The sequence below is a fragment of the Klebsiella sp. V115_8 genome, from assembly GCF_029967715.1.
GTDB classification, from domain to species: Bacteria; Pseudomonadota; Gammaproteobacteria; order Enterobacterales; family Enterobacteriaceae; genus Klebsiella; species Klebsiella quasipneumoniae.
The window spans coordinates 280,114-335,004 of record NZ_JASCAR010000002.1; the positions used below are offsets into that span (position 1 = coordinate 280,114).

At 55.2% G+C, this 54,891-nt stretch carries 60 protein-coding genes, 2 pseudogenes and 1 other annotated feature (2 of these 63 cut by a window edge); of the genes and pseudogenes, 37 read left to right on the forward strand and 25 right to left on the reverse strand.

The window, feature by feature from the left end; genetic code table 11:
• Positions 1–1,283: the 5' portion of a bifunctional anthranilate synthase glutamate amidotransferase component TrpG/anthranilate phosphoribosyltransferase TrpD gene (gene trpD / locus QLG03_RS03700; RefSeq protein WP_255987320.1), read on the reverse strand. The gene continues 313 nt to the left of window position 1, outside the view; only the first 1,283 of its 1,596 coding nucleotides appear in the window; it begins with the start codon at positions 1,281–1,283; its stop codon lies off the left edge, out of view.
• Positions 1,283–2,845, reverse strand: coding sequence for an anthranilate synthase component 1 (locus QLG03_RS03705; RefSeq protein ID WP_023289326.1), 1,563 nt, complete (start codon positions 2,843–2,845; stop codon positions 1,283–1,285). The genes trpD and QLG03_RS03705 overlap by 1 nt, the downstream gene beginning before the upstream one ends.
• A gap of 33 nt (positions 2,846–2,878) precedes the next feature.
• Positions 2,879–2,974, reverse strand: a sequence feature (Trp leader region).
• 159 nt (positions 2,975–3,133) lie between these two features.
• Between QLG03_RS03705 and rnm the strand changes: the two genes are divergently transcribed.
• The 4 genes from rnm (at position 3,134) to rluB (ending at position 6,661) form a co-directional block, all read left to right on the forward strand.
• Positions 3,134–3,997: an RNase AM gene (gene rnm / locus QLG03_RS03710; protein WP_023289327.1), complete on the forward strand. Its 864-nt coding sequence runs from the start codon at positions 3,134–3,136 to the stop codon at positions 3,995–3,997.
• Positions 3,998–4,013: 16 nt separating this feature from the next.
• A complete protein-coding gene (locus QLG03_RS03715; RefSeq protein ID WP_023289328.1) occupies positions 4,014–4,634 on the forward strand; it encodes an L-threonylcarbamoyladenylate synthase in 621 nt (206 codons plus the stop codon).
• An 81-nt stretch (positions 4,635–4,715) separates the two neighbouring features.
• Positions 4,716–5,378, forward strand: coding sequence for a response regulator (locus QLG03_RS03720; protein ID WP_101976736.1), 663 nt, complete (start codon positions 4,716–4,718; stop codon positions 5,376–5,378).
• A gap of 380 nt (positions 5,379–5,758) precedes the next feature.
• A complete protein-coding gene (rluB, locus tag QLG03_RS03725; RefSeq protein WP_023289330.1) occupies positions 5,759–6,661 on the forward strand; it encodes a 23S rRNA pseudouridine(2605) synthase RluB in 903 nt (300 codons plus the stop codon).
• Positions 6,662–6,721: 60 nt separating this feature from the next.
• Here the strand turns inward: rluB and cobO are convergent, their stop codons facing one another.
• Positions 6,722–7,312, reverse strand: a complete 591-nt coding sequence (gene cobO, locus QLG03_RS03730; RefSeq protein WP_023289331.1) for a cob(I)yrinic acid a,c-diamide adenosyltransferase — start codon at positions 7,310–7,312, stop codon at positions 6,722–6,724.
• A complete protein-coding gene (locus QLG03_RS03735) occupies positions 7,309–8,070 on the reverse strand; it encodes a YciK family oxidoreductase (RefSeq protein ID WP_032452539.1) in 762 nt (253 codons plus the stop codon). The genes cobO and QLG03_RS03735 overlap by 4 nt, the downstream gene beginning before the upstream one ends.
• 255 nt (positions 8,071–8,325) lie before the next feature.
• Between QLG03_RS03735 and sohB the strand changes: the two genes are divergently transcribed.
• The gene (gene sohB, locus QLG03_RS03740) at positions 8,326–9,372 is read left to right on the forward strand and encodes a protease SohB (RefSeq protein ID WP_032429135.1); all 1,047 of its coding nucleotides are present in this window, start codon (positions 8,326–8,328) and stop codon (positions 9,370–9,372) included.
• Positions 9,373–9,434: 62 nt separating this feature from the next.
• Here sohB and QLG03_RS03745 read toward each other — a convergent pair whose 3' ends face one another.
• Positions 9,435–9,686, reverse strand: coding sequence for a YciN family protein (locus QLG03_RS03745; RefSeq protein ID WP_002901761.1), 252 nt, complete (start codon positions 9,684–9,686; stop codon positions 9,435–9,437).
• 406 nt (positions 9,687–10,092) lie between these two features.
• Between QLG03_RS03745 and topA the strand changes: the two genes are divergently transcribed.
• The 4 genes from topA to acnA all read left to right on the forward strand — a co-directional run bounded on the left by topA (position 10,093) and on the right by acnA (position 17,483).
• A complete protein-coding gene (gene topA, locus QLG03_RS03750) occupies positions 10,093–12,690 on the forward strand; it encodes a type I DNA topoisomerase (protein ID WP_023289334.1) in 2,598 nt (865 codons plus the stop codon).
• A gap of 343 nt (positions 12,691–13,033) precedes the next feature.
• Complete coding sequence (gene cysB / locus QLG03_RS03755; RefSeq protein ID WP_004203875.1) at positions 13,034–14,008, forward strand: HTH-type transcriptional regulator CysB; 975 nt, start codon at positions 13,034–13,036, stop codon at positions 14,006–14,008.
• 245 nt (positions 14,009–14,253) lie between these two features.
• Positions 14,254–14,421: a YmiA family putative membrane protein gene (locus QLG03_RS03760; RefSeq protein ID WP_002901776.1), complete on the forward strand. Its 168-nt coding sequence runs from the start codon at positions 14,254–14,256 to the stop codon at positions 14,419–14,421.
• 389 nt (positions 14,422–14,810) lie between these two features.
• A complete protein-coding gene (gene acnA, locus QLG03_RS03765) occupies positions 14,811–17,483 on the forward strand; it encodes an aconitate hydratase AcnA (RefSeq protein ID WP_255987327.1) in 2,673 nt (890 codons plus the stop codon).
• Positions 17,484–17,530: 47 nt separating this feature from the next.
• Here acnA and ribA read toward each other — a convergent pair whose 3' ends face one another.
• On the reverse strand, positions 17,531–18,133 hold the full coding sequence (ribA, locus tag QLG03_RS03770) for a GTP cyclohydrolase II (protein ID WP_023289336.1): 603 nt from the start codon (positions 18,131–18,133) through the stop codon (positions 17,531–17,533).
• Positions 18,134–18,296: 163 nt separating this feature from the next.
• On the opposite strand from ribA, the gene pgpB reads away from it, so the two are divergent.
• The 5 genes from pgpB to yciH all read left to right on the forward strand — a co-directional run bounded on the left by pgpB (position 18,297) and on the right by yciH (position 21,939).
• Complete coding sequence (pgpB, locus tag QLG03_RS03775; RefSeq protein WP_023289337.1) at positions 18,297–19,064, forward strand: phosphatidylglycerophosphatase B; 768 nt, start codon at positions 18,297–18,299, stop codon at positions 19,062–19,064.
• Positions 19,065–19,199: 135 nt separating this feature from the next.
• Positions 19,200–19,508 (forward strand): LapA family protein, encoded by a 309-nt coding sequence (locus QLG03_RS03780; RefSeq protein WP_023289338.1) that lies wholly within the window; start codon positions 19,200–19,202, stop codon positions 19,506–19,508.
• A 6-nt stretch (positions 19,509–19,514) separates the two neighbouring features.
• On the forward strand, positions 19,515–20,684 hold the full coding sequence (lapB, locus tag QLG03_RS03785; RefSeq protein WP_004203879.1) for a lipopolysaccharide assembly protein LapB: 1,170 nt from the start codon (positions 19,515–19,517) through the stop codon (positions 20,682–20,684).
• 191 nt (positions 20,685–20,875) lie between these two features.
• A complete protein-coding gene (gene pyrF, locus QLG03_RS03790; RefSeq protein ID WP_255987330.1) occupies positions 20,876–21,613 on the forward strand; it encodes an orotidine-5'-phosphate decarboxylase in 738 nt (245 codons plus the stop codon).
• A complete protein-coding gene (gene yciH / locus QLG03_RS03795) occupies positions 21,613–21,939 on the forward strand; it encodes a stress response translation initiation inhibitor YciH (RefSeq protein WP_002901782.1) in 327 nt (108 codons plus the stop codon). The genes pyrF and yciH overlap by 1 nt, the downstream gene beginning before the upstream one ends.
• Before the next feature lie 129 nt (positions 21,940–22,068).
• On the opposite strand, the gene osmB is transcribed toward yciH, so the two are convergent.
• The 3 genes from osmB to QLG03_RS03810 form a co-directional block, all read right to left on the reverse strand.
• On the reverse strand, positions 22,069–22,287 hold the full coding sequence (gene osmB / locus QLG03_RS03800; protein ID WP_002901783.1) for an osmotically-inducible lipoprotein OsmB: 219 nt from the start codon (positions 22,285–22,287) through the stop codon (positions 22,069–22,071).
• 271 nt (positions 22,288–22,558) lie between these two features.
• Positions 22,559–23,308 (reverse strand): DNA-binding transcriptional regulator YciT, encoded by a 750-nt coding sequence (locus QLG03_RS03805; protein WP_023289340.1) that lies wholly within the window; start codon positions 23,306–23,308, stop codon positions 22,559–22,561.
• Between the two features lie 73 nt (positions 23,309–23,381).
• A complete protein-coding gene (locus tag QLG03_RS03810; protein ID WP_004203883.1) occupies positions 23,382–23,561 on the reverse strand; it encodes a hypothetical protein in 180 nt (59 codons plus the stop codon).
• A gap of 25 nt (positions 23,562–23,586) precedes the next feature.
• Between QLG03_RS03810 and QLG03_RS03815 the strand changes: the two genes are divergently transcribed.
• A complete protein-coding gene (locus tag QLG03_RS03815; RefSeq protein WP_254915175.1) occupies positions 23,587–23,712 on the forward strand; it encodes a hypothetical protein in 126 nt (41 codons plus the stop codon).
• Between the two features lie 7 nt (positions 23,713–23,719).
• Here QLG03_RS03815 and QLG03_RS03820 read toward each other — a convergent pair whose 3' ends face one another.
• The 4 genes from QLG03_RS03820 to QLG03_RS03835 all read right to left on the reverse strand — a co-directional run bounded on the left by QLG03_RS03820 (position 23,720) and on the right by QLG03_RS03835 (position 28,612).
• Positions 23,720–25,654 (reverse strand): exoribonuclease II, encoded by a 1,935-nt coding sequence (locus tag QLG03_RS03820; RefSeq protein WP_023289341.1) that lies wholly within the window; start codon positions 25,652–25,654, stop codon positions 23,720–23,722.
• Positions 25,655–25,735: 81 nt separating this feature from the next.
• Positions 25,736–26,893 carry a carboxymuconolactone decarboxylase family protein gene (locus tag QLG03_RS03825; protein WP_255987335.1) on the reverse strand — a complete coding sequence of 386 codons (1,158 nt, stop codon included), beginning with the start codon at positions 26,891–26,893 and terminating at the stop codon, positions 25,736–25,738.
• Between the two features lie 188 nt (positions 26,894–27,081).
• Positions 27,082–27,870, reverse strand: coding sequence for an enoyl-ACP reductase FabI (gene fabI, locus QLG03_RS03830; RefSeq protein ID WP_023289343.1), 789 nt, complete (start codon positions 27,868–27,870; stop codon positions 27,082–27,084).
• 199 nt (positions 27,871–28,069) lie between these two features.
• Positions 28,070–28,612 carry a HutD family protein gene (locus tag QLG03_RS03835; protein WP_050533921.1) on the reverse strand — a complete coding sequence of 181 codons (543 nt, stop codon included), beginning with the start codon at positions 28,610–28,612 and terminating at the stop codon, positions 28,070–28,072.
• A gap of 209 nt (positions 28,613–28,821) precedes the next feature.
• Here QLG03_RS03835 and QLG03_RS03840 point away from each other — a divergent pair, with 209 nt between their 5' ends.
• The 5 genes from QLG03_RS03840 to hutH are packed head-to-tail and all read left to right on the forward strand — an operon-like array spanning position 28,822 to position 33,431.
• Complete coding sequence (locus tag QLG03_RS03840) at positions 28,822–29,667, forward strand: transporter substrate-binding domain-containing protein (RefSeq protein WP_023289345.1); 846 nt, start codon at positions 28,822–28,824, stop codon at positions 29,665–29,667.
• A gap of 11 nt (positions 29,668–29,678) precedes the next feature.
• Complete coding sequence (locus QLG03_RS03845; protein WP_023289346.1) at positions 29,679–30,398, forward strand: ABC transporter permease subunit; 720 nt, start codon at positions 29,679–29,681, stop codon at positions 30,396–30,398.
• A 9-nt stretch (positions 30,399–30,407) separates the two neighbouring features.
• Positions 30,408–31,139 carry an ABC transporter permease subunit gene (locus tag QLG03_RS03850; RefSeq protein ID WP_023289347.1) on the forward strand — a complete coding sequence of 244 codons (732 nt, stop codon included), beginning with the start codon at positions 30,408–30,410 and terminating at the stop codon, positions 31,137–31,139.
• Between the two features lies 1 nt (position 31,140).
• Positions 31,141–31,935 (forward strand): ATP-binding cassette domain-containing protein, encoded by a 795-nt coding sequence (locus QLG03_RS03855; RefSeq protein WP_017900863.1) that lies wholly within the window; start codon positions 31,141–31,143, stop codon positions 31,933–31,935.
• Positions 31,932–33,431, forward strand: coding sequence for a histidine ammonia-lyase (gene hutH / locus QLG03_RS03860; RefSeq protein WP_255987340.1), 1,500 nt, complete (start codon positions 31,932–31,934; stop codon positions 33,429–33,431). The genes QLG03_RS03855 and hutH overlap by 4 nt, the downstream gene beginning before the upstream one ends.
• A 29-nt stretch (positions 33,432–33,460) precedes the next feature.
• Here the strand turns inward: hutH and sapF are convergent, their stop codons facing one another.
• From sapF to sapC, 3 genes are read right to left on the reverse strand one after another with little or no spacing between them, the layout of a single operon-like run.
• A complete protein-coding gene (gene sapF, locus QLG03_RS03865) occupies positions 33,461–34,270 on the reverse strand; it encodes a putrescine export ABC transporter ATP-binding protein SapF (protein ID WP_004203898.1) in 810 nt (269 codons plus the stop codon).
• Position 34,271: 1 nt separating this feature from the next.
• Positions 34,272–35,264: a putrescine export ABC transporter ATP-binding protein SapD gene (gene sapD, locus QLG03_RS03870; protein ID WP_023289349.1), complete on the reverse strand. Its 993-nt coding sequence runs from the start codon at positions 35,262–35,264 to the stop codon at positions 34,272–34,274.
• Positions 35,264–36,154 carry a putrescine export ABC transporter permease SapC gene (gene sapC / locus QLG03_RS03875; RefSeq protein ID WP_004151901.1) on the reverse strand — a complete coding sequence of 297 codons (891 nt, stop codon included), beginning with the start codon at positions 36,152–36,154 and terminating at the stop codon, positions 35,264–35,266. The genes sapD and sapC overlap by 1 nt, the downstream gene beginning before the upstream one ends.
• Positions 36,155–36,300: 146 nt before the next feature.
• On the opposite strand from sapC, the gene QLG03_RS03880 reads away from it, so the two are divergent.
• On the forward strand, positions 36,301–37,518 hold the full coding sequence (locus QLG03_RS03880; protein WP_181939546.1) for a site-specific integrase: 1,218 nt from the start codon (positions 36,301–36,303) through the stop codon (positions 37,516–37,518).
• A 220-nt stretch (positions 37,519–37,738) separates the two neighbouring features.
• Here QLG03_RS03880 and QLG03_RS03885 read toward each other — a convergent pair whose 3' ends face one another.
• The 9 genes and pseudogenes from QLG03_RS03885 to QLG03_RS03925 form a co-directional block, all read right to left on the reverse strand.
• Positions 37,739–37,978, reverse strand: coding sequence for a DUF4060 family protein (locus QLG03_RS03885; protein ID WP_004892750.1), 240 nt, complete (start codon positions 37,976–37,978; stop codon positions 37,739–37,741).
• A gap of 7 nt (positions 37,979–37,985) precedes the next feature.
• Positions 37,986–38,294 carry a hypothetical protein gene (locus QLG03_RS03890; RefSeq protein WP_016160778.1) on the reverse strand — a complete coding sequence of 103 codons (309 nt, stop codon included), beginning with the start codon at positions 38,292–38,294 and terminating at the stop codon, positions 37,986–37,988.
• 146 nt (positions 38,295–38,440) lie between these two features.
• Positions 38,441–38,902, reverse strand: a pseudogene (locus QLG03_RS03895) (DUF550 domain-containing protein); the annotation flags it as partial.
• Positions 38,895–39,233: a hypothetical protein gene (locus tag QLG03_RS03900; protein WP_048295338.1), complete on the reverse strand. Its 339-nt coding sequence runs from the start codon at positions 39,231–39,233 to the stop codon at positions 38,895–38,897. The pseudogene QLG03_RS03895 and the gene QLG03_RS03900, both read right to left, overlap by 8 nt.
• Positions 39,234–39,267: 34 nt before the next feature.
• A complete protein-coding gene (locus tag QLG03_RS03905) occupies positions 39,268–40,356 on the reverse strand; it encodes a RecT family recombinase (RefSeq protein WP_114269719.1) in 1,089 nt (362 codons plus the stop codon).
• 12 nt (positions 40,357–40,368) lie between these two features.
• Positions 40,369–43,623 carry a RecE family exodeoxyribonuclease gene (locus QLG03_RS03910; protein WP_282473587.1) on the reverse strand — a complete coding sequence of 1,085 codons (3,255 nt, stop codon included), beginning with the start codon at positions 43,621–43,623 and terminating at the stop codon, positions 40,369–40,371.
• Between the two features lie 137 nt (positions 43,624–43,760).
• Positions 43,761–43,916: a YdaE family protein gene (locus QLG03_RS03915; RefSeq protein WP_282473588.1), complete on the reverse strand. Its 156-nt coding sequence runs from the start codon at positions 43,914–43,916 to the stop codon at positions 43,761–43,763.
• An 8-nt stretch (positions 43,917–43,924) separates the two neighbouring features.
• Positions 43,925–44,116, reverse strand: coding sequence for a YebW family protein (locus QLG03_RS03920; protein ID WP_110227693.1), 192 nt, complete (start codon positions 44,114–44,116; stop codon positions 43,925–43,927).
• A gap of 428 nt (positions 44,117–44,544) precedes the next feature.
• Complete coding sequence (locus QLG03_RS03925; RefSeq protein ID WP_048230998.1) at positions 44,545–44,901, reverse strand: hypothetical protein; 357 nt, start codon at positions 44,899–44,901, stop codon at positions 44,545–44,547.
• A gap of 96 nt (positions 44,902–44,997) precedes the next feature.
• Between QLG03_RS03925 and QLG03_RS03930 the strand changes: the two genes are divergently transcribed.
• The 16 genes and pseudogenes from QLG03_RS03930 to QLG03_RS04005 form a co-directional block, all read left to right on the forward strand.
• Positions 44,998–45,261: a YdaS family helix-turn-helix protein gene (locus QLG03_RS03930; RefSeq protein WP_071526640.1), complete on the forward strand. Its 264-nt coding sequence runs from the start codon at positions 44,998–45,000 to the stop codon at positions 45,259–45,261.
• Positions 45,262–45,263: 2 nt separating this feature from the next.
• The gene (locus QLG03_RS03935) at positions 45,264–45,800 is read left to right on the forward strand and encodes a toxin YdaT domain-containing protein (RefSeq protein WP_135734230.1); all 537 of its coding nucleotides are present in this window, start codon (positions 45,264–45,266) and stop codon (positions 45,798–45,800) included.
• A 348-nt stretch (positions 45,801–46,148) separates the two neighbouring features.
• Positions 46,149–47,066: a replication protein gene (locus QLG03_RS03940; RefSeq protein WP_162893587.1), complete on the forward strand. Its 918-nt coding sequence runs from the start codon at positions 46,149–46,151 to the stop codon at positions 47,064–47,066.
• Positions 47,063–47,806 carry a replication protein P gene (locus tag QLG03_RS03945; RefSeq protein ID WP_135734231.1) on the forward strand — a complete coding sequence of 248 codons (744 nt, stop codon included), beginning with the start codon at positions 47,063–47,065 and terminating at the stop codon, positions 47,804–47,806. Before QLG03_RS03940 ends, QLG03_RS03945 begins: the two co-directional genes overlap by 4 nt.
• On the forward strand, positions 47,799–48,134 hold the full coding sequence (locus QLG03_RS03950) for a DUF977 family protein (RefSeq protein WP_016946299.1): 336 nt from the start codon (positions 47,799–47,801) through the stop codon (positions 48,132–48,134). Before QLG03_RS03945 ends, QLG03_RS03950 begins: the two co-directional genes overlap by 8 nt.
• Complete coding sequence (locus QLG03_RS03955; protein WP_228337988.1) at positions 48,127–48,657, forward strand: hypothetical protein; 531 nt, start codon at positions 48,127–48,129, stop codon at positions 48,655–48,657. Before QLG03_RS03950 ends, QLG03_RS03955 begins: the two co-directional genes overlap by 8 nt.
• Positions 48,654–49,427 carry a phosphoadenosine phosphosulfate reductase family protein gene (locus QLG03_RS03960; protein ID WP_215590434.1) on the forward strand — a complete coding sequence of 258 codons (774 nt, stop codon included), beginning with the start codon at positions 48,654–48,656 and terminating at the stop codon, positions 49,425–49,427. The genes QLG03_RS03955 and QLG03_RS03960 overlap by 4 nt, the downstream gene beginning before the upstream one ends.
• A complete protein-coding gene (locus QLG03_RS03965; RefSeq protein WP_032422957.1) occupies positions 49,424–49,693 on the forward strand; it encodes a hypothetical protein in 270 nt (89 codons plus the stop codon). The genes QLG03_RS03960 and QLG03_RS03965 overlap by 4 nt, the downstream gene beginning before the upstream one ends.
• On the forward strand, positions 49,690–49,944 hold the full coding sequence (locus QLG03_RS03970) for a hypothetical protein (RefSeq protein WP_135734233.1): 255 nt from the start codon (positions 49,690–49,692) through the stop codon (positions 49,942–49,944). The genes QLG03_RS03965 and QLG03_RS03970 overlap by 4 nt, the downstream gene beginning before the upstream one ends.
• A gap of 115 nt (positions 49,945–50,059) precedes the next feature.
• The gene (locus tag QLG03_RS03975; protein WP_102001232.1) at positions 50,060–50,815 is read left to right on the forward strand and encodes a TIGR04255 family protein; all 756 of its coding nucleotides are present in this window, start codon (positions 50,060–50,062) and stop codon (positions 50,813–50,815) included.
• Positions 50,816–50,824: 9 nt separating this feature from the next.
• The gene (locus QLG03_RS03980) at positions 50,825–51,430 is read left to right on the forward strand and encodes a hypothetical protein (RefSeq protein ID WP_135734234.1); all 606 of its coding nucleotides are present in this window, start codon (positions 50,825–50,827) and stop codon (positions 51,428–51,430) included.
• A 22-nt stretch (positions 51,431–51,452) separates the two neighbouring features.
• Positions 51,453–52,361 carry a hypothetical protein gene (locus tag QLG03_RS03985; RefSeq protein WP_102001230.1) on the forward strand — a complete coding sequence of 303 codons (909 nt, stop codon included), beginning with the start codon at positions 51,453–51,455 and terminating at the stop codon, positions 52,359–52,361.
• A 652-nt stretch (positions 52,362–53,013) separates the two neighbouring features.
• Positions 53,014–53,271, forward strand: coding sequence for a hypothetical protein (locus QLG03_RS03990; protein WP_135734235.1), 258 nt, complete (start codon positions 53,014–53,016; stop codon positions 53,269–53,271).
• A gap of 77 nt (positions 53,272–53,348) precedes the next feature.
• Positions 53,349–53,588: pseudogene (locus QLG03_RS03995) on the forward strand (DNA polymerase III subunit theta).
• 17 nt (positions 53,589–53,605) lie between these two features.
• Positions 53,606–53,866, forward strand: coding sequence for a hypothetical protein (locus tag QLG03_RS04000; protein ID WP_135734236.1), 261 nt, complete (start codon positions 53,606–53,608; stop codon positions 53,864–53,866).
• A gap of 628 nt (positions 53,867–54,494) precedes the next feature.
• Positions 54,495–54,891 carry the 5' portion of a GNAT family N-acetyltransferase gene (locus tag QLG03_RS04005; protein WP_004179624.1) on the forward strand. Its footprint extends 47 nt past the window's final position, so the window shows 397 of its 444 coding nt (coding positions 1–397); it begins with the start codon at positions 54,495–54,497; its stop codon lies beyond the right edge, outside the window.

The window sequence follows — 54,891 nt, forward strand, 5'->3', positions numbered from 1 at the left end:
GCATGCAGCGAGACTTCATCCATCCCGCCGCTGTGCACCACGGCCGCGCGCTGATAACCGAGTACGCGCAGGGTTTCCGCAATCGGCAACACCAGCTCCGGGCTGTAGACGCCAATCAGCGCCAGCGGCGGATGCGCCGGGTTGATCAGCGGTCCCAGCACATTAAACAGGGTACGGGTCTTCAACTGCTGACGGACCGGCATCGCGTGGCGGAAACCGGTGTGATACTTGGGCGCGAACAGGAAGCAGACGCCCAGCTCATCGAGCGCCGCGCGGGATTTATCGGCGTTCATATCGAGATTAATGCCGAAGGCCGCCAGCAGGTCGGAAGAGCCTGATTTACTGGAGACGCTGCGGTTGCCGTGCTTCGCCACTTTCAATCCACAGGCGGCGGCGACAAACGCGCTGGCGGTGGAGATATTAATGCTGTTGCTGCCGTCGCCACCGGTGCCGACGATGTCGGCAAACAGGTAGTCCGGGCGCGGGAACGGCGCGGCGTTTTCCAGTAGCGCGGTGGCGGCGCCGGCAATTTCCTGCGGCTGCTCGCCGCGCACTTTCATGCTGACCAGCGCGGCGGCCAGCTGTTCAGGCTTCACTTCGCCGCGCACCACGGCGGAGAACAGCTGGTGGCTCTCCTGCTGGCTCAGGGTTTCCGCCTGGTACAGTTTCTCCAGGATCGGCTGGAGGGTGTTGGTATGCTCCAGCTTCTGCAGCGCCCAGGCCAGAGTCTGCTCCAGCAGTCGCGCGCCCTGGGTGGTGAGGATCGATTCCGGATGGAACTGGAAGCCGCACACCCGATCCGCATCGTGACGCACCGCCATCACCATGCCGTTGAAATTGGCGTTAATCGTCAGCCCGGCGGGAATATTGCTGCCGACCAGCGAGTGGTAGCGCGCCACCGGCAGCGGGTTAGCCAGACCGGCAAACATCGCCTGGCCGTCGTGCTCAATGCTGGAGGCTTTGCCATGGAGGATCTCGCCCGCCTGGCCGACATAGCCGCCGTAGGCTTCGACAATGGCCTGGTGGCCGAGGCAGATGCCGATGATCGGCAGCTTGCCCCGCATGCGGGTCAGCAATTCCGGCATGCAGCCGGCTTCGCTTGGCGTACCCGGGCCAGGGGAGAGCATCAGCACCGGGTTGTCCATGGTGCCCAGACGCTCAATCAGCGCCTGCGCCGGAACGGAGTTACGGTAAATGACCACGTTATGGCCGTTGGCGCGCAGCTGGTCTGCCAGGTTATAGGTGAAAGAATCGATATTATCGAGCAGCAGAATGTCAGCCATCAGAAAATCTCCTTCGCGTGATGGGCCTGGGCAATGGCGCGCAGCACCGCGCGGGCTTTATTTCGGGTCTCATCCGCTTCCGACTGGGGAACCGAGTCGAGCACAATGCCGGCTCCGGCCTGGACGGTAGCGATACCCTCCTGCACGTAGGCGGAACGGATGACGATGCAGGTGTCGAGGTCGCCGTGGGCGGTGAAATAGCCCACCGCGCCGCCGTAGCTGCCGCGTCGTTTACCTTCGGCGGCGGCAATCAACTGCATGGCGCGAACCTTCGGCGCGCCGCTGAGAGTGCCCATGTTCATGCAGGCGCGGTAGGCGTGCAGCACATCAAGATCCTGACGCAGTTCACCCACCACCCGGGAGACCAGATGCATGACAAAGGAGTAACGGTCAACCTTGGTTAAATCGGCGACATAGCGGCTGCCCGGGGTGCAGATGCGGGCCAGATCGTTGCGCGCCAGGTCCACCAGCATCAGGTGCTCGGAAAGCTCTTTGTGATCGGTGCGCATTTCCAGTTCGATACGGCTGTCGAGATCGCGATCCAGCGAACCGTCGGCGCGGCGGCCGCGCGGCCGGGTGCCGGCGATGGGGTAGATCTCAATCTGACGGCTGACGGCATCGTACTTCAGCGAGCTCTCCGGCGAGGCGCCGAACAGGGTGAAATCGTTGTCCTGCATAAAGAACATATACGGGCTGGGGTTACTCTTCTTCAGCACATCATAGGCGGCCAGCGGCGACGGGCAGGGCAGCGAGAAGCGGCGGGAAGGGACCACCTGGAAGATTTCCCCGGCGCGGATCGCGCGCTGCATTTTGCGCACCACCGCGCCGTACTCTTCATCGCTCTGGTCAACGTCGCAGCGCATTTCGGCCACGGTGGTGACCGGCAGCGGCAGCGGCGGCTCGTTCAGCTGCTGGCGCAGCTGGCTCAGGCGCTGCTCCAGGCGCTGTTTTTCACTCTCCAGCGGCGTGAACAGGCTCGCCTGGATGCGGGTATGCTTGGTCTGATGGTCGATGACCAGCAGGGTCTCCGCCAGATAGAAACAGTAGTCCGGGCAGGCAGTGTCGCTCTGCAGCGGCGGCAGATCTTCAAAGCCGGCCACCAGGTCATAGGCGAACAGGCCGCCGAAGAACATCGCTTCACGCTCGTTGGCCGGGACGGTCACCAGCTCCTGCAGGAGACGGAAGGCGTCAAACACTGACAGCGAACAGAGGCGGGCGTCTTCATCGAGCAGGGAGCTGACCGCCGGGAAGGTCAGGATGCGGCCGTTGGGCTGGCGCTGATTGGCGATCCCGGAGGGCAGCGCGCCGTCCAGCAGCTCCAGCAGCGCGGCGCCGTTGGCGGAGAGGGCCTGAATGGTGACAGTGTCACCGAGGGCAGTGATGCGCAGCGCGCTGTCGACCAGCAGAAGGCTTTTTAAGTCATCTTTGCTGTCGATGTCAGCCGATTCCAGCAACAGGGTGGCCGGACGGGCGCCGCACAGTTGGTGGAATAACGCCGTCGGGTTCTCCCGGTAGATGGCGTCGCTGGTGAGAAGCTCGAGTGCCGGTTTGGATGTTTGCATTATTGTTCTCGCCTGTTCGTATTATTTTTGTCCAATAAAAAGCCCGCTCATTGGCGGGCCGGGTATCTGTATGCTGAATGCAAAACGCGATCACGCCGCCCGTTATCAGGAGGTGCGCCACCAGCTGTGCAGAGTGATAAAGTGCATTTTCATCGTGATACCCCTTCATGTGAACTTGCGTACTAGTTAACTAGTTCGATGGAATAAAGTCAACCCTTGTTTGCAGATTTTCTCTGCCTGTCGGTATGATAATGCGCTTATTTACGTTGATGTCCAGCAGGAGTCCTTTTGAGCGACAGCCAATACGCAGTGATTTACGATCTGCACAGCCATACCACCGCCTCTGACGGGCGGCTGACTCCGCAGGAACTGGTCCATCGCGCCCATGAGATGCGCGTTGGCACGCTGGCGATCACCGACCATGACAGCGTGGCGGCTATCCCGGCGGCCCGGGAAGAGATTGCCCGCGCCGGATTACCCTTGACCCTGGTGAACGGCGTCGAGATTTCCACCCTCTGGGAGAATCACGAGATTCATATTGTGGGTCTCAATATTGATATTGCACACCCGGCGATGACCGCCCTGCTGGAGGAGCAGAAAGCGCGGCGCCAGCAGCGCGGCCAGATGATTGCCGAGCGTCTGGAGAAGGCGCGCATCCCCGGCGCCTGGGAAGGGGCGCTGCGGCTGGCGGACGGTGGCGCCGTCACCCGCGGCCATTTTGCCCGTTTTCTGGTGGAGGCCGGCCACGCGAAGAACATGGCGGAGGTCTTCAAAAAATACCTTGCCCGCGGGAAAACCGGTTACGTGCCGCCGCAGTGGTGTACAATAAAACAAGCAATTGATGTCATTCATCATTCTGGCGGCAAGGCGGTGATAGCCCATCCCGGACGTTACGATCTTTCCGCCAAGTGGCTGAAGCGGCTGTTGGCCCACTTTAGCGAGCAGGGCGGTGATGCCATGGAAGTGGCCCAGTGCCAGCAGGCGCCCCACGAACGCGCTCAACTGGCCGCCCTGGCCGTGCAGTTTGGTCTTCTGGCGTCGCAGGGATCCGATTTCCATCAGCCCTGCGCGTGGATCGAGCTTGGCCGTAAGCTCTGGCTCCCTGCCGGCGTCGAAGGCGTCTGGCACAGCTGGGAAGCGGCCGCCGAATAAAAATTGAGAGGGAAGTATGAGCCAGTTTTTTTATATCCATCCGGATAACCCGCAGGCGCGGTTGATTAACCAGGCGGTGGAGATTGTGCGTAAGGGCGGGGTGATCGTTTATCCTACTGACTCCGGCTACGCGCTGGGCTGCAAAATTGAAGACAAGGGCGCGATGGAGCGGATCTGCCGCATCCGTCAGCTGCCGGACGGACACAACTTCACCCTGATGTGCCGCGACCTGTCCGAACTGTCAACCTACGCCTTTGTGGACAACGTGGCGTTTCGCCTGATGAAAAACAATACGCCGGGCAACTACACTTTTATCCTCAAAGGAACGAAAGAGGTGCCGCGCCGGCTGCTGCAGGAGAAGCGTAAAACCATTGGTATGCGCGTCCCGTCCAATCCCATCGCTCAGGCGTTGCTTGAGACCTTAGGCGAACCGATGCTCTCCACCTCGCTGATGCTGCCCGGCAGCGACTTTACCGAATCCGACCCGGAAGAGATCAAAGATCGTCTGGAGAAAGTCGTGGACCTCATTATCCACGGCGGCTTCCTTGGACAGCAGCCGACCACGGTTATCGATCTCACTGAAGACGCTCCGGTGGTTCTGCGCGAAGGCGTCGGCGACGTGAGGCCGTTTCTGTAATCTGACGAAAAGTGGGCTGAAGCAACGCTCGAAGGTCAGGAGCCTGTCTGGCTCCTGAAAGTCTCATGGGAGAACCTGGTTATGCTTCATGAGCTGATATCGTTAATCAATGTTGTTATTTGGCCCGCTATTGTTCTGTTTTTTCTATGTCGATTTGGAACTGCAATCAACCGGTTTCTTGAAAACCTCAGCCGCCTTTCCATTAAAGGTCCCGGCTTTGAAGTCGAGACCTTCAATAAAGGGGCTGAGTCTAGTGCCAATCTTGCCGCTGCATTGGCCAGCAAAGGTACCATTGCTAAAGGCGAGGGTAATGTAGAGCAAAGCGTTCTGGATGACGTCAACGTAGTGTCTCAGGCTGTAACGCCGAGAGTATTGCGAAGAGCGGGTGATGCCGTCATCTTGTGGGTTGATGACAGACCCAATGGTAATCGCTTTGAACGTCAGTCCATGGAAGCTCTGGGCATAAGGTTTGTTAATGTAGTATCTACCGACGAGGCTCTCGAAAGACTAAAAAATCAGTCGTTTGATGTGATTATTTCCGATATGAAGAGGCCTGGGGATGATCGTGCGGGATATACTCTCCTGGATGAGCTAAGAAGAAAGGGCAAAGACATTCCATACATTATCTATGCGAGCTCCAATGCTGCTCAGCATAAGGAACAAGCAAAACAGCATGGCGCTTTAGACGCGACCAATAATCCGCCGGAATTATTTCGCCTGGTCATGGGGGCGTTAAAAAAATAATTATCCATCAAATCCAGAGGATGGCTTCTGCATTCCACCCCTTGCTAAATCCACGCTGGAGGCGGGTTATCTGTAAATTTCCTTTCCCGGATTGATAATCAATGACCCACCAGGTCTTTTCAGGTTCAGGCTGCTCGCAAATTTAAGCGTCCGCGCAAAATCTGTTCCATACTCAAGGCGCGGTGTGGCGAACAGAAGCTTTCCCGACGAAGTTAGTGTAGTATGTTCGGCCACGATTACGGGCTCGCGGTGAATGTTTTGCGCATGCCAGCGAGACTTTACGTAAAAAGTATATACGTAACAATGAGTTGTTGATAAAGGCCTCATTGTTTCATAAAGCATACCAGACGCCTGGGAAGGCGACACCTTAAGGAAGCTCAATGAGCGAGAAACTGCAAAAAGTGCTGGCCCGCGCCGGCCACGGCTCCCGCCGTGAAATTGAAGCGAAAATCGAAGCTGGCCGCGTCAGCGTCGATGGCAAAATCGCCACCCTCGGCGACCGTGTGGAAATCGTCCCCGGTTTAAAAATTCGTATCGATGGCCATCTGATCTCGGTGAAAGAGTCCGCCGAGCAGATCTGCCGCGTGCTGGCTTACTACAAGCCGGAAGGCGAACTGTGCACCCGTAACGATCCGGAAGGGCGCCCGACGGTGTTCGATCGTCTGCCTAAACTGCGCGGCGCGCGCTGGATTGCCGTTGGTCGTCTGGACGTCAACACCTGCGGCCTGCTGCTGTTCACCACCGACGGCGAACTGGCAAACCGTCTGATGCACCCGAGCCGTGAAGTCGAGCGTGAGTACGCCGTTCGCGTTTTCGGCCAGGTGGATGAAGATAAGCTGCGTCAGCTGTCTCGCGGCGTGCAGCTAGAGGATGGTCCGGCGGCGTTTAAAACCATTAAATTCACCGGCGGTGAAGGGATTAACCAGTGGTACAACGTCACCCTGACCGAAGGGCGTAACCGCGAAGTGCGTCGCCTGTGGGAAGCGGTCGGCGTGCAGGTCAGCCGCCTGATCCGCGTGCGCTACGGCGATATTTTGCTGCCGAAAGGCCTGCCGCGCGGCGGCTATACCGAGCTGGACCTGGCGCAGACCAACTACCTGCGCGAGCTGGTGGAACTCACTCCGGAAACCAGCTCTAAGGTCGCCGTTGAAAAAGATCGTCGCCGGTTGAAAGCCAATCAGATCCGCCGGGCGGTGAAGCGCCACAGCCAGAGCAGCGCTAACCCGCGCCAGGGTAATAACAGCAACCGCCGTTCCAGTACCCGCAATAAGACCAACGGTTAATGTTGCGCGTTCCGGTGGTTTTGCGCCGGAACGCGGACTTCCTTTCGCCGTATCCGGCCCTCAGTAGTCAATCCCCATCTGTGCTTTAATGCCGGCATCAAAGGCATGTTTCACCGGGCGCAGCTCGCTGACGGTATCCGCCAGTTCAATAATATCGCGATGACAGCCGCGGCCGGTGATGATCACCGACTGGTGGGCAGGACGCTCACGTAGGGCGCTCAGCACCGCCTCCAGCGGCAGGTAATCGTAGGCCACCATGTAGGTCAGTTCGTCCAGCAGCACCAGATCGAGCTGGTCGTCGGCAAGCATACGGCGGGCATGCTCCCAGACCGCCAGACAGGCGGCGGTATCGCTGTCGCGGTCCTGGGTGTTCCAGGTAAAGCCTGTCGCCATTACCTGGAATTCGACGCCGTGTGGCTCCAGCAGATTACGCTCGCCGTTAGGCCAGGTCCCCTTGATAAACTGGATCACGCCGACTTTTTTGCCGTGGCCGACGGCGCGGGTCGCGGTGCCAAAGGCGGCGGTGGTTTTGCCTTTGCCGTTGCCGGTAAAGACCATCACAATGCCGCGTTCGTCCTGGGCCGCCGCCACCCGGGCGTCAACTTTATCTTTCAGCCGCTGCTGGCGTTCGCGGTAGCGTTCATCACTCATTGGGCAATTCCTGGTTTACGCCCCGGTTGGGCGTCGAAGGTCATTCCCGTCTTGCGACGACTGTCGTCGCCCATCAGCCACAGATAGACGGGCATAATGTCAGCGGGGGTTTTCAGTTTCAGCGGATCTTCCGTCGGGAACGCGCTGGCGCGCATGCCGGTGCGGGTGCCGCCAGGGTTGATGCAGTTCACGCGCAGGTGGCGGCTTTGGTACTCGTCGGCCAGCACCTGCATCATCCCTTCGGTGGCGAATTTGGAGACGGCATAGGCGCCCCAGTTGGCGCGACCCTGACGACCGACGCTGGATGAGGTAAAGACCAGCGAACCTGATTCGGAACGGAGTAATAAAGGAAGAAGCGCCTGGGTCAGCATAAAGGTGCCATTGACGTTCACCTGCATCACCTGCTGCCAGACCTCCGGTTTCTGCTCATCCATCGGGCAGATATCGCCGAGCAGGCCAGCATTGTGCAGCACGCCGTCAAGGCGGGGATAGTGCATGCTGATCTGCTGCGCCAGCTGCTGACACGCCTGCGGCGTGCAGGTTAGCAGGTCGAGAGTAAACCAGCGGGGGGAAATACCGCCCTCGCGTTCAATCTCCTGGGCGACGGCGCGCAGTTTTTCGTCGTTGCGGCCAAGCAGAATCACGCTGGCGCTGTAGCGGGCGTAGGTCAGGGCCGCTTCACGGCCAATTCCGTCGCTGGCCCCGGTGACCAGAATGATGCGATCTTTCAGCAAGTGGCGTTGCGGTTGATAATGCACGGCGACTCCTTTGGCGATCGGCTCTCGATCGCGCTTCATCTTTGGTATCTCACTTTTGCGCTGTTATGCCTGAAAGCGCCCGCCATTGCAATCGGCGAAGCGGAAAGTATTCACAAAATTAATATCTTGCAACGATTTCAGCCTCGCTGAAAAAAAACGGAATCCGCTGCGCAGAGGACACAAAGCACAAAGACTTCTCGCCAGGGGCTGATGTACACTGTGCAGCAACGTCAGTGCTTTACACAAGGTGAAAACGTGGAATTACTTGCTCAGTATGGCTTATTTTTAGCCAAGATCGCGACCGTTGTCGTCGCTATCGCGGTGATTGCCGCTATTATCGTCAACCTGGCCCAGCGCAAGAAGCAGCGCGGCGAGCTGCGGGTGACGAATCTTAGCGAGCATTATAAAGAGATGAAGGAGTCGCTGGCGGTGGCCCTGCTGGATGGCCCGCAGCAGAAGCAGTGGCATAAGTCGCAGAAGAAAAAGCAAAAGCAAGAGGCGAAGGCGGCGAAAGCGCGGGCGAAGCTGGGTAACGTGGAGCCGGAAGGCAAGCCGCGCGCCTGGGTGCTGGATTTCAAAGGTAGTATGGATGCCCATGAGGTCACCAGCCTGCGCGAAGAGATCACCGCGGTGCTGGCCGCGGCGAAAGCGCGCGATCAGGTGGTGATTCGTCTGGAAAGCCCCGGCGGGGTGGTGCACGGCTACGGGCTGGCTGCCTCTCAGCTGCAGCGCTTGCGTGACAAACAGATCCCGCTGACGGTGGCGGTCGATAAAGTGGCGGCCAGCGGCGGCTATATGATGGCCTGCGTGGCGAACAAAATTGTCTCGGCGCCGTTTGCGATCCTCGGCTCTATTGGCGTGGTGGCGCAGATCCCAAACCTCCACCGTTTCCTGAAGAACAAAGATATTGATATCGAACTGCACACCGCCGGACAGTACAAACGAACGCTCACTATGCTGGGTGAAAACACTGAAGAAGGACGGCGCAAGTTCCGCGAGGATCTCAATGAGACGCACCATTTGTTCAAGGATTTCGTCCATCGGATGCGCCCGGGCCTTGATATTGAGCAGGTGGCCACTGGCGAACACTGGTACGGGGTACAGGCGCTGGAAAAAGGGCTGGTAGATGCGGTTGAAACCAGCGATGAGCTGCTGCTGGGATTAATGGAAAGCCACGAGGTTATCGGGGTGCGTTATCAACAGCGTAAGAAAATGCTCGATCGCTTCACCGGTAGCGCGGCGGAGAGTGCCGATCGACTGCTGCTGCGCTGGTGGCAGCGCGGACAGAAGCCGCTGATGTAGATGATAAAACGCGAGGCTCTGCCTCGCGTTCTCGTTTAGAGCGGTCTTAATCTACGCCGGTCTTAATCGACAAGGTGATATTTGTCCGACAGCTCATGGGCGAGGTACTTAAACATATTAAATACCGCTGTACTCTTTGGCGTCGGCAGACCCTGCTCATCAAGATAAAACTCACCGCTAAACACCAGGACATTGTTGCGCTGAACGACGTCGGTGGCTTCGATACCGGCTAACGTATCCTCATGTTCGCGAATAAGTTTGTTGGCTTTTTCGAGCAGCGTCTGGCGATCGATTGGTTGGGTTGTACCTTGCATAACGGACTCCTCTTTTTCTCCGGGCGTAGTTTACGCCGCGCGGCGGCGCGGGGCAAATTTTCCATGGACAAAACAGGGGTAATCGTAACCAGTGGAGAAACAGCCGTTTACTGGCGTGATTCGCTTTTGCATGCTAATAAAGTTGCGTAACGAATTTTATCAGGTACAGTGTGACGCTTTCGGCGATCTGGCAACAGATTTGCTTGACATTCGGCCAAAAATTCTTCGTGCTATGTCACCTGACGAAAAAAGGTCAGCAAACTCAAGCGCCTGGTTTTACGGAGTTGAAACAGGTGTTCTGGGTTGATATTCACCGACGGTGCCGCAACATATGAGGCAGTCGCCAGTGGAGGGTGTATGAATGTGCGATGTATTCCTGGATGAATCAAATTAGGTAAAGGTGAATATGGGTAAAGCTCTCGTTATCGTTGAGTCCCCGGCAAAAGCCAAAACGATCAATAAGTATCTGGGTAATGACTACGTGGTGAAATCCAGCGTCGGTCATATCCGCGATTTGCCGACCAGTGGATCAGCTTCCAAAAAGAGCACCGACTCTACCGCCACCAAAGGGGCTAAAAAGCCTAAAAAGGACGAACGTGGTGCTCTGGTTAACCGCATGGGCGTGGACCCATGGCATGACTGGAATGCGCATTATGAAGTACTTCCGGGTAAAGAAAAGGTAGTTTCAGAACTCAAACAGTTGGCGGAAAAAGCTGACCACATCTATCTCGCAACCGACCTTGACCGCGAAGGGGAAGCCATTGCCTGGCACCTGCGGGAAGTCATCGGCGGCGATGAGCAGCGTTACAGCCGCGTGGTGTTCAATGAGATCACCAAAAACGCCATTCGTCAGGCTTTCGAAAAGCCGGGCGAGCTGAATATCGATCGGGTTAACGCCCAGCAGGCGCGTCGCTTTATGGACCGCGTGGTGGGTTATATGGTTTCGCCGCTGCTGTGGAAAAAAATCGCCCGTGGTCTTTCTGCCGGGCGCGTGCAGTCCGTCGCGGTCCGCCTGGTGGTGGAGCGTGAGCGTGAAATCAAAGCGTTCGTCCCGGAAGAGTACTGGGAAGTTGATGCCAGTACCACCACGCCGGGCGGCGACGCGCTGCCGCTGCAGGTGACCCATAAGGATGATAAGCCATTCCGTCCGGTCAGCCGTGATGAGACGATGGCGGCGGTATCGCTGCTGGAAAAAGCCAGCTACAGCGTACTGGAGCGGGAAGACAAGCCGACCAGCAGTAAGCCGGGCGCGCCGTTCATCACCTCCACCCTGCAGCAGGCGGCCAGCACCCGTCTCGGCTTCGGCGTGAAAAAGACCATGATGATGGCTCAACGTCTCTATGAGGCGGGGCACATCACCTATATGCGTACCGACTCCACCAACCTGAGTCAGGACGCGCTGAACATGGTTCGCGGTTATATCAGCGATAAGTTTGGTAAAAAATATTTGCCGGAAAGCGCGAATCAGTACGCCAGCAAAGAAAATTCACAAGAAGCGCACGAAGCGATTCGTCCGTCTGATGTGAACGTGCTGGCGGAAACGCTGAAAGATATGGAAGCGGATGCGCAGAAACTGTATCAGCTGATCTGGCGCCAGTTTGTCGCCTGTCAGATGACGCCGGCGCAGTACGACTCCACGACGCTGACCGTGGCGGCGGGCGATTTCAAACTGAAAGCGCGCGGTCGTACCTTACGCTTCGACGGCTGGACCAAAGTGATGCCGGCCCTGCGCAAGGGCGATGAAGACCGGACCCTGCCGCTGGTCAAACAGGGCGACCAGCTGAGCCTGGTCGAGCTGACGCCTGCGCAGCACTTTACCAAGCCGCCGGCGCGCTTCAGCGAAGCCTCGCTGGTTAAAGAGCTGGAAAAACGCGGCATCGGCCGTCCGTCGACCTATGCCTCGATTATCTCCACCATTCAGGATCGTGGTTACGTGCGAGTGGAAAACCGTCGTTTCTACGCGGAGAAAATGGGCGAGATCGTCACCGACCGACTGGAAGAGAACTTCCGCGATCTGATGAACTACGACTTCACCGCGCAGATGGAAGATCGTCTCGATCAGGTGGCTAACCACCAGGCCGAGTGGAAAGAGGTGCTGAACCACTTCTTCGGCGATTTTACCACCCAGCTGGAGACGGCGGAGAAAGATCCGGAAGAGGGCGGCATGCAGCCGAACCCGATGGTGCTTACCAGCATCGACTGCCCGACCTGCGGCCGTAAAATGGGTATCCGTACCGCCAGCACCGGCGTTTTCCTCGGCTGTTCGGGCTATGCCCTGTCGCCGAAAGAGCGCTGCAAAACCACCATTAACCTGGTGCCGGAAAACGAAGTCCTCAACGTGCTGGAAGGCGATGACGCCGAAACTAACGCGCTGCGCGCCAAACGCCGCTGCCAGAAGTGCGGTACGGCGATGGACAGCTACCTTATCGATCCCAAGCGTAAACTGCACGTCTGCGGTAACAACCCGACCTGCGATGGCTATGAGATTGAAGAGGGCGAGTTCCGCATCAAGGGCTATGACGGTCCGGTAGTGGAGTGCGAGAAGTGCGGCTCCGAGATGCACCTGAAGATGGGGCGTTTTGGGAAGTACATGGCTTGTACCAACGACGAGTGTAAGAATACGCGTAAGATCCTGCGCAATGGGGAAGTGGCGCCGCCGAAGGAAGATCCGGTGCCGCTGCCGGAGCTGCCGTGTGAGAAGTCTGACGCCTATTTCGTGCTGCGTGACGGGGCCGCGGGCGTCTTCCTGGCGGCCAACACCTTCCCGAAATCACGGGAAACGCGCGCGCCGCTGGTGGAAGAGCTGTACCGCTTCCGCGATCGTCTGCCGGAAAAACTGCGTTATCTCGCCGATGCGCCGCAGCAGGATCCGGAAGGCAATAAGACGCTGGTGCGCTTTAGCCGTAAAACGAAGCAACAGTACGTAGCGTCCGAAAAAGAGGGCAAAGCGACCGGCTGGTCTGCCTTCTTTATCGACGGTAAATGGACGGAAGCTAAAAAGTAACTGACCATTATCAGGCAGGAAAAGGGCGCTTTTCCTGCTCTGGCGGCCGGCAGGGGCCATGGATGCCTCTGCCGTGTCGTTTTCCTTTCTCTCCGCGCTTTTCACCCTCTTATAACCACCTATATTATTTTTCGTTACCGTCTATACAGTGTTGATATAAATGATATAGTGGTTATAGTTAATGCCTTTTTTATTATTAAAACGTCTTATACATCATCGCTTTCAGGATGCGTTGCGGCGCCACTAGGGTCAACTGCCGGGAGGCCTGGCCTTCACCGGCGACAAGTTGCCTGAACGTAAAGTGTATTAAGCGGCTTCATTTTACGCGCAAACGGATATCAGCATGAAACTACAACAGCTTCGCTACATCGTTGAGGTGGTTAACCATAACCTGAATGTTTCATCCACCGCCGAAGGGCTTTATACCTCTCAGCCAGGCATCAGTAAGCAGGTGCGTATGCTGGAAGACGAGCTGGGCATCCAAATCTTTGCCCGCAGCGGCAAGCATTTGACTCAGGTGACGCCTGCCGGGCAGGAGATCATCCGTATTGCCCGCGAGGTGTTGTCGAAAGTCGATGCCATCAAATCTGTCGCCGGGGAGCATACCTGGCCGGACAAAGGGTCGCTATACGTGGCGACCACCCATACCCAGGCGCGCTATGCGTTGCCCGGGGTGATCAAGGGCTTTATTGAACGCTATCCGCGGGTGTCGCTCCATATGCATCAGGGTTCGCCAACCCAGATCGCCGAAGCCGTGTCGAAAGGCAACGCCGACTTCGCCATTGCTACCGAAGCGCTGCATCTGTATGACGACCTGGTGATGCTGCCATGCTATCACTGGAACCGGTCGATAGTGGTGACGCCGGAGCATCCTCTGGCCTCCAGGGGCTCGGTATCAATAGAAGAGCTGGCGCAGTACCCGCTGGTGACCTATACCTTTGGCTTCACCGGCCGCTCCGAACTGGACACCGCGTTTAACCGTGCGGGCCTGACGCCGCGCATTGTCTTTACCGCTACCGATGCCGACGTCATTAAAACCTATGTTCGCCTGGGGCTGGGGGTTGGGGTGATTGCCAGCATGGCGGTAGATCCGGTCTCCGATCCGGACCTGGTGAAGCTGGATGCCAACGGTATTTTCAGCCACAGCACCACTAAAATAGGTTTCCGCCGTAGCACCTTCTTACGAAGCTACATGTATGATTTTATTCAACGTTTTGCACCCCATCTGACCCGGGATGTCGTGGATACCGCAGTGGCGCTACGGTCGAATGAAGATATTGAAGCGATGTTTAAAGATATAAAACTTCCGGAAAAATAACCCCGTTAAAATTAATGGCATTCCGTGTAAGGAGTGCCATTAACTATCATGGCCCTTATTTAACAACTTAAACCTCGAACCAATCACAAAATTAAGAATTTCTGATAACACGTTTTTCATAATGCCCGCCGCGATCAAATAACCGGTCAAATATATTCCATCAGGCCTAAATTCACTGGATTAATCGTTTATCCATAATTAAGATTTATCTGTACCTGATGATTTGAGCAATTGGTGGTGACAATATGATAAGTAATATCGATTACATGAAACTGGCGATGTCATACGAAAATGACAAAACCGAAATCGATCCCGTTCTGCGTAGTCGCGTATGGGGCGTAGTGTTGGTAGGGCTGGCGATGTTCTGGAGCATCATCGCGCTCACCATCTGCAACATCTGGATTGTCAGCTAAAGCTGTAGGTCATCGTTGTAGATACATGTCATTTTTATGACAGTGAAAGGAAACTGTAATATAAAATCAGTGACCGGCAATACAGGGAGAATATATTTTGCCGCGGGATTCATCCAACCTGAAATCAATCACAAGAGCTAATCGGCCAGCAGGTAATGATTAGCTCTTTTTTTGTCCTCGTGTACTAATACAATATCGCTTAAAAGACCTCTCTGCACTATTTTGGTGCTATTTCCTCTGCGCGTAGATAATTCCCTTTTAACCCCTCTCCGTCACATCAGATTTAGCAATTTGGGTTGTTATCAAAGTGTTATGCCCAGCATGTGTTATCTTTAATGGAGACCCTGAGGAGAATCGGGGTATGCCATCCCTGAGATAAAGGAGGAGCTATGTCGTCAACCCTACGAGAAGCCAGTAAGGATACGCTGCAGGTTAACGCGAAAACCTGGCATTACTACAGTCTGCCGCTGGCGGAGAAGCAGCTGGGCGATCTCAGTCGACTGCCCAAGTCGCTGAAGGTGCTGATGGAGAACCTGTTGCGCTGGCAGGACGGTGACTCGGTGACTGAAGAAGATATTCGCGCCCTTGCCGGTTGGCTGCAGCAGGCCCATGCCGACAGGGAGATTGCTTATCGTCCGGCCCGCGTCCTGATGCAGGACTTTACCGGCGTACCGGCGGTGGTGGATCTGGCCGCCATGCGCGAGGCGGTGAAACGCCTGGGCGGCGATACCGCGAAGGTGAACCCGCTGTCGCCGGTCGACCTGGTGATCGACCACTCGGTGACGGTCGACCGCTTCGGCGATGACGAAGCCTTTGAAGACAACGTCCGCCTGGAAATGGAACGTAACCACGAACGCTACGCTTTTCTGCGCTGGGGGCAGCAGGCCTTCAGCCGCTTCAGCGTGGTGCCGCCGGGCACCGGGATTTGCCACCAGGTCAACCTGGAATATCTCGGACGGGCGGTGTGGAGCGAAGAGGTGAACGGGAAGTGGATGGCGTGGCCGGATACCCTGGTGGGCACCGACTCCCATACCACCATGATTAACGGGCTCGGCGTGCTGGGCTGGGGCGTGGGCGGGATTGAAGCGGAAGCCGCCATGCTTGGCCAGCCGGTGTCGATGCTGATCCCCGATGTGGTAGGCTTTAAGCTCAGCGGCAAATTGCGCGAAGGCATTACCGCTACTGACCTGGTCCTGACGGTCACCCAGATGCTGCGCCAGCACGGCGTGGTCGGAAAATTTGTTGAGTTCTACGGTGACGGTCTGGATACCTTGCCCCTGGCCGACCGCGCCACCATCGCCAATATGGCGCCAGAGTATGGCGCCACATGCGGTTTCTTCCCGATCGATGACGTGACGCTCAGCTATATGCGCCTCAGCGGACGTAGCGAAGAACAGGTGGCGCTGGTGGAAGCCTATGCCAAAGCGCAGGGCATGTGGCGCCAGCCGGGCGATGAGCCGGTCTTTACCAGTACCCTGGCGCTGGATATGGGCAGCGTTGAAGCAAGCCTCGCCGGGCCGAAGCGGCCGCAGGATCGCGTGGCGCTCGGCGATGTGCCGAAAGCCTTTGCCGCCAGCGGCGAGCTGGAGGTTAACCACCTTCAGCGTCAGCGCCAGCCGGTGGCGTATACGCTGAACGGGCATCACTATTCGCTGCCGGATGGCGCTGTGGCCATTGCGGCGATCACGTCCTGTACCAACACCTCCAACCCCAGCGTGCTGATGGCCGCCGGCCTGCTGGCGAAAAAAGCCGTCGAACGCGGACTGCAGCCGCAGCCGTGGGTGAAAGCTTCTCTGGCCCCGGGCTCGAAAGTGGTGTCGGATTATCTGGCCCATGCCGGCCTGACGCCTTACCTCGACCAGCTCGGCTTCAATCTGGTGGGGTATGGCTGTACCACCTGTATCGGTAACTCCGGCCCGCTGCCGGAACCTATTGAAGAAGCAATCAAAAAGGGCGACCTCACCGTCGGGGCGGTGCTCTCCGGTAACCGTAACTTCGAAGGGCGTATCCACCCGCTGGTGAAAACCAACTGGCTGGCCTCGCCGCCGCTGGTGGTCGCTTACGCGCTGGCCGGGAACATGAACATCGATCTTACCCGCGAGCCGCTGGGGCAGGGCAGCGACGGCGAGCCGGTCTATCTGAGAGATATCTGGCCGAGCGGGGAGGAGATTGCCCGCGCGGTGGAACAGGTCTCCACGGAGATGTTCCGCAAAGAGTACGCGGAAGTGTTTTCCGGGACAGAGGAGTGGAAGGCGATCAAGGTGGAGGCGTCAGATACCTACGACTGGCAGGAAGATTCGACCTATATTCGCCTGTCGCCGTTCTTTGACGAGATGGGCATTGAGCCGCTGCCGGTGGAGGATATTCACGGCGCGCGGATCCTCGCCATGCTGGGCGATTCAGTGACCACCGACCACATTTCGCCGGCGGGAAGCATCAAAGCCGATAGTCCGGCAGGCCGCTATCTGCAGGCGCATGGGGTTGCCCTGCGCGACTTTAACTCCTACGGCTCCCGTCGCGGTAACCATGAGGTGATGATGCGCGGCACCTTCGCCAATATCCGCATCCGCAACGAAATGGTGCCGGGGGTGGAAGGGGGCATGACCCGCCATCTGCCGGACCGCGAACCGGTGGCGATCTACGATGCAGCGATGCTATATAAAGCTGAGGGCATACCGCTGGCGGTGATTGCTGGTAAGGAGTATGGCTCAGGTTCCAGTCGCGACTGGGCGGCGAAGGGGCCGCGCCTGCTGGGGATCCGGGTGGTGATCGCTGAGTCATTCGAACGTATCCACCGCTCCAACCTGATCGGGATGGGGATTCTGCCGCTGGAGTTCCCGCAGGGCGTCACCCGTAAAACGCTACAGTTGACCGGCGAAGAGCGGATTGATGTCAGTAACCTGCAGTCGCTGCAGCCCGGCGCCACGGTGCCAGTGACCCTCACCCGCGCTGACGGCTCGCAGGAGGTGATCGCCTGCCGGTGTCGTATCGACACGGCGACCGAACTCACCTACTACCGCAACGACGGCATTTTGCACTACGTTATCCGCAATATGCTGTAAAACGAAGGGCCAGCATCGCTGGCCCTCTCTTTACGCTGCCGCCGGTATTATTCCGCCGGCTTGCTGTTCAGCAGATGGCCCATCTTGGCGGCTTTGGTGTCCAGATAGTGGGCGTTTTTCGGGTTGCGCCCGACGATCAGCGGAACGCGCTCCACAATGTTAATCCCGGCTTCGCTGAGGATTTCCACTTTTTTCGGGTTGTTGGTTAACAACCGCACTTGCTCAACGTTGAGCAGCTTGAACATATCGGCGCACAGAGTGAAGTCGCGTTCATCGGCGGCGAAGCCAAGCTGATGGTTCGCTTCGACAGTGTCATAACCCTGATCCTGCAGCGCGTAGGCGCGGATCTTATTCAATAAACCAATGTTGCGACCTTCCTGACGATGATAGAGCAGGATCCCCCGGCCTTCTTCGGCGATATGCGACAGGGCCGCCTCCAGCTGAAAGCCGCAATCACAGCGCAGGCTAAACAGGGCATCGCCCGTCAGACATTCTGAATGGACGCGGGCGAGCACCGGCGACTGCCCTGAAATATCGCCGTATACCAGCGCGACATGATCCTGTCCGGTTGCCAGTTCTTCAAAACCCACCATCAGGAAATCGCCCCAGGGGGTTGGCAGTTTGGCTTCTGCCACACGTTTAAGCTGCATGTGATTCTCCAGATTCTGTCAGCACCTGAATGTGCTTTCTGTTTACCGCTATTTTGCCACAACGCCGGGACGTTCTCCTAATCACGAACGGTTAGCCGCGCGGAAAGCGCACAAACGATCTACTTTCCGCTATGATGTTCATCTACAAGGAGAAGGAGAGAAAATGCTGTTGATTGCCCGACGAACCGCTCTCGCGGCGGCGCTGCTGCTGGTCATGCCCCTCACGGTCTGGCTGTCTGGTTGGCTGTGGCAGCCAGGACTGCCGGTGGTATGGCTGAAAAGCCTCTGGTGGGTGACGGAAACGGTGACCCAGCCGTGGGGAATTATCACCCATGTTGTGCTGTGCGCCTGGTTTCTCTGGTGCCTGCGCTTTCGTCTGCGCGCGGCGCTGATCCTGTTCCTCATTCTTGCCGCCGCCATCCTGGTGGGACAGGGGACCAAATCCTGGGTCAAGGCGCGGGTTCAGGAGCCGAGACCGTTTGTCATCTGGCTGGAAAACGCCAGGCAGGTGCCGGTGACGCAATTCTACGCGTTAAAGCGCAAAGAACGCGCTAAACTGGTGCATGAGCAGCTGGCGCAGGCGCAGGACATCCCGCCGTTTTTACGCAAACACTGGCAGAAAGAGACCGGGTTTGCATTCCCGTCAGGCCATACGATGTTCGCCGCCAGCTGGGCGCTGCTCGCTGCCGGGCTGCTGTGGCCGCGTCGGCGCTGGGGCACGATCGCGGTACTGCTGGCGTGGGCGACGGCGGTGATGGGGAGTCGCCTGGCGCTCGGTATGCACTGGCCGCTGGATCTCATCGTCGCTACGCTGATCTCCTGGCTGCTGGTCACGGTGGCCTGCTGGCTGACGCAGCGTCTTTGCGGGCCGCTTTCGCCGCCGGGGGAAGAGGCGCAGGATATTAAAAAACGGATGCCTGAAGCGGAATAATGTTGATTTTAGCGGCATCCGACCGCATATCCTGTCGAGTTGCCGTGCTTTTTCGTTCCACCGCTGCGGCGAAAATGATACTTTATAGGGCTGAAAGCGGGCTTTTTACGCGCAACCCACAGAACGGGAAGTCATGTGAAATATTTACTCATTTTCTTACTGGTGTTAGCAATCTTCGTCATTTCAGTGACGCTGGGGGCGCAGAATGACCAACAGGTCACTTTCAACTATTTGCTCGCTCAGGGTGAATTCCGCATTTCGACGCTGCTGGCGGTGCTGTTCGCTGCGGGCTTTGCCATCGGCTGGCTGATCTGCGGCCTGTTCTGGCTGCGGGTGCGCGTCTCGCTGGCGCGCGCGGAGCGGAAAATTAAGCGCCTTGAGCACCAGATTGCTCCTGTCAGCCCGGCGGCTGTCGAGGCAGGCGTGCCTGCGGTGAAGGAATAACCTCTTATGCTGGAGTTGTTGTTTCTGCTTTTACCCGTTGCCGCCGCCTACGGCTGGTACATGGGGCGCAGAAGTGCACAACAGTCCAAACAGGACGACGCGAGCCGCCTGTCACGGGATTACGTGGCGGGGGTAAACTTTCTGCTTAGCAACCAGCAGGATAAAGCCGTCGATCTGTTCCTTGATATGCTGAAAGAGGATACCGGCACCGTTGAGGCCCACCTGACCCTCGGCAACCTGTTCCGCTCGCGCGGCGAGGTCGACCGCGCGATCCGTATTCACCAGAGTCTGATGGAAAGCGCGTCGCTCACCTACGACCAGCGCCTGCTGGCGGTGCAACAGCTGGGGCGCGACTATATGGCCGCCGGGCTGTATGACCGCGCGGAAGATATGTTCAAACAGCTGGTGGATGAGACCGATTTTCGCCTCGGCGCGCTGCAGCAGCTGCTGCAGATCTACCAGGCGACCAGCGACTGGCAGTCGGCTATCGAGGTGGCTGAACGGCTGGTGAAGCTGGGGAAAGAGAAACATCGTGGCGAAATCGCCAACTTTTGGTGCGAACTGGCCCTGCAGCAGATGGCGGCCAACGATCTGGATAAGGCGATGGCGCTGTTGAAGAAAGGCGCCGCCGCGGACCGCAACAGCGCCCGGGTTTCGATCATGATGGGCCGGGTGTGGATGGAGAAGGGCGACTACGCCAAAGCGGTGGAGAGCCTCGAGCGGGTTATCGATCAGGATAAAGAGCTGGTGGGTGAGACGCTGGAGATGCTGCAGACCTGCTACCAGCAGCTCGGCAAAGCCGATGAATGGGAAGTTTTCCTGCGCCGCTGTGTGGAGGAGAACGCCGGGGCGACCGCCGAACTGATGCTGGCGCAGATCCTTGAGCAGCGGGAAGGGGTCGAAGCGGCGCAAAACTACGTGACCCGGCAGCTTGAGCGCCACCCGACCATGCGCGTATTCCATAAGCTGATGGACTACCATCTCAACGAAGCGGAAGAAGGGCGGGCGAAAGAAAGCCTTGGGGTGCTGCGAAACATGGTCGGCGAACAGGTGCGCAGCAAACCGCGCTACCGTTGTCAGAAATGCGGCTTTACCGCTCATACTCTCTACTGGCATTGTCCGTCCTGCCGCTCCTGGGCGACCATCAAACCTATTCGCGGCCTCGACGGCCAGTAAGGTCAAAAAAAAGAGGCGCTTTAGTTACAACATACTTATCATTTCTTCCCCGTCACCGCCTGCAGCCCCGGCATCGCCATCGGCCGCGCAGGGCAAAACAGCAGCCTGTTATTTTGTTAGCTTCACAGGTAGAATGCTGCCCGTTTACCTTTTTTGCGCCCTCTGGCGCCCATCAACACTAAGGTCTGGTCATGACGTCAACAGCTATCCCATCTTCCCGCGCTGTCACTTCCTCTCCCGTTGTGGTTGCGCTCGACTATGATAATCGCGATAAAGCGCTGGCATTTGTCGACCGCATCGACCCGCGCGACTGCCGCCTGAAGGTGGGCAAAGAGATGTTCACCCTGCTGGGACCGCAGTTTGTCCGCGATCTGCATCAGCGTGGGTTTGAGGTGTTCCTGGACCTTAAGTTTCACGATATTCCCAACACTACCGCCCGCGCGGTGGCGGCCGCTGCCGAGCTTGGCGTATGGATGGTGAATGTCCATGCCTCCGGCGGCGCGCGGATGATGACCGCGGCACGCGAAGCGCTGCTGCCCTTTGGTCAAGACGCGCCGCTGCTCATCGCCGTCACCGTCCTCACCAGCATGGAGTCCAGCGACCTGCAGGATCTGGGCATTACCTTATCCCCGGCTGACTACGCGGTGAAGCTGGCGGCGCTGACCCAACGCTGCGGCCTCGACGGGGTGGTGTGTTCAGCTCAGGAGGCGGTACGCTTTAAGCAAGAGCTGGGGCAGGCGTTCAAGCTGGTCACCCCGGGTATCCGTCCGCAGGGCAGCGACGCTGGCGATCAGCGGCGGATCATGACTCCCGAGCAGGCTCAGGCGGCAGGGGTGGACTATATGGTTATTGGCCGCCCGGTTACCCAGTCGACCGATCCAGCCGCGACGCTGCGGGCGATCAACGATTCTCTGCGCAAGGGGGCATAATGAGCGATTCCAACAGCCGTCTGGTCTACTCCACCGAAACCGGGCGTATCGACGAGGCGAAACCGGCGCCGGTGCGCCCGAAAGGCGACGGTATTGTGCGGATCCAGCGCCAGACCAGCGGCCGCAAGGGCAAAGGCGTCTGTCTGATTAGCGGAATTGATGCCGACGATGCGGCGCTCACTGCGCTGGCGGCAGAGCTGAAGAAGAAATGCGGCTGCGGCGGCGCGGTGAAAGATGGCGTGATCGAGATCCAGGGCGACAAACGGGATTTACTGAAGTCGCTGCTCGAGGCGAAAGGGATGAAGGTGAAGTTAGCCGGCGGCTAATTGTTATTTCAACCCTAATTAATGGCCTGGTGAAATAACAAGGCCGCGGTGAATGCCGCGGCCTTGAATGTTTTAACGTGCGTAAGTCAATTCGTGTGAATTATTCTTTTATTTCGTCAGATAAATATATTATTTGCCGACCTGGTGACCAATAATACCACCGACTGCTGCGCCACCCAGGGTACCGAGTGCGCTACCGTCAGTTAACACCGCACCGCCGATGGCGCCGGCACCTGCGCCGATAGCAGTGTTACGATCGCGTTTAGACATGTTAGAGCAAGCGCTCAGAGACATTGCTACAGTGACAGCCAGAACAACAGCAGCCATTTTTTTGCTCGTTGAAGTCATCATTTTTTTCTCCTGAATAATCTATTCATGGATTACAGCGCTCCTGTAAGCATAGCCTGATAAAGCAGCTTTAGGGCAATTCCATGAAGTTAGGGTGCGCAGGTATCACGAAAATCACGCAGGTGATAGTCACTTCCTGTTATATCGCTAATAATAATTTTACTTTTTTTAAAATTTAGCGTCAGGTAAAAAGTCTTAATTACCGGCTCGGAATACTCTCAGAGCGTTAACGCGCCCGTCCGACGCTTGGCTGGGACGGGGCGGAGACACATCAGACGTAGGGTACAATATCCACAGTCAGGCCGCTGCGCAGCAACTGCTCACGGCAGTCGTTCGGTAGACGATCGTCGGTGATAACACGATTGAAGCGGCCGGCTGGCCCAAGCGGATAGGGGTGCACCGCGCTGAATTTTGAGCTATCGCTGAGGATAATCGCTTCGCAGTGCTTCTCCAGAACGGCGTTAACCACGTCCGCACGCATCATATCGCGACCGGTAAAGCCGGTTTCCGCCTGCCAGCCATCGATCCCGATAAAGGCTTTACTGAAATGCACCTGCTGGATGAACTGGCGGGTCAGTGGGCCAACCATACTTTCACTGCGTTTCTGGTAAATCCCGCCCAGCAGGATCACCTCTCCCGGCGTCTCTTTCAGCAGATGGGCGATATAGCTGCTGACGGTGATGATGGTGATATCGCCGCGTTCGGCCAGGGTGCGCGCCAGCAGGGCGTTGCTGCTGCCGTTTTCGATAAATACCGTTTCGCCGGCATTCACCAGCGCCGCGGCGCGGCTGGCCAGTTCACGCTTAATGGCGAAATGGGTCATCATGCGGGTTTCGACATCTTCACTGTCCAGTGGGACGGCGTAGCCATGGGTGCGGCGCAGATAGCTCTGCTTCTCCAGCAGGTTCAGATCCTGACGGATGGTGACCTCTGAAACTCCGGTCATCTTCGCCAGATCGGCGACGCTCATGCGGCCTTTATCGATGACCACTTGCAAAATACTTTGTTGTCGGGCGTTCATAGCAACATCACTGTTAGGGGGCTATACGGCGAGCAACCGGTCAGCATCGCCGGTTGCGGCATGTGGGCGATAATCAGATTTCCCAGGGCGCTTTGGGTGGTTTGTTTTGCTCGGCGTCGTCTGCCGCCAGCGCCAGCAGCTCCGCTTTGAGGATCTCCAGATTATGGATCGCAGAGTGGTAATCACCGGCAACCAGAATATCCAGCACGGTATCGATACGTTGGGCGAGCAGGTGGGCATTCACATCTGACATGGCATTATCCTGGTAACAAAAACGAATGAAATCAATGATGCTAAAAATGGGTGAAAAAGAGAAGCGAAAAAAACGCACAACCTTAATCGGCGCGACGGAAATGGCGGGACAGGGAGGAAAGAAGGAGCGGTTCCCGGAGGAACCGCTGTGATGAGACGTCAGGCAGCCGGACGAGCAATGATGCTACGAGTTTCCATGCGGACTTCAGCGATAGTGACATCGATAACATCGGTCACTTTGTAGACCACTTCTCCCTTGATCTGCACGGTGCCGTTTTCCTGGCTGCAGACCAGTTCGTCGCGCACGGCGTGAAGGAACGGGGCCGGAATAAAGGCGACCGCGCCATTGTCCACCAGACGCACGCGCATCCCGCCGCGGCTGATGTCGATGATCTCCGCCGCAAAGCGGGTATCGGTGCCGGCTTTATCGTTGAGGAAACGGGCATACAGCCAGTCGGCGACATCGCGTTCGGCCATGCGGTTGAGACGACGGCGCTCCGCCATCTGCACGGTGGCTTCATCCTGCGGGCGCGCAATGGTTTCGCCTTTGATGATGGCCTTAAGCAGACGGTGGTTGATCATGTCGCCATACTTACGGATCGGCGAGGTCCAGGTGGCGTAGGCCTCAAGACCGAGACCAAAGTGCGGGCCCGGCTCGGTGCTGATTTCAGCAAACGACTGGAAACGGCGTATGCGGCTGTCGAGGAAACCGGTCGGCTGGGCGTCCAGTTCGCGGCGCAGCTTGCAGAAACCTTCCAGGGTGAGCACTTCCGTCGGATCAACGTGTACGTCGTGGGTCTTCAGCAGGGCCGCCAGCTGCTCGGTATTCGCCGGGTCGAAGCCGGTGTGGACGTTATAAACGCCGAAGCCGAGCTTGTCGCGCAGAACGCGGGCGGCACAGATATTGGCGGCGATCATCGACTCTTCGACAATACGGTTGGCAATACGACGCGGTTCCGCGACGATGTCCAGCACTTCGCCTTTTTCGCCGAGGACGAAACGGTAATCCGGGCGGTCTTTAAACACCAGCGCGTGGGTCTGACGCCATTCGCTGCGACGCTGACACACGTCCTTCAGCAGCGTAATTTGCTGCGCGATCGCCTCGCTGCCCGGCTGCCAGCTGCCGCGGCCTTCCAGCCAGTCAGAGACGTCGTCATAGGCCAGCTTGGCTTTCGATTCGATGGTGGCGGCAAAGAACTCGATGTTGTCTTCAATGGTGCCATCGGCCGCCAGGGTCATCCGACAGGCCAGCACCGGGCGCACTTCATCGGCACGCAGGGAACACAGGTCGTCTGACAGTTCGCGCGGCAGCATCGGGATGTTGAATCCCGGCAGATAGTTGGTAAAGGCGCGTACTTTTGCGGCGTTGTCCAGCTTGCTGCCTTCGGCAATCCATGCGGTCGGGTCAGCGATCGCCACCGTCAGCAACAGTTTGCCGTCGGCGCCAGATTCGACATACAGCGCATCGTCCATATCTTCGGTGCTGGCGCTGTCAATGGTGACGAAGTCGAGGGCGGTCAAATCGCGGCGTGTCAGCCCTTCGTCAAGCATCTCGGTGGCGACGCCGTCCGGTGCCTCTTTTTCCAGATTATGGCGCGCCAGCGTCACCCACCACGGGACAAAGTGGTCGTCGCTGAAGGTGATGAACTGGGTCAGCTCCGCGTAAAATCCGCGGTCGCCTTTTAACGGATGACGGCGCATTTCAGCAACGGCCCAGTCACCCTGTTTGAAATCATGCTCAACGCCACGGGCGGCGCGGCAGGGAATGGCGTCTTTCAGCAGCGGATGGTCAGGAACGATAGCGAGGCGATCGTCTTTCTTCTGGACTTTACCGACGAAACGGGTCAGGAAAGGCTCAACCAGCGACTCCGGCTCGGCGCTTTCGCGTTCTTTTTCAGAATGGATCACCGCAACGATACGGTCGCCATGCATCACTTTTTTCATCTGCGGCGGCGGAATGAAGTAGCTCTTCTGAGCGTCCACTTCGAGGAAGCCAAAGCCCTTTTCCGTGCCCTTAACGACCCCTTCCGCGCGCGGCGTCTGGGAATGCAGTTGCTGTTTAAGCTGCGCTAGCAGCGGGTTATCCTGAAACATAATTAGGTATTTTCGTGGCTAAAAGAGCGGCTGACATTTTTACGCGATTATGCCTGTCGCAGCAAGCGCTGTTTCAGCAATTTACGTCTGCTGACGCACATTGCCGAGGGCGATTTTCAGACGATTCATCCAGCCGCACAGCCCGCTCCAGGTTAACAGATCGATCGCTTGTTCCGCTGAGAGTCCATATTCGCCGAGGGGTGTTAACTGGGCGGCGCTAAACCGGTCCGGGGAGCGGGTTAACAACTGTACCGCGGTAACGAGCGCGCGCGACTGAGGATGCTGCCCAAGCCAGCGATGGAGAGCCTGATCGCCCTCCCGTAAATGGCTGACGAACGCTTCTTCACCGTGCCAGTGGGGGAGCCAGGCGTCAAAACAGGTGGCGCTGCCATTGGTGCGCGCGGTGAGTAAGGCGACCTGCGGGCCAAAGGTATCGTTGCCGCAAAGCTGGCGTAACAGCGTCTCCAGCGGCGCCATCAACTGCGGGTCGCAGGCCAGCAGCGGAGCCAGCGGGCCCAGGCCGGGCAGCGACTGCCAGCTGGCGATGCGCCGCTGGCGCTCGTCATCGGCATACTGCAGATCGGGGTCTTCAATGTCGGTTTGCCACTCTCCCGGCGGGATGGCGAACAGGCCGGCGGGCGCCTCCTCTTGCTGCGGCATGCCGGGGATCCAGCGCACCGGGAAGCCCTGCGCCGCCTGCAGCACGGCAATCGCCCGCGCTTGGAAGCCGACGAAACCGATAATCTGGTTGATTAGGATAATATCCCGGCTGGTCAGGCCCACTTCGTCCAGCTGGCTGCGGGAAAGGGCGTTAATGACGGAGGGTGAACCGGCGAGCTGACGAGCGTATTGGGTGATCTGAGCCAGACGACGGTTGCTCTCGCGCGAAGAGTCGGGCCCCGGCAGGGGCGCCAGGCGGGCGGCATAGTGGTTACACAGTCGCTGGACGCCGTAGACCTGGGCGACGGTCAGCGCAGTGCTCAGGCGATCGTAGGCGGTAAAGGTTTGCAGGCGGCTTACCGCCACCTGGTCGGGAAACAGCCGCTCGGCGAGCTGGCGCGCGGGGCGTAGCCAGCCTGTGTGGGCGTGTAGCCAGGCGTCCGGCAGCGTCAGGTCCAGCAAAAAGCGGTCTTCAACATGGGCGGCTTCAGGGACGAGCGGCAGGACATCCACCGGGCAGATTGTTGACTGGGTTTCGTGATACCAGTGGTTTTTGCCATTCACGCGGCGTGGCTCCATGGGCTTTCCTTGTTCGGTATGTGGCGAACCGCCGTTCCGCGGATCGTTTATGCAGAACTATCCTGGCGTAACCCGGAAGCAGGAGAAAATATTGATACGTGCTAACAAATAGCCGATTGGAATAACAGGGGGAGCGCAAGGCCTGGGAAGGGAAAACCCTCCTCACCGGGGCGAGGAGGGGAAGGAGCTTATTTCAGTTCCAGCTCGTTCATAGCGGCGATGCTGAACCCGCCATCAACGTGAACGACTTCACCGGAGATACCCGCAGACAGGTTGGAGCACAGGAAGGCTGCGCTGTTACCCACGTCTTCAATGGTGACGGTGCGACGGATCGGGGTGACCGCTTCGCAGTGCGCCAGCATTTTACGGAAATCTTTGATACCGGACGCGGCCAGGGTACGGATCGGACCGGCGGAGATAGCGTTGACGCGAACGCCTTCCGGACCCATCGCGTTCGCCATATAGCGCACGTTCGCTTCCAGAGAGGCTTTCGCCAGACCCATCACGTTGTAGTTCGGGATCGCGCGCTCGGCGCCCAGGTAGGAGAGCGTCAGCAGAGCAGAATCCGGGTTCAGCATCGTGCGGCAGGCTTTAGCCATCGCCACGAAGCTGTAGGCGCTGATGTCGTGCGCGATTTTGAAACCTTCGCGGGTGACCGCGTTGACGTAGTCGCCGTCTAACTGGTCAGCCGGGGCATAACCGATAGAGTGGACGAAACCATCGAATTTTGGCCAGACTTTTTCCAGCTCGGTGAAAAGCGCGGTGATGCTCTCATCTTCAGCAACGTCGCACGGCAGCACAATGTCAGAACCCAGCGCGGCAGCAAACTCTTCAACGCGACCTTTCAGTTTTTCATTCTGATAGGTGAATGCCAGTTCCGCGCCTTCGCGGTGCATTGCCTGCGCAATACCGTAGGCGATGGACAGTTTGCTGGCGACGCCAGTGATCAAAATGCGCTTACCGGAAAGAAAACCCATAGCTTTAATCCTTATCGTTATTGCTTATTTTTACTTTAACAATCATAACGTTAACATTGTTATTTCAAAATAACTCAAATTTAGCCGGGAATTATATCCCACTGACGACCCCTTGTGTCACGATATTTTTCAGCCGGCCCGCGCCGCGCGGGGTAAAAGCCGATCGCGATAGCTCAAGTATACCATTTTTCTCTGCTGACTATTTGAGCGCAATCGCCGCCAGCAGCAGACGCCCATCGGCGCTGAGAGGCCGCAACTCGCCCGGAGCGTCGCCGTGCCAGCAGAGACCGCTGCCGACGGCGCAGCGCCGTCCGGCCAGATCCCATTCACCCTGCAGCACATAAGCAACCCCGTTAGTGGCCGGTCGCTGCCGGTCGCTCACCACTTCAACCTGCGCGAGGGCTCGCCCGCGCTGGGTCATGACATTGAAGTCCAGTCCAGGCTCAACGATCCCGACGCTGGACAGCGCCCATTCGCCGGGAAACGCCCACGGCTGCCAGCGCGCCAGCGGATGGTCGATCTCCTCCCCGCGCAGCCGTAGCGGTTGCCCCGCCAGCAGGACGATCGTCCGGTCGACGCCGGGAAAAGGGGAGAATGGGCCATCGGCCTGCAGGGTGGCAATGCTCGCGCGCCAGAGAAAAGGCGCATCTACGGAAGGAACGGCGATAATTTCCCGGGTGGCGCCAGCGCCGTTCTTCCATGGCGTGACGGGCAAGGTAGCGTAATCAAAATAGGTGATCATAGTTTGCTCGGCGGAAGTCGGAAGTGGATAGTATTTGTTACACACTTGTCTCAATGTTCTTACAAATTATTTACAACGGGGCTCACAAATCCATCATTGAGCGCGTGTGCGGGTTTGTCAATGCTTGTATATACATGAGCAGTCATCTGCGAATTATCTTATCGCCTTGACCAGAGCCATCATGACAAAACGCGATCGGGAGAATGAAAATGCAACAGCGTATTACTTTCCGCCAGGCCTGCCTGGTCACCCTGTTTTCGGGGCTACTGCTGTCTGGTGGCTCAACATACGCTAAAGAGTGGAAATCGATCACCATCGCTACGGAAGGCGGCTATGAACCCTGGAATCTAACCCTTCCCGGAGGGAAACTCAGCGGTTTCGAGCCCGAGCTTATGGCGAATTTATGCCAGCGGATGCAGATCGAATGCAAACTGGTGGTGCAGAACTGGGATGGCATGATTGCCGGACTTAACGCCGGAAAATATGACGTGATCATGGATGCTATCGTCGTCACTCCAGAGCGCTCGAAGGTCGTGGCGTTTACCCAGGCATACGCAGCCACGCCGGCCTCTTTCATTGCGGTAAAAGGGTCGCTGCTACCGCCTTCGCCAGCGGTCAAGCTTCATGATAATGAGAAAGAGATTCAGGCGGCGATTGCGCCGCTGCGCGCGGCGTTGAAAGGGAAAACCATCGGCATCGCGTCCGGCACCGTGTACACCCCGTTTATTGATAAGTATTTCAAGGATATCGCTGACGTCCGGGAATATAACAACTCAGCGGATGCGATCCTCGACCTGCAGGCTGAGCGCATCGACGCGGTGTTTGATGATATTACCTTTGCCAACACCACCCTGTCTCGCCCGGAGAATAGCAATCTGGCATTGAGCGGTCCGCTGATGAGCGGCCCAATCTGGGGAGGCGGTGAGGCGATGGGCGTGCGCCTCGCCGATACCGAACTCAAAGCGAAACTGGATAGCGCCATTCAGGCGGCGCTGGCCGATGGGACGGTAAAAAAACTGAGTGAGAAATGGTTTAAAAGCGACGTGACTCCCTGAGCGAGGCAACCATGTTAAATCTTCTGAGTTTGGGTGAAAACGGGTGGGGGACGCTGATCCTCAGCGCAACGCTGACTACGTTGCTGCTGTCGCTCGCGGCGCTGGCCGTCGGTGCGGGGGTGGGCGGCGTTATCGCCGCCGCGAAGCTGTCCCGCCACGCGCCAGCGCGCTGGTTCGGCGCCGCCTGGTCGGTGGTATTCCGCGGTATCCCTGAATTACTGGTGATCTATCTGTTTTATTTTGGCGGCTCAGGGATGATTTCATGGCTGGGGCGCCTGTTTGGCGCAGACGGCTTTATTGAGGTTCCGCCATTTCTGATTGGCGCCCTGGCGATTGGCTTGATCTCCTCCTCGTATCAGGCGGAAGTCTACCGTGCTGCTCGTCTGGCGCTGATGCCCGGTGAAGTGGAGGCGGCTTCCGCCATTGGCATGCCGCGCTGGCGGATCCTGCAGCGCATCCTGTTGCCGCAGATTGTCCGTTATTCGCTGCCGGGTTTGTCCAACGTCTGGCAAATGAGCCTCAAAGACTCGGCGCTGGTATCGGTGACCGGGATGGTTGAACTGATGCGCGCCAGCCAGATTGCCGCTGGCTCTACCCGCGATTATTTCCTGTTCTATCTCATCGGCGGCGGCTGCTATTTGATCCTGACGCTGCTCTCTAACCGCGCGTTTACCCGGGCGGAGAGCCGTCTGAACCGCGCCTGGCTGCGTCGCAGCGCCGCGCAGGCGTAAGGAGCCCATATGATTATCGATTTTGCCTTTCTCGGTGAGACGTTGTTGAAGCTCGGCGCGGCGCTGCCGGTGACGCTGGGACTCTTTATCTGCTCTTTTTTGCTCGGCGGCGTGTTGGCTCTTGGCGTTCTGGCGCTGCGAATGAGCCGCTGGCCGCTGGCAAGCGGTTTCGCCAAAGGCTATATCCTGATCTTTCGCGGTTCGCCATTGCTGATCCAGTTGTTTCTCATTTATTACGGGCTGGGTCAGTTTGGGGTGATCCGCCACAGTTTCCTGTGGCCGCTGCTGCGCGAACCCTTTATCTGCGCCGTTCTGGCGCTGGCGCTCTGTACGGCGGCCTATACCGCGGAAATTCTGCGCGGCGGGTTGCTGGCGATACCGCCGGGCCAGATTGAAGCCGGCCAGGCTTGCGGTATGTCGCGCTGGCTGCTGCTGCGGCGGATCATTGCCCCGGTGATGCTGCGCTATGCGCTGCCAGCCTACTCCACGGAGGCCATTTTATTGGTCAAGTCGACGGCGCTGGCAAGCCTGGTGACCGTCTGGGACGTCACGGGGGTGGCCCAACAGATTATTCAGCGTACCTACCGGACGATGGAGGTATTCCTCTGCGCGGCGGCCATCTACCTGCTGCTCAATTTCATCATTGTGCAGCTGTACGCCCTGCTTGAACGGCGTTTAACCCCGCATACCCGGCAAAATCCGGCGACCGTGTCGCTCAAGCCGATAACCAAAGGAGAGTAAGATGCTCGATTCACGTCCGGTGACCTTATCGGTCAGCGATATTCATAAGTCCTTTGGCTCCCTGGATGTCCTGAAGGGGATCACCATCCAGGCGCAGCAGGGCGATGTCATTTCGATCCTCGGGGCCAGCGGCTCCGGTAAAAGTACGCTGCTGCGCTGCATTAACCTGCTGGAAACGCCCGATGCCGGAGTGGTCAGCGTCGGCGGCGAGACGATTGAAATGAAGCATCATGCCCGCGGGCATCGGCTGGCGGCGAACCCCCGGCAGATAGAGCGCCTGCGCTCGCGGCTGGGGATGGTCTTCCAAAGTTTTAACCTCTGGTCGCATATGACGGTTCTGCAGAATGTCATTGAGGGGCCGCATTATGTGCTCAAACGGGACAAACGAACCTGCATTGAACAGGCTGAGCAGTTGCTGGAGCGAGTGGGGATGTTGAACCGAAAGGATTTCTATCCTGCGCAACTCTCCGGCGGCCAGCAGCAGCGCGTGGCGATAGCCCGCGCGCTGGCCATGGAGCCGGACGTCATGCTCTTTGATGAACCTACCTCAGCGCTGGATCCCGAACTGGTCGGCGAGGTGCTAAAGGTGATGCGCAGCCTGGCGGAGGAGGGACGGACGATGCTGGTGGTCACCCACGAGCTGGGATTCGCCCGCCATGTTTCCAACCGGGTGGTCTTTATGCACCAGGGGACGATTGACTGCGACGGTGCGCCAGAGGCGCTGTTTGGCAGCCAGGGGTCCGCGCGCTTCAAGCAATTTATCTCCAGCCACCAACAGCCAGGACAGGTCGTATGAAAATGATCCAGTGGGGCGATGCGCCGATACGCTGGCAGGAGGTGGCTTGCGTTGCGCGGGGCGAGGCGACCTTGAGCCTCAGCGACAGCGCCTGGTCGCGTATCGCGCAAGGGCGGGCGATTGTCCAGCATATCGTTAAAGCCGGCCAGGTAGCCTATGGGATCAACACCGGGCTGGGGGCGCTGTGCAATATTACGCTGCCGGAAGCGCAGCTACACCAGCTGTCGCGCAATACGTTGCTCAGCCACGCCTGCGGGGTGGGACCGTTGCTGGAGGTCGCCCCAACCCGGGCAATTATGTGCGCCGCGGTGGCCAATTTCAGCCACGGTAAATCCGGGATCTCCGCCGGGATAGTGCAGCAGCTGTTGGCGTTTTTGCAGCATGGCGTCACCCCTCAGGTGCCCTCCCAGGGGTCAGTTGGCTATTTAACGCATATGGCGCACATTGGCCTGGCCCTGATGGGGATTGGCGATGTGCTCTGGCAGGGGCGAACGTGGTCAGCGGCAGAGGTCCTGTCGCAGCTAGATCTGCAGCCCATCGCGCCGGGAGCGAAAGAGGGGCTGAGCCTGGTTAACGGTACGCCGTGCATGACCGGTCTGGCCTGTCTGGCGTTAGACGACGCCGAGCGCTTAATGAACTGGGCCGATGTCACCGGCGCGATGAGCTTTGAAGCGCTGCGCGGCCAGCTTGTGGCATTCGATGCCGAGATCCTGGCGCTGAAAGCCAGCCCCGGGATCCAGACCAGCGGCCAGCGGCTGCGTGAGCTGCTGGCGGACAGCCGTCTGCTGGCCGAAAGTGAAGGACTTCGCACCCAGGATGCGCTAAGCCTTCGCTCGATGCCTCAGGTGCATGGCGCCTGCCGCGATCAGTTTAGCCACGCGCAGACGCAGATAAATATCGAACTCAACGCTTGTACTGATAATCCGCTGATCCTGGGAACCGTTGAGCAGTGGCGGGTGGTCTCCCAGGCGCATCCGCACGGCGAATCGGTGGCGATGGCCTGCGATTTGCTGGCCATTGCCATGGCTGAGCTGGGCGCCATCGCTGAACGACGCCTTGACCGGCTGGTGAATCCTCTGGTGAGCGGGTTGCCGGCGTTCCTGGTCGCCCGACCGGGCGTGAATTCAGGCATGATGATTGCCCAGTACGTCGCCGCGTCGTTGTGCGCGGAAAACAAGCAGCTGGCGCAGCCGGCGGTGCTGGATAATTTTGTTACCTCGGGTCTGCAGGAGGATCATATAAGCCTGGGCACCGGCGCAGCGCTGAAACTGCAGCGCCTGCTGGGCAACCTCTATCAGATCCTGGGCATCGAATATTTACTCGCCGCCCAGGGGCTCGATTTTCACGAGCCGAAGAAGCTGGCGGCGGGCACGCGCCGGGCGCGAGACCTGCTGCGCGAAAGCGTGCCTGGCTGGGAGGACGATCGCTGGCTGGCGCCGGACATCGCCAGCGCGGTGGCCATCCTTAAGCGAACCGCTGGCCACGCGCCGGCGTGAGGTCTGCGGGCGAGGTGAATGAGACGGCGCTATTTGCCGTCTTTGCGCCAGGCGTCGGCGGTGAGAGCCTCACCGAAGTGGCCGGCGATCAGGCGTCGGGTCAGGTCGTGCAACGGTGAGGCCAGCACATCGGCGGTGCTGCCGCGCTCAACCACTTCCCCGTTATGCATCACCAGCACCTGATCGCTGATGTGCTTCATCATTCCCAGGTGCTGGGTGACATAGATGTAAGAGATGCCCTGTTTCTCCTGCAGCTCCAGCATCAGGTTGATGAGCTGGGAACGCATCGACATATCCAGCGAGGCCAGCGCCTCATCGCAGACGATGACCTTCGGGCGCAGGATCAGCGCCCGGGCGAGGCCAAGACGCTGCTTCTGACCCGGGGCCAGCATATGGGGATAGTAGCTGACGTGGTCCGGCAGCAGGCCGACCATGCGCAGGGTGTCGATGATCTGTTTCTGCCGCGCTTCGGCGTCAAGGTCGGTATTCAGCCGCAGCGGAAAATCGAGGATCTGCGAGATGCGCTGGCGCGGGTTTAGCGACGTCGACGGATCCTGAAAGATCATGCGAATCTTCTGGCTGCGGTAGGAGTAATCCCCGAAGGTCAGCGGATGGTCATCGATCAGCACCTCGCCGCTGGTGGGCTCCACCATGCCGGCCAGCATCTTCGCGAGGGTGGATTTTCCGGAGCCATTCTCGCCGATAATCGCCAGCGTCTGCCGTTCGCGCAGGGTAAAGCTCAGCGGCTTAACCGCCTCCACCGTCTGGCGGTGAAACCAGCCGGTGCGATAGCGAAAGGTCTTACTGAGTTGGCGCACTTCCAGCAATGTTTCGACCATTTCACTCTTTCTCCATGTTCAGCGGGAAATGACAGGCGTACAGGTGATTGCGCGCCCCGGTAAGACGCGGGGTTTCAATACACTCGCGCTGGGCGTACGGGCAGCGCGGCCCCAGCCGACAGCCGATGGGCAGCTGCTCCAGCAGCGGTATCGCCCCCGGCAGGGTGTTGAGACGGCTTTTATGCGGCATGGCGCTGCCAAAATCCGGGATCGCGCGGATTAACGCCTGGGTGTAGGGGTGATGCGGCAGGGTGATCAGCTCTTCGCTGGGCCCGCTCTCCACCGTCTGCCCGCAGTACATGACGTTGATTTTATCCGCCCATTTGCTGAGCATCTGCAGATCGTGGCTGATCAGCAAAATGGTGGTGTTGTTGTTCTGGTTGAGCCGCGTCAGCAGGCGGATAATCTGCGCCTGCGTCGTGGGCTCCATAGCGTTAGTCGGTTCATCGGCGATCAGCAGGCGCGGCTGGTTGGCCAGGGCAATGGCAATCATCACCTTCTGGCACTCGCCTTCGGTCAGCTGATAGGGGAAGCTGCGCATGGCGTCTTTGTGATCTTTAATCCCGACGCGGTGCAACAGCTCGATGGCCCGACGTTTACGCCAGCCCAGCCGCTGCCACCAGCGGCCCTTGTAGGTCCAGCCAGGGATACTCTGGATCAGCTGCTGGCCGATGCGTTCAGAGGGGTCGAGGCACGACTGGGGCTCCTGGAATATCATCGACACGTTGTGGCCGATCAGTTTCCGGCGTTCGCGGTTCGACAGCCGCAGCAGATCGATGTCGTCGAAACGCATGCGGTCGGCCGTGACCCGCCAGTTGTCTTTTGTCACGCCGCAGATAGCTTTGGCGATCAGGCTCTTCCCGGAGCCGGATTCCCCCACCAGGCCACGGATTTCGCCTTCGGTCAGGGTCAGGCTGACGCGGTCGACGGCTTTTACCCAGCCTTCGTTGGTTTTAAATTCGATGGTCAAGTGACGAATATCGAGTAACGGCATTATTCTACCCCGGCAATGATCGCCCGGCGAATACCGTCGCCCAGCAGGTTGACCAGCAGTACGCTGAGCATAATCGCGGCCCCGGGCAGCATCACGGTCCACGGCGCAACATAGATAAGCTCCAGCGCATCGCCCAGCATCGCTCCCCATTCCGGCGAAGGCAGCTGAGCGCCGAGGTCAAGAAAGCCCAGCGCGGCGATATCCAGAATAGCCATCGACAGGGCGCGGGTGATCTCGGTCACCAGGCCGGAGGCGATATTGGGCAGGATGGCGAACAGCAGAATATTCAGCGTCGACGCGCCGTCGAGGCGTGCGGCGATAATGTACTCTTTCTCCAGCTCATCGTGGACCATGCTGTAGACGGAGCGCACCATGCGCGGCAGCAGCGCCAGCCAGACGGCAAACATCGCATGGCTGAGGTGCGGCCCGGCAAAGGCGACGACGATGATCGCCAGCAGCAGCGAGGGGATGGAGAGCAGGGTATCGAGGATATGGTTCATCACCGCAGAGCGCAGGCCGTGGGTCGATCCGGCAATGACGCCCAGCACCAGGCCAAACAGCGTGGCGCCGAGGGTGACGACAAAAGCGCCGCCGACGGTCGGCGCCGCGCCGCTCAGCAGTCGGCTGAGCACATCGCGCCCCAGGTCATCGGTTCCGAGGAAGAAAGAGACTTCCCCATAGCGCGACCACGATGGCGGCAGCAGCTGGTAGCCGAGGAACTGCTGGTCGATGCCGTAGGGGGCGAACCAGCCGCCGAAGACGCAAAGCAGCAGCAGCCCCGCGCAGCCGTACAGGCCGATCATCGCCGTGGTGTCGCCATAGAATTTACGCCATACGGTGCGCAGCGCGCCGGGCGGACGCTTTTCCAGATAAACGCTATCGTAGGGCATATGAATCCGTTTTAAGTTTGTTAGTCATGCTTTAAGTCTTTTCAAAAATCCCGCTAATACCAACACTTTGACAGCATAGAGTGCTTTAATTTTGTGTGTTTTGCATTGATTTGAAGGTTATCAATTTAAGTAAAATGTGTACACTGATGTGTATATCGTCTTCCGGAGTGTACACATTGCTTACCGACACAAAATTAAGAAAAGCTCTTGGCAAAAAGAGAGACCAGATCGAGGTCATATCGGACGCTCATGGTCTGAATGTCCGGTTGTCTACTTCCGGCAGTATAACATTCTTTTACCGCTACAGATGGAACGGGAAAGCCGCTCAGCTAACGATTGGCGATTATCCAACCACCTCCTTATCTCAAGCTCGCGAACGTAGACAGCAGTTCAGGGCCTGGTTGACAGAAGGACTCGATCCGAGACGGCAAACAGTTCTGGAGAAACAGAAAAAAGTCGAAGCACTCACCGTCAAAGAGGCTTTCGATTACTGGGAAAAGTATTACTGCATCCCTGAGGGTCTTGTGAAAATCAAGGTTAACCGGCGGGACTTCAATAACCATATAGCGCCTGTGCTGGGGAACATGATTGTAGATCAGACCACTAAAGCGCACTGGCTTAACCTTTTTGATGGCATGGGGCGAAGAGTTGTCACTGGTCAGATGCTTGGGCTGATGCAGCGTACGTTCCGTTTTTGCTCCAATCGAGGGGTCATTAATGTGAACCCAATTGAGAGCCTTAGGCGCTCTGACGTAGGTCTCACAGCATCCGTAAAAGATCGCAGATTGAGTGATGAGGAAATCAAAACAGTTTGGAACATCCTTCCTGAATTGAAGTACAGACAACAGTTGATAATGAAGTTTCTCATCATGACTGGCTGCCGGAGTACAGAGATCAGGACAGCAAGATGGGAGTGGTTCGATTTCCATGAGCAAACGTGGACCATTCCGGCAAGCGATTATAAAACCGGGAAATCGGTCAGAAGGGCACTTCCCGAGGCAGTAGTAAGAATGATGTTAGCAGAGAAGGAAACGTCAGTTGCAAAACACGTTGTGACACTGTCACGATACAGGGGGCCAGAAGATGACAGACCGCCACTACAACCAAACGTCGCTCTGTTTTCTGCTCAGATTATAGCTAAAACAGGCATGAAACCCTGGTCTCTCCATGACCTAAGGCGAACAGTGGCGACACGCCTTTCTGAATTAGGTGCGCCGCCACATGTTGTGGAAAAACTGCTTGGCCATCATATGGCAGGTGTCATGGCACGTTATAACCTGCATGATTATCTGGATGATCAGCGTCACTGGCTTGCTGTTTGGCAGGATCACCTTGAGAAGCTGGTTGGTCAGCCTCTGGTTTGATCCCCACGTTATCTTCCCAGGCCAGCAGGTCTGAAAGTCTCCACCTTTTAGGGCTGCCATTTATTTTAGGCTGCGGGAATGGCTGAGCAAAGTAAGAGGGCATCCGGGATGGGGTGCTCCAGAAATAGAGTGTGCTGCGCGAAATTTTGTATCTGGACAGAACGTCATCGGTTATCAAAATTTCATCTGATTTATGAGATGTATTAGTCATAAAAACCTCTTAGTTACATTGTCCAGGCAGATGGTGTAGCCGGCGCGCGCAGCTCATGGCTGTGGCCACATAGCTACTTTTTCTGTTTACAACTTCTACAGTGATCTTTGAGCCTTGAACCACCACCGTATAAGTTCTCTTCGTTTTCTGTCGCCCGTAGGCGCCATAAAGCTCAACATGTTTTGCCAGTGCGGCATCACAAGCCTGGCGGCCCAGCGGTGATTGCTTGCTTCGGTTAATCAGTCGCATATTCACCTCACACAAAAACATCAACTGGATCGCCAGCTGCGCGCGCGTTGTCGTTCGCTTCCCGGCGGAGGCCGAGAACATAGCCAACGGGATCCCAACTGGACAGAATTGCATTGAGCTCTTTATGGCTGTGCCAGGTAGTCAGGCGCTTTTTAAGCTCGGTGGCGCAGGCGCGCACGTTAGCCCGGGTGGGGCCGGCCATCTTCATGCACAAGCACAAAGTCAGAAGCAGATCCGAATATTCGTCGGCGGCTGCGCGCAATGCTGCCGGGTCGATGCTGGCTTCCAGTTCGGGAAGGCGGTGTTTCAGGCTCATTTGGCACCTCCCTTACGACGAAGAGCCATTCTCAATCTGTTTTTCGCCAGTCTGGCTTTGCGTTGTGCAGGCGTTTCACGTTCGCGAGCGCGCGCATTAGATTCACGATTACGGCGGCGCCTGGCGTTGAGTGATTCGTCTTCGCTTCGTAAATGCATCCGAGGTTCCCCGTCCTTTGGCACGGGCCACTGGCGCGCCTTATTTACCGCGAGCTTAACGATCATCGCCTGGGTAATCTGCTCGTCAGTGATTCCCGCTCTGCGCTGGGCATCCCACATCAGGAACTGCATATCAGCCCATTCGCTGTGGTCGTTAGGTTCCGCGGCAGCTTCAAGCGCTTCTATGCTGAGGTGTTTCAGTGGGCCAGCCGGACCAACATTGCCGAAGGTGGCATGTGACCATTCAGCGTGCTCGCGGCGTACCTGGTTGCGAGCAAATGAGAACTCCCCCATCAGCGCAGCCAATGCGATTTCAGTAATACGCAAATACATGGCTGCGCGGGACGGATTGCTGAATTCACCCTCTTTTAAAAACTTCGACATTTCCGCCACGTCAGCACGGCACACGGCGATTAATTGCTCATTAGTGAAGGTGGCGATATCAGTCATTCCAGGCCTCCAGCTCGTTCTGAATTTCTTCATCAATAGCTTCGTTGCAGGCAAACGCATCAAGAATGAGCTTTGCGTCTTTGCGATAGTGCTCCCGACGTTCGTCGTACCAGGCTGAGAAATCCGACGACCAACCCTTGATACCAAAATCAGCTCGGGCGTTATCTTCAGCCATTCGTTCAACCATGCAGTAAGCGGTGGTGAGTGCAGCTTCGCGGATATACCCGCGCAGATCGCGTTTACGCCAGTAGGGGTTAACTTTTGAATCGCAGAAAGGTTTGAATTCCACTTCCCAGCGACGTATGCATCGTGCATTCAGTGATTTGCTCATATCGTTACCGGGAGGGCGAACCCTCCCGCCTCCCTTAGCCCACGTATTCCGGTTTCATGTCGTCCAGGGTGATGCGGAACTGGTCATACAGTTCATCACCGAGGTGGCGGCGCGATGAGGTCAAGGTGCTTTCTGCCTTCGCGAATAATGCTTCTGCTTCCGGATCCCCCGGGTTAGGGAGTGAATTTATGGCGGCCTCAACTTTGTTCTTCGCATCAACAAGGTAGTAGCGTTTCACCGCCTTACTCTTCAGTTCGGTATACAAAGCAGTACCCAGCAGAGCTTTCTGTGATTCGATGTCTACACGAATGGCTTTGGCCTGGTCCACTGAGTCAGCTGTATCAATCCGGCCTCGGAGTTCGTCAGCAACAGAGTCAACGTTAGATGCAGGCTCTTGCGTGCTGGTGGAATCGCCAACGGAGTGTGTTATCTCATTCAGCGTGACCTTTTCTGTCTGCGCCGGGTTGATAACCCTTTCTTCGCGTTCGTCAATTTCATCGGCGGTATAGACCCCGAGGATCACATCCGGGCAGTACAGTCGCGCCCAACGTTTAACGGCGAGATAGGCCAGTTGCTGACGGGGGTCGCTCGCCCACAGTGTAGAGTTGCGGACTTGTGCCTGCGAAAGCATCAGCACAAGCTCGCGAGGTTCTGATTCTCCTTTGAGGGTTGCCCAAGCGCGGACGCCCACGCCAGCTTCATCTTGCAAATCCCAGCCCGGCGCGATGTAGTCGTTACCTTTGCCGCTGGTTTTTTTAATAAAGCGACCAACGATATTTTCCCATGCACCAAACCATTCAAAATGGATCCGGTCTTTGGTTGGAGCCATGGTGTTAATTACCGCATTCACCAGTTGAGCCTCATAGCCAAGCACACCTGAGTTACCCACGATGAAGGTTTTCTGTGCCACTGCAAACGGATCCATACCCCAACGCGCTGCCTGCATCACTACAGCCATGCACGCATCTGGTTTCCCACGATAATGCTCAGGCACGAAGTTTCCACTATTGGCCATTACTTCCGAGAGCGTGCGCAGGCGGTTGAACAATTCACCGTTCGTCAGGATAGAAACGTTGTCGATCTTCTGGGTCTGGTTTTCAGTAGTTGCGACTAAATTGGACATTGTTATTCCCCCTTATGCCTGTACGCGCAGCGCTTCGAGGCGGCGCACATCAAAATCGTTAAGCTCTTCGGTGTAGTCTTCGGTAATCGGCGCAGGCCAGTCGCCAGTGTCGAAACCGTTCGCAATGGCGCGCATAGCTTTGCGGTATTCCAGCATGCCGAGTTCCAGTAGTTCTTCGGATGCCTCGATGATGGCGATCCAGTGATAGTTCTCGTCTTTGTTAACGAATATCCAGAAGAACTGGTCAAGGGCTGCGGTTTCGCAGTACATAGCCGCGCTCAGGTGGTAATCGCGCTCGATGATTTCCCGGTGCAGTTTGGCGCGCAGGCCTTCCTGCTTGATGTTCCACATGCTGATGGTTTTCAGGTCCGCACCGATGCGAAGGCCGCCCATGTCTATCTCAAGGTCAGGACGCACACGAACTTCCAGCCCGGTTTCCTCATCAATGCCGAAATAACTCACCTCGACGGCTCGGCTCGGGTGCGTCAACAACTTGCCGGCGGTCGGGTGATTCAACAGTGCTTTCTGAATGGCCAGTGCCGTAGCCAGCTGCTGGCGGGTAACCAGCACTTTTCCTTCAGGGTTCTCGCGCCATGCATCCAGCAGCTCATCGGCAAATACTGCATCCGGCTTAACCGATTTCACGGCCTGAATCAGATCCGCCTTAGTACCTGATACTTTCAGCGGCTGCGCCTTCTGCGCTTCCTGAGCAACCATGTCAGGGTTAATGATTGCCAGCTGTTCCAGTAAGGCATCGCGGCCACCGCTGGTTTTAACTGGTGAGGGCTTCTGCATTTCCTGAGCAACCAGATCCGGATTGATGATTGCCAGAGTTTCCATCAGCGCTTCCCGGCTGCCACTGGTTTTGAGCTGTGGCGGCAGGGTGGCGTTGAATTCCTTGATACAGGCTTTCATTGCAGCCGCGGTCTGTTTCTGGCCTTCTTCAATGCGCTGGAAATCAACTGGCAGAGACATGTAGCTCTGTCCTGTTTCGTTGATATCGTTCCCCAGAGCGGTCTGCGCTGGCAGACTAGCGTTGTGTTCTTCAATGAGTGCTTTGATCTCATCGGTGCTGAGGGGGGCGATCAGGCTGGCGTTGTGCGCCTCCAGCAGCGCCTTGATGTCGTCAGCACTCAACAGCGGAGGAAGCCCATTGTTGTATTCGTCGATAAATGCGCGGATCGTCGCCGTCGTGGTGAAGGCGCCTTCCGGGATTTCCGGCTCGATACTGAATTCTTTTTCCAGCTGATCAGGCTGCAGCGCCAGTGCATGCACCAGATTGCCCATATCCAGAACAGGGGAGCGTACCTTCTGGATGGTTTTAGATACGTGGCGCGCCTCGAAATACATCAGCGATACCCGGGCATCTTTAACCATCGTGGAGCTGATGCCGTTAGCGGCGTGGTAGACCTCATTTGGCACGCCTTCATATCGACCAGGCTCGAAATACTCCGGCCATGCTGGCGCTGCTTGTTCAGCCTCTTCCTCTTCATCGCTATGAGCACTCTCGGAAACCTGGCTTTTCAGCACTTCGGCGGTAAGATCCGGGCAGCGTTCAGCCAGTATTTTGCTCATGTTCACGGCATCTGCTTGCGGAGCAGTTGCATCAGCGCCTTCGCCTGCTGATACCGCATTATCATTTTCGTCTTCGACCGGCTGAGCCGTTTCCATCTGCACATTGCTGGTGGTTTCCCCGGAATTAGCTGGATGTAATTTTTCTTCTGCAGCGCGCTGGCGCGCCTGGTCCACGATAGAAAGTGCTGGTGCTGGTGATGTCTGGCTATCCACCAGACCATCAATTGAAAAAACACCATTGCCCATGTTTGAAACTTCAGGCTGTTTGGGCTTGGTCAGGTCTTCGGTTATCCACTTCGGATCCGTGAGGTCACTGATACCTTCGACATATTCGCCACGTTCGGCGGCCAGAACCTGATTAGCGTCAGGACGTTTCTTTTGAGCTTCTTTCACCAGTTCGGGGCCAATTACCTGAAAGTCAGTTGGGAGAATTTCCAGTTCAGGAACACCTTCATCTCCATCGATAGCCTTTTTCACAGCGTCCAAAGTGACGGCGGCAGATGAAACATGACCAGCTTTTTCAAGCGTCTCAGCAGAAGGGGCGTCATGCTTATGTTCGGTCAGGTTCGCATTGATATAGGTCTGCAGACTTACCGGGAAATGGTGAATATCGCTGGTGGCGCCACGAATAAGAGCAAAAATGGCGGCGCGGGAATAATCCAGGATGCCTGCAACCTTGCGCAGCGCTGCAGACCATTCCTTGAACGGACTTTCTTTCTTCTGGACAATCTCTTTGGCCCGGCGGTGAATTGATGCGGGGAAATTGTAGATATTGAAATCCATCGGCATTGTGGCCAGGGCTATTTCTACATCGAGCGTATCAAGGGTATGGGTGTAGTCAGGATTGCGATCAGTTTTATTACCGCCGCCAGCATTCGTACCTGCATCAGTTTTCATAACTGAAGAAATACAGTTACCGGCAGCCCATTCCCTGGTGAGAATGCCGCGGTCGATCGCGTTCGTGGCGAACCACAGCTTAGCAAACTGGATACGCTTACCGAGCTCATGCCGTTTCCCTTCCGGGAAGACTTTTTTATTGGCGCTGGTGAATTTCCAGAGCGCCGGCATATCGTATTTTTTGATTTCAGGGACATTCTCGGCGGCCAGGATCAGGTCCTGGACGGCCGCATTATCAGTGTCCATTTCAAGAGCTGACAGCTCCTGCCGGTGAGGCATGCTGATATGATAAACGTGACGTTCTTCGGCCATGTACTGCGCCAGCAGCTGCGCGCGAAAGGGGAGTTCGGCCACGTTAAAAAGCGCGCTGGAATCGTCCTGGTATTCATCACTACCGAAAGCTTCCACGGTCTCATCTTGTACCGCGTCGACAGTGGTATTGGCATCAACCGGCTCGCCACTAACGGGCTCAGCGGGTACTCCGGCATCATCGATGTGATGATCCGCTGGCGACTGACCTGGCTTCAGAGCCCAGGTGCGACCATCATCACCGAGCTGGTAGCGTTCGCACCATGAGTAATCGAGAACACCTTCCGCCGGCAGGTCATTGAATACCGGGAAATCGGTGCGAATTGGTTTTTGATAGTCTTTGCCGCGGCCTGTTTCGATCCCAGCGTCTTCCAGATCGACGTCCAGCTGCAGAAGGGCGCGCGCCTCTGATTTATTAGTGCGCCAGATTACGGCATCAGCTTTACCCGATTTTTGAGTCGCTTTTATCAGATAAAAATATTCCATGTGATGGCCTCTATTTTGGATGTAGAATCCCCCGGGCCATTGGTAGCGCCCATTCAGGGTGGTCATTGGTTTTGGTAATTTCCGGTGTAACTTTGGTCGGTGGCACCGGACGTACAGCCCGCTTCGGCGGGTTTACGTTAGCCCTCGTGCGCCATCTGGTCGTAAGAGGCGCAACGTTCAGAGCAGTACTCTTTTTCTTTCCGTGCGAGCTGGTTCCCCTGGAGATATAACAGGGTATTTACTACTGGTTTTCCCTCGATTGCTTTACGGCAGTAACCGCATTTCTTCTGCATTCTTCCCCCTACATTTGCACCGTGAACCCGGCCGGATGCTCGTCCAGTACACCTTTCAGCGGATAACATTCAGCTTTCACGTGTTGCTCTTCTGCAGCTGCCCTGCAGTCATTCTCACTGTCGTAAACACCGAGCAGGACATCCTGATTACCGCCCGTCAGCATGCTGACGGTGAGAACTAGGGCAAACATCGTGCTCATGAAGGGTCTCCTTTTTGCGCGAGTATGTAGCACACCCGGCGGATGAAAGCTGACAGCGGACTTAAGCGAACAGCCTGCTGACGAGCTGGTTTGCGTGCTAAATCAATCATGTAAATAACTCCCTCAGTGCGCAGAAAAGCGCGATCCAGATGAAGAGCCCAATTACTGCTGAAATGACCATGGCTCTGATGCCTTGCTTACTCATTTCAACCTCAGCCATTACGTGGCCAGCGGAACATTTATCGGAGCAACGCAGCGCGTTGTTGATACAAGGAGTTTAATCATTACTAAACTATCCTGTAAAGCAAAAAGTAAACTTTTGTGCGTAAAAAATTTAAGCCTTCAGATCCAGAGACCCAAATTAAGGAAGGGGATGTGAAAAAACCAAAGCCCGCCTTTGACGAGATTTGGTTTGGGAGGCGTGAGCGTTAGCTGCGTGAAGCCAGTAACTCTTTGAAAAGTTCGTTGTATTTATTGAACTTAGATTCAAATTCAATTAGCGCTTCTTTCTTTGCGGAGTCAGGGAATCCACGAAAAAAAGTAATGAGCTTAAGTTCTTCTTCACTCAACACAAGACTTGGCGGTGTGCTTTGGGAGCCAGAGGTGTCTGAGTCAAGGAAGCCTGAGGGCATTCCGTAATCTCTTTCTAACCTTCTTGCCGCTCTTTCGCCAAAGGAACTGCGGCCATTTATCAATTGAGATAAATAGCTTTTCTCTTTCTCTGGAAGCGACTTTTCTGAGAACCATTCCTTAAGTCGCCTGCGTCTAATTTCCTGTGTCGTCATAGAAAGCATTTTGATTAGTAATTTATAAACAAGCAAATACTTGACGTTTTGGTTTAGTATTTTATAAACTCACTGTAATCACACGAGGGAGCCACTATGCAACTTAAAGATTATCTAAACATGAAACGAGGCAGCTCCAAGGCCTTGGCTACAAAGCTCGAAGTATCGACCTCTTATCTTTCACAAATGGCATCTGGGATTGCTGCCATATCCCCATCTCGTGCCATACAAATAGAACAGCTTACGGAAGGCGCTGTTACCAGAGCAGATTGTTTCCCAGATGATTGGGAAACAATCTGGCCTGAGTTTATACCTCCTGCAACTCCCCTAACTAACAGCTCCGAGCTTAATGGGGATTAACCATGCAAACACTTTCCTTTCAACAAAATACCGGATTCAACACCGGTGCCTTGATAAAGCGAAATCAGCTGAGAGAGTTAGATCACGACGGTATTCGCTCTGCCGTTCGCGCCTGGGCAGCAGCTGAAGGGCAGGATGTTGTCTCGGCATACATCATCGATGAGTGGCGACAGCAGGGCGGCGAGGAGATCGCGTTTCCTGATGACATCAGCCGTGCCCGGCAGAAGCTTTTTCGCTACCTGGACAACCCGGCCGAGTCTGAGCGCTATCGCGAGTATGTTCGCCTTCTTACCCCGGCAATCATGGCCGTTCTTCCGCTGGAGTTCCGCCATCGCCTGATGCCTCAGGACGATATTTTGTCGCGCCTGTCTTCGGCCATGAAGGAATGCGCTGAAGCCAAGCAGGCTGTGATGTTGAACGCACCGGAGCACCAGAAACTGAAGGAGGTAAGCGAGGGAATAGCGTCGCTTTTCAGGCTAATGCCTGAGCAGACAGGGGCGCTGATGACGATCGTGAGCTCAATGCTTGGCGTGATGTAAGCGGGGTATCCATGAATCACATCGAATTTATTGAGAAGAACGTCCGCGAGGAACTTCTTCGCTAGGGCTTCACGCAAGCAGTGGCTCAGGGGGGGGGGCATATCAGGCGGTCGATATGTACAAGCGGATGTCACAGGCAAGCCGCAAAGGGGGAATGTTTGACGATGTTATGCGACACGCAAAGTTATGGGCTGAGAAGCAGACCAGCGCAGCTGAACGCCGGGAAGCAAAGCGCAAAGTGCGAAAGGGCGGCGACCGGGCTGGGTTGTTCTGAAAGGGTGAAGACTGTTGTGCGCCAACACAGCCAGTCTTCGGGTGAATTAATTGGGTCAATTCACGGGATGAAGTATGTCAAATACCGCTGAAGTTATCAATTTTCCAATCAAAACCGAACTAACGGGAGGTCGCATGGCCGACCTGTCCAATGGCTACACCAGAATCGCCAATGAGATACAGAAACTCAAGCCGCGGCTGCGTATGTCCGGGCGCGAGTGGCAGTGTCTTGAGGCTGTTATCTGGCTTACCTACGGATGGAACAAAAAACAGGATCGGGTGACAAATACCGTCATTTCTGAGTTAACCGGGTTGAGTGATTCTCATGTTTCAGATGCGATAAAGCTACTCGCAGCACGGGGAATTATTTTTAGTCACAAGCATGGTGTGATGAAAACTGTCGGTATAAATACTGAGCTATCCGCCTGGATTTTGGACAAACCGAAAACGGGAAAACTCTTCCCGAAAACGGGAATTTCCTTCCCGGAATCGGGAAAAACCTTCCCGGAAACGGTAGACACCCAAGACTATAACAAAAACAATATTAAAAGATCTTCGTCTCGGAATTCTGAAGAATCCCGAAACAAGAAAACTCATGAGTTTCTCTCTCGTCATCCAGAAGCGGCCGATGGGATTTATACCCCTGCAGGTAAATCCTGGGGAACAGCTGACGACCTCAAAGCCGCGCGATGGATTTTCGATAAAGCCCTTACCGTGAATGCCTCCCTCTCTGAGCCGAACTGGGTTGAATGGGCGAACACCATCCGCCTGATGCGCCTGCAGGACAAGCGCACTCACTATGAAATCTGCGAACTGTTCAAGTGGGCGAATGAAAATGATTTCTGGCAAGAAAACATTCTCTGTCCATCAAAACTACGCAAACAGTGGGATCAACTCACGACAAAACGACTTCGTAGCCATGGCCCATCAAAAAACAAATCAGGCGCCAGTACTCTGGACAACACCGACTGGATCGACGGGGTACTCGAATGAAATCTATCGCAGAAAGCATGCATAACTTCGACCGGGACAACTTCCAGCGAGTAGCTGCCGGGCTTCCTGAAATGCAAGACCAGCAGGCAGTAAAGCGCCAGGCGGAAAAGACTGCGGAGATCTTCAACGAGCTGTTCCGCCAGTTACTCGCCGTATTCCCGGTGCTGGCCAACAAATCTGTGGAAGACCTCAACGAGATGCGTCGCCAGTGGTTGTTGGCGTTCAAGGAGAATGGGATCACCACGATGGAGCAGATTAACGCCGGAATGCGTGTTGCCCGCAAACAGGAAAAACCCTTCATGCCGTCGCCGGGGCAGTTCGTAGCCTGGTGTCGTTCTGAGGAGGCGGTAACTGTAGGCCTGCCAGACGCGAGTGAGCTGGTTGATATGGTTTACCAGTATTGCCGGACTCGCGGTCAGTATCCAGACGCTGAGTCTTACCCATGGCCTGAGCATGAAATCGAACCGTTAACGCTGAAACATAAAGCCTGCTATTGGCTGGTTACGGGGCTATATACCGACATGCGCGCAAATGCACTGAGTGATTCCGAACTGCGTCGTAAAGCCTCTGAAGAGTTGCTGCGTATGGTTCGTCGAATCAAGACCGGTGAAGCTATCCCCGAGCCTGTTAAGCAAATCCCAAAGTTGGGCGGACGTCCGCTGAGTAACGAGCAGGGCTTAAACAAAATCGCGGAAATCCGCGCGAAATTCGGTTTAGGCAGGGGGCGGGATCATGGCTAGAGCATTATCAGCAGTTGAGCGCAGAGAGTACGTCCGCGCAGTGATTCGGATCACCAGGCATCAGGGGCGCCTTACGACCACTGAGGCAATGAAAAAACTGGGGCTGAGCCGCGCTACTGTCCAGCGGTATTTTTCCGAAGCAGAAGCGACTGGCGAGGTTGTCCGGCATGGTCGTTTGGGGCTGTTCCGCGATCAGCGGGCCGTCATCGACTTTGACATGAAGCGTTTTGGCCTGGTGCCGAAAGTTGCTGTTGGGATGAATTACAGCCTGCTTGGCAGTCCTGTTTTTCAGCGAGTTTTAGATGTTCAGGAGGCTATTCATGGGTAACGAAATCGAAAAAATTGCACAGCAAAACGAGATGAGCATTGAGTTTGTTACCTGGTTCTTTAACGAGAAGAAAGTGGGCAGCGGGAATGTCTGGCTCATTATGATGGCTGCAATGTGGGAGGGCTGGAAAGGTCGTAGCATCGAAATGGATAAGCTGGCTGCGGAGAATGTGGCGTTAGCTCTGGAAAATGTAGCGATGAAACAGATCGTTGACTCCGTAACCAACCTGGATAACGAACCTCAGTACCACGCCGAAGGCATGGGGTGCGGACTGGAAGACCGTGGCATTACTGACCGGTACGATGCCTGCCGCTATGGATGGGATGAAGCTATGGAGCGGATATACGGCGAAGTTATCCCATGCGCCGATGAGCTGGACTTTTCCGCCACCGATGCCTACCTAGCCGGGATTAAGGCTGATGGGGTGGAGATGGCAATAGATCACATTGCTCAGACAATTTGCCCAAATCACGAAACAGTACTCAAAGAATTCGCCCAGCAGCTGCGCGAGGGGGCCAAATGATCCCCGACATTAGTTCGTTAATCACTGCTGGCGCGCTGTTTGTCTCCAACCATTCTGGCGGCAAAGACAGCCAGGCGATGCTCATCAATCTACTTGAGGTCATCCCGCCTAAGCAGCTCGTTGTCGTGCATGCGTCCCTTGACGCGATGGAATGGCCGGGAGCACTGGATCTGGCAGAAAAACAGGCGGGAGACGCTGGGCTGACGTTCATTGTAGCGCGGGCCAGCAAGACCTTTTTCGAGATGGTCGAGCGTCGCTTTGAGAACCGTCCAGAAGTACCGAGCTGGCCATCAGCCAGCACCAGGCAATGCACCAGTGATCTGAAACGCGGACCTATCCAGCGCGAAGTTCGCCGGTATGCAAAGGCTAACGGGTTTAAAACCATCGTTAACTGCCTCGGGCTTCGCGCACAGGAATCACCAGGCCGAGCTAAACGCCAGGCATTCAGCAAGATGGGGATCAGCAACTCGGTTAACACCTGGTACGAATGGCTGCCGGTCCATGATCTGCTTGCCGAAGAAGTTTTCGCCACCATTCGACAGGCTGGGCAAGAACCGCATTACGCCTACGCGCTGGGTAATGAGCGCCTGAGTTGTGTTTTCTGCATCATGGCTAGCCGTAACGACATGATCAACGGTGCTCGGCATAACCAGCCTCTGCTTGAGGAATACGCCGACCTGGAGCTTAAGACCGGGTACACCATGCATATGAGCCGGATCCCCATACGGGTGCTGGCGGCTGATGATGAGAAACAGGAGCGTGCCGCATGAGCAAATCATTCATCGTAATTATCCGGCGCGCCTGGTGTAACGAAGGCGGACACGGTATCGAATATTCATCTGACCTTATTCACTACGAGACCCGCAATGGAGCCATATCACACGGTTTTCGGGCTGTGGATAGCGACGATTTCAATGTCGGCGTAATCGAGGGCGGCAAGTTGATTTCATTTGACTGGATGGACAAGCCGGTTGGAGAAAGCGAAGACACGCTGGCGCAGATTGCCGAGCTAATCGGTCTGGAGGATGCAGCATGACTGATATCACCGAACTGGCGCAGAGCCTGAGACGGCGAGCTGCTTCAGCAAATGAGTTTGGCGAAGGCCTATACGTAAAAGGCGATGAGATCATCGAGCTGGTAGATGTGCTGGATAAGGCGCAGCAGAGGATTTATGAACTGGAGTACGATGAAGTTGTCAACGGCTGGCTAACGCAGAGCACCAACTCGACATGGCTGTACTGGCTAAGCATAACCACAAATTCAGCCGCAAAGCTCAGTTGCATATAGTAAAGACCCATCTATGTTTGGTATGGGGATACAAAGAAAAAAAGTGTGTAAAAAGCTATGCGCTTTCTCGAAAAGTGTGTAAAAATGAATGCAAGAGAAACCCGAGGGAAGAAAAATGAGTAACGATCTTGTATTCGTTTTGGCTAGAGTGCAGTTTGGTAGCGTTACAAATACAAAATTTGCGCAAGTTAGAGATGCTATCCAGGAGCAGCTTAGAGAGGCTTATCCATTCTTAGACCAAAGGGGGGACACTACTACCTTTGAGGTACAATTTGGACCTGAAGGGCAAAAAGTAAACAAAGTTGAAATACCTAGCATCACTTTGATCTCTGCTGAACGGAATTGGGGTGTTAGAGTTACTACTAGTGATGTCTACTTGTATACTAATTCATATGTGAACTTTGAGAGTTTTGGGCCTAGGTTGTCAGTCATACTGGAAAGACTTACACCCATTTTTCCAATATATTATACCGGTTTTATTGGTATGCGCTTTTTAAATAAGTTCTCCAATACCGGTGAACGAGCATTTCCTGTCGCATTTAAGAGATATGAGTTCTTGCAGCCAATGTTAGAATCATATAAAGGAGCTGGTTCAAATTTATCTGCAAAATATCAAACTGACGCAGGCTGGATGAATCTTAATAGTGGTGTAACTGTTAATGGTCCTTTGCTGCCACCAGACTTGGAGCAGTTTGCTGTTACACTCAATAGTAAAAGCGATGTATGTGAGGGGCCTTGGGCTCATCTTGATCTTGATTCACATAAACCTGATAAATCGTTAGTGAAGTTTGATAAGGATAGAGTGATTAGCATATTGTCATCCTTGAAAGATTGTGCTAATAAATTTTACAATGGAATTGTGAATACATAAGGAGCCACTATGGAATTTGTTGATTATAATGAATTTGGACAAACCGATAAATCCTACTTTTCTTTTTCGGAGGTGGATGAGAAAACGGGATGGAGTGGCATAGGCTTCATGAAAGTCATTATGCTCTTGGCCATTGCTAGCTTTTCATTTAATAGTGAAGCGACATCAACATTTGATCAATTTAATATTGGGAGTAAGCTTAACGAACGAGTTAGGTCAAACAACATTGTATACTCAGAAAAGGACCTTAAAGGCGTTAAGTCACCAATTCTTATTTTAAGCTCTAAATTACAACATGAGTTTGGCTTTAAAAAAGCTCAATGGGCAAGCATATTAAATGTTGAAAGGAAAACATTATATAACTGGGAAGAAAAACCTGATTCAACTCCTCATGCAAAAGTCATGATAAACTTAGAAGTTCTAAAGCATTTTAGTGAGGAGATTGATAACGGACATGCTCCTTTTATCTCTAAAATGACTTTTGGAAAAGGGAGAAAAGATGAATTCACTCAAGCGTTTACGAGGCAACCTCTGTCTATTGAGTCAATGGTTTCTGCTTATGAAAAATATTATACTGAAATAGACGGGTTTTATAAAAGACAACTTCTTTCTTAATGTTTAGTTAAGTGAGTTTTCAATGGAACAAAGTAGAGAAGAACTTATAAAAGCTGGTTGGGAAAGAGGGGCCTTTGTTTGCTTATCCCATAATATGAGATTGCTTGATTATATTCCCTTAGAACTCAAAGAGTTTCTGATGTCTGTTGATGATGTCAGTAAGGTCTATTTTGTTCCTGTTTTATACGATTGCGCATTGATTTCAGATAATTTCTCCCATGAACCTTGGGTTAATTTAGTGGTATGTTGGAAATGTAGCAATAAAGATGGCGATGGTAATTTTAAGTATTGCAAAAATCCGCGGAAGTACCATTTTCCTCTAATGGTTGAAGATGAGTTGTTCTATTTTGAAACAAACGCCTTGGCGATAATTCATATGAAGAGAGATGTTTTTCTTCAATCGTCAATCATTGCTGATGTCAAATGGCCGGTTTTTGGCCTTGAAACTATGTTAAATTGGTTGACAGAAAGAATTAGACAACCAGTTTTTCCGGACGAATGGAACGAAAGACTGAAGAGTAAGAAAAAACTGCTAGAAAAATTCTACTCAGATCAAACGCTTGTCGAGAAATGTGCTGGTGTGTTTTTTCATATATCACCATTTGCGCAAATAGCTAAATCTGAACGCTATACTGTATCAGCAATTATTGTTACGCCATCTTTAGAAAATGGTTCTGAACATAGAATGTTTAATAAGGCAATGCAAACAAAACTAGATGCACTTAAGGAACAATTACGCTTGATTTTGCAAAGTATAGAAAATGTCGAAGTTAAGAGTGTGATTGATTTGCAAGAGGATCAATTTACTCGTAAAGAAGAACGTTTGTTTAAGCGTTATCAGCTTGAATTCATGACATATAAATCAGGTAATAGCGAAGAGACGATGGTGTTGCCTGCAAACTTACAATTTTCCTTTGTCCAGCCGGAGTAAAAAGTTGTAAGTCAACAGCTTGATTTAAAGTTATTAAATGTTGAATTGAAAGCCCTGCGCTAACAGGGCTCTCGAGGGCGGAAAGTGCGCTAACACATTCCGGTGAGTATGGAGGTAATCCAACCTCAACACTCTTCTTTGACAGGTGAAGTGTAGTGGTTCTCCGAACAAAGTGCAATCTGTATGGGTTTACAGGTATGCAGGGAAACAGAAGCCATGGCTATGGGAACCTGTCGCAAATGTGGAAGTTCTTGCGAGATCATTTTTCGCTACACTGTATGTGGTGTAGATGGGGTGGTGCGTCGCGCGAAGAAGGGGAGACCTTTTCCTATTCCACTTTGCAACTGCTCTTCCAAGAAAGCAGCGTAAGAAAATTAAAACCCGCTTCGGCGGGTTTTTTCGTAACAGAATTAATCATTAGGATTTCCAGACTGGTACATCATCGACCAGGATTACCGAGGTGTGAAGTATGCGAAGGATAAGCAGGTTGCGCGTTGTGGTAATGCCGTTCCGCCACCTTTTGCTGAGGTGCTGGTGAGAGCTAACTTGTCGGAGATATGCTACAAAAAAGAGGCAGCTTAGTATCAACTTTTGAATAGACCTAGCACTGAGCCTTTATGGCAAAATTAAATTTACTTTAAGGGGATTTTTTATGAAAGTTCAAGTGAAGGTTCACGGATCCAATACAGACTACTTCTTTGCCTTCATTGAAGTATCTGATAGGAAGACAAAAGGGGACTTGGTGGTTGTAAGAGATGTCATAATCCCCATCATAAGCTCTGCCGGTCGACTTTCAAACTACTATTCGCAAGGGCAAGTATTAACACTTGAACAAAAAAATGGAGACATCTTAGATGTGTATTTCATTGAAAAAGATAAATCAAATTACGTTTTCTCCACCCACCCATAGGGATCTGTACTCCTTCGGTAGATTGATTTAGTCATATAACTCCCTCAACCAATAGAGGTTTTAATGTCGAGTGAAGCATTGCAGTCAAACTGAAAGATGAGCCGGGTAAGGTTAACGTCGCCCTTGCGGCAGCAGACATTGCCTGCAAAGCTCGGCTGAGCATGCCGGTGTTCGCCGAGGTTGTGATGCGTGAGCAGGTCGGACATCTCCGGGATTATTTTGTGGAGCGCGTACGCTACTAAAGGGAAAACGTTGAACTACCTAAAGCCGCAGACCCGCGCTACATTAATATGGCTGAGCAGAACTCTAAGAAGTGATTAAACAAGGAGAAAAAATGGTTCAGGTCTTGCTTATCGGCGGCAATCGTGACGGTGAAATAGAAGAGCGAGAGTTCCAACGTGATGGTGTTATTGTAGATTATACTCCCACCATTGTAAGTTCTCGTTCACCGCATACAGAAGTTCGCAGTGCTCCTCGATACATAATGGATTCAATGAGAATTGATGGAAAATACTATGCTTTTGCAAGCTGTAAAAGCATAGAAGGTTTTGAGATAGAACGTTTAATAAAGGCATCAAATCTTAAACCAATGTAATTATAATCATCGATCGTATATAACCCGCCTGGTGCGGGGTTTTCTCGCCTATGCTTATTTTGCATTTATCCCCGGGACGGGCGTTGATTACCTCGTCAGCCTGAGTAACTGACACTAATGACCGGCGTCAAGTGGGGACACATCGCGCAAAAGCCTTACAGCAATTCCTATCACCGATGGCAAAAGGCTCCGGCGACTTTCTGTATTCAGCGTTTGACCTCTCCGGAGGTGAAGCGTGAACTTCCCGCAGGAAAGCATCAAACCCCATAACGGTAGCTTCTCGGCTATAGGTAAGCACCTGCAGCCATATCTAGCTATCGCGATAGCTTCATACTGATACTCAAACCGTGACGTGAAAGATGCAAAGGACATGCAAGAGGCGCGCTGTGGCCATGCGGTGCCTCCGCCATTCGCTGAGGCGCTGGTGAGGGCTAATTTGCCGGAGATGTGCCTGAAAAAAGACATTGCAGCATGATAAAGCCCGCTTCGGCGGGTTTTATCTTTTATGGCGAAAAATTAATCCAACAGGAGAATGGGGGGGCGAAAAGTGAACTTAAGCCCACAAAAGGACAAATCGGAAAAATTATTTGTAATACAATTATACGCTCATTAGTTATGAGGTTTTTGTATGAAGATTTACCAGGCTCAACCACATGATGTGGATACTATCCTTCCCCTGTATCTCGGGTACCGTCGTTTCTACGAGGTCGAAGAAAATGCCTCGCAGGCCAGAGATTTTATTCTCAAGCGCCTTCAGCTTAATGAGTCCGTGATCTTTTACGCCGAGGTTGATGGGAAAGCGGTAGGCTTTACGCAGCTCTATCCTTTATTTTGCTCTCTTGAGATGAAACGTATTTGGTTGCTTTATGACCTTTTCGTTGATGAGTCAGCTCGTAAGCATGGTGTGGCACACAAACTAATCTCACGTGCTGAGCAACTGGCGAAGGAGAGCGATTCGGCATTTATTATGCTTAGTACCGCTACAGATAACATCCGTGCACAGGCGTTGTATGAGCGTAATGGAT

Bases quoted from the DNA above. Each gene is read 5' to 3' on its own strand.
- QLG03_RS03705 (WP_023289326.1), bottom strand. From the start codon at position 2,845: ATGCAAACATCCAAACCGGCACTCGAGCTTCTCACCAGCGACGCCATC.
- QLG03_RS03715 (WP_023289328.1), top strand. From the start codon at position 4,014: ATGAGCCAGTTTTTTTATATCCATCCGGATAACCCGCAGGCGCGGTTG.
- QLG03_RS03720 (WP_101976736.1), top strand. From the start codon at position 4,716: ATGCTTCATGAGCTGATATCGTTAATCAATGTTGTTATTTGGCCCGCT.
- rluB (WP_023289330.1), top strand. From the start codon at position 5,759: ATGAGCGAGAAACTGCAAAAAGTGCTGGCCCGCGCCGGCCACGGCTCC.
- cobO (WP_023289331.1), bottom strand. From the start codon at position 7,312: ATGAGTGATGAACGCTACCGCGAACGCCAGCAGCGGCTGAAAGATAAA.
- QLG03_RS03745 (WP_002901761.1), bottom strand. From the start codon at position 9,686: ATGCAAGGTACAACCCAACCAATCGATCGCCAGACGCTGCTCGAAAAA.
- topA (WP_023289334.1), top strand. From the start codon at position 10,093: ATGGGTAAAGCTCTCGTTATCGTTGAGTCCCCGGCAAAAGCCAAAACG.
- cysB (WP_004203875.1), top strand. From the start codon at position 13,034: ATGAAACTACAACAGCTTCGCTACATCGTTGAGGTGGTTAACCATAAC.
- QLG03_RS03760 (WP_002901776.1), top strand. From the start codon at position 14,254: ATGATAAGTAATATCGATTACATGAAACTGGCGATGTCATACGAAAAT.
- acnA (WP_255987327.1), top strand. From the start codon at position 14,811: ATGTCGTCAACCCTACGAGAAGCCAGTAAGGATACGCTGCAGGTTAAC.
- ribA (WP_023289336.1), bottom strand. From the start codon at position 18,133: ATGCAGCTTAAACGTGTGGCAGAAGCCAAACTGCCAACCCCCTGGGGC.
- pgpB (WP_023289337.1), top strand. From the start codon at position 18,297: ATGCTGTTGATTGCCCGACGAACCGCTCTCGCGGCGGCGCTGCTGCTG.
- lapB (WP_004203879.1), top strand. From the start codon at position 19,515: ATGCTGGAGTTGTTGTTTCTGCTTTTACCCGTTGCCGCCGCCTACGGC.
- pyrF (WP_255987330.1), top strand. From the start codon at position 20,876: ATGACGTCAACAGCTATCCCATCTTCCCGCGCTGTCACTTCCTCTCCC.
- yciH (WP_002901782.1), top strand. From the start codon at position 21,613: ATGAGCGATTCCAACAGCCGTCTGGTCTACTCCACCGAAACCGGGCGT.
- osmB (WP_002901783.1), bottom strand. From the start codon at position 22,287: ATGACTTCAACGAGCAAAAAAATGGCTGCTGTTGTTCTGGCTGTCACT.
- QLG03_RS03805 (WP_023289340.1), bottom strand. From the start codon at position 23,308: ATGAACGCCCGACAACAAAGTATTTTGCAAGTGGTCATCGATAAAGGC.
- QLG03_RS03810 (WP_004203883.1), bottom strand. From the start codon at position 23,561: ATGTCAGATGTGAATGCCCACCTGCTCGCCCAACGTATCGATACCGTG.
- QLG03_RS03815 (WP_254915175.1), top strand. From the start codon at position 23,587: ATGAAATCAATGATGCTAAAAATGGGTGAAAAAGAGAAGCGAAAAAAA.
- QLG03_RS03820 (WP_023289341.1), bottom strand. From the start codon at position 25,654: ATGTTTCAGGATAACCCGCTGCTAGCGCAGCTTAAACAGCAACTGCAT.
- QLG03_RS03825 (WP_255987335.1), bottom strand. From the start codon at position 26,893: ATGGAGCCACGCCGCGTGAATGGCAAAAACCACTGGTATCACGAAACC.
- fabI (WP_023289343.1), bottom strand. From the start codon at position 27,870: ATGGGTTTTCTTTCCGGTAAGCGCATTTTGATCACTGGCGTCGCCAGC.
- QLG03_RS03835 (WP_050533921.1), bottom strand. From the start codon at position 28,612: ATGATCACCTATTTTGATTACGCTACCTTGCCCGTCACGCCATGGAAG.
- QLG03_RS03840 (WP_023289345.1), top strand. From the start codon at position 28,822: ATGCAACAGCGTATTACTTTCCGCCAGGCCTGCCTGGTCACCCTGTTT.
- QLG03_RS03845 (WP_023289346.1), top strand. From the start codon at position 29,679: ATGTTAAATCTTCTGAGTTTGGGTGAAAACGGGTGGGGGACGCTGATC.
- QLG03_RS03850 (WP_023289347.1), top strand. From the start codon at position 30,408: ATGATTATCGATTTTGCCTTTCTCGGTGAGACGTTGTTGAAGCTCGGC.
- QLG03_RS03855 (WP_017900863.1), top strand. From the start codon at position 31,141: ATGCTCGATTCACGTCCGGTGACCTTATCGGTCAGCGATATTCATAAG.
- hutH (WP_255987340.1), top strand. From the start codon at position 31,932: ATGAAAATGATCCAGTGGGGCGATGCGCCGATACGCTGGCAGGAGGTG.
- sapF (WP_004203898.1), bottom strand. From the start codon at position 34,270: ATGGTCGAAACATTGCTGGAAGTGCGCCAACTCAGTAAGACCTTTCGC.
- sapD (WP_023289349.1), bottom strand. From the start codon at position 35,264: ATGCCGTTACTCGATATTCGTCACTTGACCATCGAATTTAAAACCAAC.
- sapC (WP_004151901.1), bottom strand. From the start codon at position 36,154: ATGCCCTACGATAGCGTTTATCTGGAAAAGCGTCCGCCCGGCGCGCTG.
- QLG03_RS03880 (WP_181939546.1), top strand. From the start codon at position 36,301: ATGTGTATATCGTCTTCCGGAGTGTACACATTGCTTACCGACACAAAA.
- QLG03_RS03885 (WP_004892750.1), bottom strand. From the start codon at position 37,978: ATGCGACTGATTAACCGAAGCAAGCAATCACCGCTGGGCCGCCAGGCT.
- QLG03_RS03890 (WP_016160778.1), bottom strand. From the start codon at position 38,294: ATGAGCCTGAAACACCGCCTTCCCGAACTGGAAGCCAGCATCGACCCG.
- QLG03_RS03900 (WP_048295338.1), bottom strand. From the start codon at position 39,233: ATGAGCAAATCACTGAATGCACGATGCATACGTCGCTGGGAAGTGGAA.
- QLG03_RS03905 (WP_114269719.1), bottom strand. From the start codon at position 40,356: ATGTCCAATTTAGTCGCAACTACTGAAAACCAGACCCAGAAGATCGAC.
- QLG03_RS03910 (WP_282473587.1), bottom strand. From the start codon at position 43,623: ATGGAATATTTTTATCTGATAAAAGCGACTCAAAAATCGGGTAAAGCT.
- QLG03_RS03915 (WP_282473588.1), bottom strand. From the start codon at position 43,916: ATGCAGAAGAAATGCGGTTACTGCCGTAAAGCAATCGAGGGAAAACCA.
- QLG03_RS03920 (WP_110227693.1), bottom strand. From the start codon at position 44,116: ATGAGCACGATGTTTGCCCTAGTTCTCACCGTCAGCATGCTGACGGGC.
- QLG03_RS03925 (WP_048230998.1), bottom strand. From the start codon at position 44,901: ATGACGACACAGGAAATTAGACGCAGGCGACTTAAGGAATGGTTCTCA.
- QLG03_RS03930 (WP_071526640.1), top strand. From the start codon at position 44,998: ATGCAACTTAAAGATTATCTAAACATGAAACGAGGCAGCTCCAAGGCC.
- QLG03_RS03935 (WP_135734230.1), top strand. From the start codon at position 45,264: ATGCAAACACTTTCCTTTCAACAAAATACCGGATTCAACACCGGTGCC.
- QLG03_RS03940 (WP_162893587.1), top strand. From the start codon at position 46,149: ATGTCAAATACCGCTGAAGTTATCAATTTTCCAATCAAAACCGAACTA.
- QLG03_RS03945 (WP_135734231.1), top strand. From the start codon at position 47,063: ATGAAATCTATCGCAGAAAGCATGCATAACTTCGACCGGGACAACTTC.
- QLG03_RS03950 (WP_016946299.1), top strand. From the start codon at position 47,799: ATGGCTAGAGCATTATCAGCAGTTGAGCGCAGAGAGTACGTCCGCGCA.
- QLG03_RS03955 (WP_228337988.1), top strand. From the start codon at position 48,127: ATGGGTAACGAAATCGAAAAAATTGCACAGCAAAACGAGATGAGCATT.
- QLG03_RS03960 (WP_215590434.1), top strand. From the start codon at position 48,654: ATGATCCCCGACATTAGTTCGTTAATCACTGCTGGCGCGCTGTTTGTC.
- QLG03_RS03965 (WP_032422957.1), top strand. From the start codon at position 49,424: ATGAGCAAATCATTCATCGTAATTATCCGGCGCGCCTGGTGTAACGAA.
- QLG03_RS03970 (WP_135734233.1), top strand. From the start codon at position 49,690: ATGACTGATATCACCGAACTGGCGCAGAGCCTGAGACGGCGAGCTGCT.
- QLG03_RS03975 (WP_102001232.1), top strand. From the start codon at position 50,060: ATGAGTAACGATCTTGTATTCGTTTTGGCTAGAGTGCAGTTTGGTAGC.
- QLG03_RS03980 (WP_135734234.1), top strand. From the start codon at position 50,825: ATGGAATTTGTTGATTATAATGAATTTGGACAAACCGATAAATCCTAC.
- QLG03_RS03985 (WP_102001230.1), top strand. From the start codon at position 51,453: ATGGAACAAAGTAGAGAAGAACTTATAAAAGCTGGTTGGGAAAGAGGG.
- QLG03_RS03990 (WP_135734235.1), top strand. From the start codon at position 53,014: ATGAAAGTTCAAGTGAAGGTTCACGGATCCAATACAGACTACTTCTTT.
- QLG03_RS04000 (WP_135734236.1), top strand. From the start codon at position 53,606: ATGGTTCAGGTCTTGCTTATCGGCGGCAATCGTGACGGTGAAATAGAA.